Origin of the sequence: Quadrisphaera sp. RL12-1S, from assembly GCF_014270065.1 — a bacterium.
Classification (GTDB): domain Bacteria; phylum Actinomycetota; class Actinomycetes; order Actinomycetales; family Quadrisphaeraceae; genus Quadrisphaera.
In genome coordinates this window covers 56,926-113,756 of sequence record NZ_JACNME010000003.1, presented here as the reverse complement: position 1 = coordinate 113,756, position 56,831 = coordinate 56,926, and the positions used below count along the sequence as shown (strand labels likewise).

General features: G+C 75.8%; 56 protein-coding genes (2 of these 56 only partly in view). 48 read left to right on the top strand and 8 right to left on the bottom strand.

Annotated elements, in window-relative coordinates; translation table 11 throughout:
* From H7K62_RS06805 to H7K62_RS06765, 9 genes are all read left to right on the top strand, one after another.
* Positions 1–789, top strand: partial view of a GGDEF domain-containing protein gene (locus tag H7K62_RS06805; RefSeq protein WP_186717195.1) — the 3' portion only. Its footprint begins 867 nt before the window's first position; only the last 789 of its 1,656 coding nucleotides appear in the window; the start codon falls outside the window, past its left edge; the stop codon is at positions 787–789.
* A gap of 26 nt (positions 790–815) precedes the next feature.
* Positions 816–1,127, top strand: coding sequence for a VanZ family protein (locus tag H7K62_RS06800; protein ID WP_222437204.1), 312 nt, complete (start codon positions 816–818; stop codon positions 1,125–1,127).
* 50 nt (positions 1,128–1,177) lie between these two features.
* Complete coding sequence (locus H7K62_RS06795) at positions 1,178–1,726, top strand: YqgE/AlgH family protein (protein WP_186717509.1); 549 nt, start codon at positions 1,178–1,180, stop codon at positions 1,724–1,726.
* A 34-nt stretch (positions 1,727–1,760) separates the two neighbouring features.
* Positions 1,761–2,099 (top strand): DUF3039 domain-containing protein, encoded by a 339-nt coding sequence (locus H7K62_RS06790; RefSeq protein ID WP_186717194.1) that lies wholly within the window; start codon positions 1,761–1,763, stop codon positions 2,097–2,099.
* The gene (locus H7K62_RS06785) at positions 2,096–3,571 is read left to right on the top strand and encodes an MFS transporter (protein ID WP_186717193.1); all 1,476 of its coding nucleotides are present in this window, start codon (positions 2,096–2,098) and stop codon (positions 3,569–3,571) included. Before H7K62_RS06790 ends, H7K62_RS06785 begins: the two co-directional genes overlap by 4 nt.
* Complete coding sequence (locus tag H7K62_RS06780) at positions 3,568–5,499, top strand: DEAD/DEAH box helicase (protein WP_370591650.1); 1,932 nt, start codon at positions 3,568–3,570, stop codon at positions 5,497–5,499. Before H7K62_RS06785 ends, H7K62_RS06780 begins: the two co-directional genes overlap by 4 nt.
* Before the next feature lie 241 nt (positions 5,500–5,740).
* On the top strand, positions 5,741–6,175 hold the full coding sequence (locus H7K62_RS06775; RefSeq protein WP_186717192.1) for a hypothetical protein: 435 nt from the start codon (positions 5,741–5,743) through the stop codon (positions 6,173–6,175).
* Positions 6,172–6,483, top strand: a complete 312-nt coding sequence (locus H7K62_RS06770; protein WP_186717191.1) for a winged helix-turn-helix domain-containing protein — start codon at positions 6,172–6,174, stop codon at positions 6,481–6,483. The genes H7K62_RS06775 and H7K62_RS06770 overlap by 4 nt, the downstream gene beginning before the upstream one ends.
* A 32-nt stretch (positions 6,484–6,515) precedes the next feature.
* Entirely contained in the window at positions 6,516–7,013 is a 498-nt protein-coding gene (locus tag H7K62_RS06765; protein ID WP_186717190.1) for an SRPBCC family protein, read from the top strand.
* Positions 7,014–7,054: 41 nt separating this feature from the next.
* On the opposite strand, the gene H7K62_RS06760 is transcribed toward H7K62_RS06765, so the two are convergent.
* Complete coding sequence (locus tag H7K62_RS06760) at positions 7,055–7,435, bottom strand: SdpI family protein (protein ID WP_186717189.1); 381 nt, start codon at positions 7,433–7,435, stop codon at positions 7,055–7,057.
* Positions 7,436–7,534: 99 nt separating this feature from the next.
* On the opposite strand from H7K62_RS06760, the gene H7K62_RS06755 reads away from it, so the two are divergent.
* The 19 genes from H7K62_RS06755 (at position 7,535) to H7K62_RS06665 (ending at position 26,048) form a co-directional block, all read left to right on the top strand.
* On the top strand, positions 7,535–8,878 hold the full coding sequence (locus H7K62_RS06755; RefSeq protein ID WP_370591649.1) for a homoserine dehydrogenase: 1,344 nt from the start codon (positions 7,535–7,537) through the stop codon (positions 8,876–8,878).
* A complete protein-coding gene (gene thrC / locus H7K62_RS06750) occupies positions 8,878–9,948 on the top strand; it encodes a threonine synthase (RefSeq protein ID WP_186717187.1) in 1,071 nt (356 codons plus the stop codon). The genes H7K62_RS06755 and thrC overlap by 1 nt, the downstream gene beginning before the upstream one ends.
* Positions 9,945–10,895, top strand: a complete 951-nt coding sequence (gene thrB, locus H7K62_RS06745; RefSeq protein ID WP_186717186.1) for a homoserine kinase — start codon at positions 9,945–9,947, stop codon at positions 10,893–10,895. Before thrC ends, thrB begins: the two co-directional genes overlap by 4 nt.
* 407 nt (positions 10,896–11,302) lie before the next feature.
* Positions 11,303–13,513, top strand: a complete 2,211-nt coding sequence (gene rho / locus H7K62_RS06740; protein WP_186717185.1) for a transcription termination factor Rho — start codon at positions 11,303–11,305, stop codon at positions 13,511–13,513.
* 177 nt (positions 13,514–13,690) lie between these two features.
* A complete protein-coding gene (gene rpmE, locus H7K62_RS06735; protein ID WP_147927300.1) occupies positions 13,691–13,900 on the top strand; it encodes a 50S ribosomal protein L31 in 210 nt (69 codons plus the stop codon).
* Between the two features lie 86 nt (positions 13,901–13,986).
* The gene (gene prfA / locus H7K62_RS06730; protein WP_186717184.1) at positions 13,987–15,081 is read left to right on the top strand and encodes a peptide chain release factor 1; all 1,095 of its coding nucleotides are present in this window, start codon (positions 13,987–13,989) and stop codon (positions 15,079–15,081) included.
* Positions 15,082–15,085: 4 nt separating this feature from the next.
* The gene (locus H7K62_RS06725) at positions 15,086–16,057 is read left to right on the top strand and encodes a N5-glutamine methyltransferase family protein (RefSeq protein WP_186717183.1); all 972 of its coding nucleotides are present in this window, start codon (positions 15,086–15,088) and stop codon (positions 16,055–16,057) included.
* Complete coding sequence (locus H7K62_RS06720) at positions 16,054–16,716, top strand: L-threonylcarbamoyladenylate synthase (protein WP_186717182.1); 663 nt, start codon at positions 16,054–16,056, stop codon at positions 16,714–16,716. The genes H7K62_RS06725 and H7K62_RS06720 overlap by 4 nt, the downstream gene beginning before the upstream one ends.
* Positions 16,713–17,939 (top strand): MraY family glycosyltransferase, encoded by a 1,227-nt coding sequence (locus tag H7K62_RS06715; RefSeq protein ID WP_186717181.1) that lies wholly within the window; start codon positions 16,713–16,715, stop codon positions 17,937–17,939. Before H7K62_RS06720 ends, H7K62_RS06715 begins: the two co-directional genes overlap by 4 nt.
* A gap of 82 nt (positions 17,940–18,021) precedes the next feature.
* The gene (locus tag H7K62_RS06710; RefSeq protein ID WP_186717180.1) at positions 18,022–18,492 is read left to right on the top strand and encodes a hypothetical protein; all 471 of its coding nucleotides are present in this window, start codon (positions 18,022–18,024) and stop codon (positions 18,490–18,492) included.
* 142 nt (positions 18,493–18,634) lie between these two features.
* A complete protein-coding gene (gene atpB, locus H7K62_RS06705; protein ID WP_186717179.1) occupies positions 18,635–19,414 on the top strand; it encodes a F0F1 ATP synthase subunit A in 780 nt (259 codons plus the stop codon).
* 79 nt (positions 19,415–19,493) lie between these two features.
* Positions 19,494–19,706, top strand: coding sequence for an ATP synthase subunit c family protein (locus tag H7K62_RS06700; RefSeq protein ID WP_186717178.1), 213 nt, complete (start codon positions 19,494–19,496; stop codon positions 19,704–19,706).
* Positions 19,707–19,732: 26 nt separating this feature from the next.
* Entirely contained in the window at positions 19,733–20,371 is a 639-nt protein-coding gene (locus H7K62_RS06695) for a F0F1 ATP synthase subunit B (protein ID WP_186717177.1), read from the top strand.
* Entirely contained in the window at positions 20,371–21,180 is an 810-nt protein-coding gene (locus H7K62_RS06690; protein ID WP_186717176.1) for a F0F1 ATP synthase subunit delta, read from the top strand. Before H7K62_RS06695 ends, H7K62_RS06690 begins: the two co-directional genes overlap by 1 nt.
* A 66-nt stretch (positions 21,181–21,246) precedes the next feature.
* Positions 21,247–22,878 carry a F0F1 ATP synthase subunit alpha gene (gene atpA, locus H7K62_RS06685; protein ID WP_186717175.1) on the top strand — a complete coding sequence of 544 codons (1,632 nt, stop codon included), beginning with the start codon at positions 21,247–21,249 and terminating at the stop codon, positions 22,876–22,878.
* A 44-nt stretch (positions 22,879–22,922) separates the two neighbouring features.
* On the top strand, positions 22,923–23,822 hold the full coding sequence (locus H7K62_RS06680) for a F0F1 ATP synthase subunit gamma (RefSeq protein WP_186717174.1): 900 nt from the start codon (positions 22,923–22,925) through the stop codon (positions 23,820–23,822).
* A gap of 38 nt (positions 23,823–23,860) precedes the next feature.
* Positions 23,861–25,324 (top strand): F0F1 ATP synthase subunit beta, encoded by a 1,464-nt coding sequence (gene atpD / locus H7K62_RS06675; protein WP_186717173.1) that lies wholly within the window; start codon positions 23,861–23,863, stop codon positions 25,322–25,324.
* Positions 25,321–25,596 (top strand): F0F1 ATP synthase subunit epsilon, encoded by a 276-nt coding sequence (locus H7K62_RS06670; RefSeq protein ID WP_186717172.1) that lies wholly within the window; start codon positions 25,321–25,323, stop codon positions 25,594–25,596. Before atpD ends, H7K62_RS06670 begins: the two co-directional genes overlap by 4 nt.
* Positions 25,597–25,601: 5 nt before the next feature.
* Positions 25,602–26,048 (top strand): DUF2550 domain-containing protein, encoded by a 447-nt coding sequence (locus H7K62_RS06665; RefSeq protein ID WP_222437203.1) that lies wholly within the window; start codon positions 25,602–25,604, stop codon positions 26,046–26,048.
* A gap of 49 nt (positions 26,049–26,097) precedes the next feature.
* Here H7K62_RS06665 and H7K62_RS06660 read toward each other — a convergent pair whose 3' ends face one another.
* Positions 26,098–26,430, bottom strand: coding sequence for a hypothetical protein (locus H7K62_RS06660; protein ID WP_186717171.1), 333 nt, complete (start codon positions 26,428–26,430; stop codon positions 26,098–26,100).
* Between the two features lie 38 nt (positions 26,431–26,468).
* Entirely contained in the window at positions 26,469–27,164 is a 696-nt protein-coding gene (gene nucS, locus H7K62_RS06655; RefSeq protein ID WP_186717170.1) for an endonuclease NucS, read from the bottom strand.
* A gap of 47 nt (positions 27,165–27,211) precedes the next feature.
* Between nucS and H7K62_RS06650 the strand changes: the two genes are divergently transcribed.
* The 5 genes from H7K62_RS06650 (at position 27,212) to H7K62_RS06630 (ending at position 30,748) form a co-directional block, all read left to right on the top strand.
* A complete protein-coding gene (locus H7K62_RS06650) occupies positions 27,212–27,562 on the top strand; it encodes a hypothetical protein (RefSeq protein WP_222437202.1) in 351 nt (116 codons plus the stop codon).
* Between the two features lie 80 nt (positions 27,563–27,642).
* Positions 27,643–27,972, top strand: a complete 330-nt coding sequence (locus H7K62_RS06645; protein WP_186717169.1) for a thiamine-binding protein — start codon at positions 27,643–27,645, stop codon at positions 27,970–27,972.
* Positions 27,973–27,984: 12 nt separating this feature from the next.
* Positions 27,985–28,740: a hypothetical protein gene (locus H7K62_RS06640; RefSeq protein WP_186717168.1), complete on the top strand. Its 756-nt coding sequence runs from the start codon at positions 27,985–27,987 to the stop codon at positions 28,738–28,740.
* Entirely contained in the window at positions 28,737–29,717 is a 981-nt protein-coding gene (locus H7K62_RS06635; protein ID WP_186717167.1) for a hypothetical protein, read from the top strand. Before H7K62_RS06640 ends, H7K62_RS06635 begins: the two co-directional genes overlap by 4 nt.
* Before the next feature lie 23 nt (positions 29,718–29,740).
* Positions 29,741–30,748, top strand: a complete 1,008-nt coding sequence (locus H7K62_RS06630) for a tetratricopeptide repeat protein (RefSeq protein ID WP_186717166.1) — start codon at positions 29,741–29,743, stop codon at positions 30,746–30,748.
* A gap of 109 nt (positions 30,749–30,857) precedes the next feature.
* Here the strand turns inward: H7K62_RS06630 and glgB are convergent, their stop codons facing one another.
* The 4 genes from glgB to H7K62_RS06610 form a co-directional block, all read right to left on the bottom strand.
* Entirely contained in the window at positions 30,858–33,239 is a 2,382-nt protein-coding gene (gene glgB / locus H7K62_RS06625; RefSeq protein ID WP_186717165.1) for a 1,4-alpha-glucan branching protein GlgB, read from the bottom strand.
* Between the two features lie 136 nt (positions 33,240–33,375).
* A complete protein-coding gene (locus tag H7K62_RS06620) occupies positions 33,376–33,810 on the bottom strand; it encodes a DUF4383 domain-containing protein (RefSeq protein ID WP_222437201.1) in 435 nt (144 codons plus the stop codon).
* A 105-nt stretch (positions 33,811–33,915) separates the two neighbouring features.
* Positions 33,916–35,421: a maltokinase N-terminal cap-like domain-containing protein gene (locus tag H7K62_RS06615; RefSeq protein ID WP_186717164.1), complete on the bottom strand. Its 1,506-nt coding sequence runs from the start codon at positions 35,419–35,421 to the stop codon at positions 33,916–33,918.
* A complete protein-coding gene (locus H7K62_RS06610) occupies positions 35,418–37,550 on the bottom strand; it encodes an alpha-1,4-glucan--maltose-1-phosphate maltosyltransferase (protein WP_370591647.1) in 2,133 nt (710 codons plus the stop codon). Before H7K62_RS06610 ends, H7K62_RS06615 begins: the two co-directional genes overlap by 4 nt.
* A 162-nt stretch (positions 37,551–37,712) precedes the next feature.
* Between H7K62_RS06610 and glgP the strand changes: the two genes are divergently transcribed.
* The 6 genes from glgP (at position 37,713) to H7K62_RS06580 (ending at position 44,042) form a co-directional block, all read left to right on the top strand.
* A complete protein-coding gene (glgP, locus tag H7K62_RS06605) occupies positions 37,713–40,277 on the top strand; it encodes an alpha-glucan family phosphorylase (protein ID WP_186717163.1) in 2,565 nt (854 codons plus the stop codon).
* Positions 40,278–40,296: 19 nt separating this feature from the next.
* Complete coding sequence (locus H7K62_RS06600; RefSeq protein WP_186717162.1) at positions 40,297–41,112, top strand: ABC transporter ATP-binding protein; 816 nt, start codon at positions 40,297–40,299, stop codon at positions 41,110–41,112.
* Positions 41,109–41,888, top strand: coding sequence for an ABC transporter permease (locus H7K62_RS06595; protein ID WP_370591646.1), 780 nt, complete (start codon positions 41,109–41,111; stop codon positions 41,886–41,888). Before H7K62_RS06600 ends, H7K62_RS06595 begins: the two co-directional genes overlap by 4 nt.
* A gap of 40 nt (positions 41,889–41,928) precedes the next feature.
* Positions 41,929–42,594, top strand: a complete 666-nt coding sequence (locus tag H7K62_RS06590) for a hypothetical protein (RefSeq protein WP_186717161.1) — start codon at positions 41,929–41,931, stop codon at positions 42,592–42,594.
* Complete coding sequence (locus H7K62_RS06585; protein WP_186717160.1) at positions 42,591–42,821, top strand: hypothetical protein; 231 nt, start codon at positions 42,591–42,593, stop codon at positions 42,819–42,821. Before H7K62_RS06590 ends, H7K62_RS06585 begins: the two co-directional genes overlap by 4 nt.
* Positions 42,822–42,890: 69 nt before the next feature.
* Complete coding sequence (locus H7K62_RS06580; protein WP_370591645.1) at positions 42,891–44,042, top strand: ABC transporter substrate-binding protein; 1,152 nt, start codon at positions 42,891–42,893, stop codon at positions 44,040–44,042.
* Here the strand turns inward: H7K62_RS06580 and glgX are convergent.
* On the bottom strand, positions 43,943–46,297 hold the full coding sequence (glgX, locus tag H7K62_RS06575) for a glycogen debranching protein GlgX (protein WP_222437200.1): 2,355 nt from the start codon (positions 46,295–46,297) through the stop codon (positions 43,943–43,945). The genes H7K62_RS06580 and glgX overlap by 100 nt on opposite strands.
* A 127-nt stretch (positions 46,298–46,424) precedes the next feature.
* Here glgX and H7K62_RS06570 point away from each other — a divergent pair, with 127 nt between their 5' ends.
* The 9 genes from H7K62_RS06570 to gatA all read left to right on the top strand — a co-directional run.
* Positions 46,425–47,618, top strand: coding sequence for a cysteine desulfurase family protein (locus H7K62_RS06570; RefSeq protein WP_370591644.1), 1,194 nt, complete (start codon positions 46,425–46,427; stop codon positions 47,616–47,618).
* Between the two features lie 10 nt (positions 47,619–47,628).
* Entirely contained in the window at positions 47,629–48,756 is a 1,128-nt protein-coding gene (mnmA, locus tag H7K62_RS06565; RefSeq protein WP_186717158.1) for a tRNA 2-thiouridine(34) synthase MnmA, read from the top strand.
* A 164-nt stretch (positions 48,757–48,920) separates the two neighbouring features.
* Positions 48,921–49,982 (top strand): uroporphyrinogen decarboxylase/cobalamine-independent methonine synthase family protein, encoded by a 1,062-nt coding sequence (locus H7K62_RS06560; protein ID WP_186717157.1) that lies wholly within the window; start codon positions 48,921–48,923, stop codon positions 49,980–49,982.
* 21 nt (positions 49,983–50,003) lie between these two features.
* Positions 50,004–50,879: a CPBP family glutamic-type intramembrane protease gene (locus H7K62_RS06555; RefSeq protein WP_186717156.1), complete on the top strand. Its 876-nt coding sequence runs from the start codon at positions 50,004–50,006 to the stop codon at positions 50,877–50,879.
* A 31-nt stretch (positions 50,880–50,910) separates the two neighbouring features.
* On the top strand, positions 50,911–53,121 hold the full coding sequence (gene ligA / locus H7K62_RS06550; RefSeq protein WP_186717155.1) for an NAD-dependent DNA ligase LigA: 2,211 nt from the start codon (positions 50,911–50,913) through the stop codon (positions 53,119–53,121).
* Positions 53,114–53,977 (top strand): pentapeptide repeat-containing protein, encoded by an 864-nt coding sequence (locus H7K62_RS23610; RefSeq protein WP_186717154.1) that lies wholly within the window; start codon positions 53,114–53,116, stop codon positions 53,975–53,977. Before ligA ends, H7K62_RS23610 begins: the two co-directional genes overlap by 8 nt.
* Before the next feature lie 11 nt (positions 53,978–53,988).
* Entirely contained in the window at positions 53,989–54,909 is a 921-nt protein-coding gene (locus tag H7K62_RS06540) for a hypothetical protein (protein WP_186717153.1), read from the top strand.
* 136 nt (positions 54,910–55,045) lie between these two features.
* Positions 55,046–55,366, top strand: a complete 321-nt coding sequence (gene gatC, locus H7K62_RS06535; RefSeq protein WP_186717152.1) for an Asp-tRNA(Asn)/Glu-tRNA(Gln) amidotransferase subunit GatC — start codon at positions 55,046–55,048, stop codon at positions 55,364–55,366.
* A protein-coding gene (gatA, locus tag H7K62_RS06530; RefSeq protein ID WP_186717151.1) for an Asp-tRNA(Asn)/Glu-tRNA(Gln) amidotransferase subunit GatA crosses the window boundary here: on the top strand, positions 55,363–56,831 show its 5' portion. 151 nt of this gene lie beyond the right edge of the window; only the first 1,469 of its 1,620 coding nucleotides appear in the window; the start codon lies at positions 55,363–55,365; its stop codon lies beyond the right edge, outside the window. The genes gatC and gatA overlap by 4 nt, the downstream gene beginning before the upstream one ends.

The window sequence follows — 56,831 nt, the reverse complement described above, 5'->3', positions numbered from 1 at the left end:
CTGGCGGCGGCCCGGGCCGCCGTGGGCGGTGCCGCACCGTCACCCGGGAGCTCAGCGGGTGCTCCGCTGCGTCCCCAGGACGGCGCGGTGGCGGCGCTGGTGCTTCCGCTGGGCGGCGCTGACCACCCCGGCGGCCCGTCCGGTGGCGTCCTGGCCGTGCGCGCCGGCCCGGGGGCCCAGCCGTTCAGCCCGCTGCGCCGCCGCATCGCCACCCAGCTGGTGCACACCGCCGGCACCGTGATGGCGGTGGTGCTCGCGCGCCAGAAGGTGGAGCAGCAGCTGTCCGACACGCGGCTGCAGCTGGGCCGCGACGCCCTCACCGACGTCGGCAGCCGCCACCGGTGGGACTCCGAGCTCGCGGCCGCGCAGGGACTGGTGGACGCCGGCGTGCCGGTGGCGGTGGCGCTGCTCGACCTGGACGACCTCAAGCGCGTCAACGACGAGCACGGGCACGCCGCCGGTGACGAGCTGCTGCGCACCTGCGGTGCTGCGCTGCGGGCCTGCCTGCGCGACAGCTCCGACGTGGTGGCGCGCGTCGGCGGGGACGAGTTCGCGGTGCTGGTGCCGCGCGTCGGCGACGTCGACGCGCTGGTGGCGCGCCTGCGCGCGGGCGTGGAGGCGGCCCGCACCGCCGACGGCCTGCCGCTGCGGGTGTCGGTGGGTGCCGCCCGGGCGGAGGCGGGGCGGACGGTCGCCGAGGCGGTGGCCGCCGCCGACGCCGCCATGTACCAGGACAAGCGCCGCCGCCGCGCGCAGCGCGCTCGCTCCGGAGAGCGCTCCGGCCGGTGAGGGCGCGGCTGCTCTTGGCTGCGGCGGTGCTGGCGCAGCTGGTGGTGCTCTACGCGCCGCGCGCGCCGTCCACCGACCAGGTCCCGCTGGTGGGCCCGGTGCTTGACAAGGTGGTCCACCTGGCCGTCTTCGCGCTCGTGGCCTGGACCGGGCGGCGGGCGGGCGTCCGGGTGCGTCTGCTCGTCGTCGTCCTCCTGGCCCACGCGGTGGTCTCGGAGCTGCTGCAGCACTGGGTGCTGCCGCACCGCAGCGGCGACCCCCTGGACGCCCTCGCGGACGCCGCCGGCGTGCTCGTGGGGCTGCTGCTGCCGGCCCGGCGGGGCAGACTGGTCGCGTGACGCTCGGGAAGGGGGAGGAGCGGGCCGGGGCCGGGGTCGACGGGTGGTCGATGACCGGACGGCTCCTCGTGGCCACGCCCTCCCTGACCGGGGAGGAGTTCCGCCGCAGCGTGGTGCTCCTGCTCGACCACACCGCCGACGGCGGGGCCTTCGGGGTGGTGGTGAACCGCCCGACGACGACGGCGGTCGACGCGGTGCTGCCGGACTGGCAGCCGTACACCACCGCACCGGGCCAGCTGTTCCGCGGCGGCCCGGTGGGGCTCGACTCCGCGCTGGGGCTGGTCCGGGCGCCCGGGGACGACGCCGAGCCGCTGGGCGTGCGGCGCATCGTGGGCTCGGTGGGCGTGGTGGACCTCGACGCGCCGCCCGAGGTGGTGGCCCCGGGTGTCGCCGGCCTGCGGATCTTCGCGGGGTACGCCGGCTGGAGCGCCGGCCAGCTCGAGGACGAGGTGGCCGAGGGCTCCTGGTACGTGGTCGACGGCGAGGCCGGGGACGCGTTCACCGCCGCGCCGCAGGACCTGTGGGCCGCGGTGCTGCGCCGCCAGGGCGGCCGGCTGGCCTGGGTGGCGTCCTACCCGTCGGACCCCTCGCTGAACTGACGGCCCGTCGGTGCCACGACGTACGCTGTGGTCCATGAGCGAGCCGCTGTCCGACCCCAGCGCCAGCCCCGCGACGGCGGACCCGCGGACCTCCTCCTCGGGCACCGCTCTGCTCGACCGGGAGCTCGTCGAGCAGCCCGTCGAGCCGGGTGACCACGAGCGGTACGCGCACTACGTCCGCAAGGAGAAGGTGCTGGAGTCCGCGCTCACCGGTGAGCCCGTGATCGCCCTGTGCGGGAAGGTCTGGGTCCCCGGGCGGGACCCGAACAAGTTCCCCGTGTGCCCGATGTGCAAGGAGGTCATCGAGGGCATGCGCGCCCGCGAGGGCGGCTCCGGCGGGGGCTCCGGCAAGGGCTCCGGCGCGGGGGAGTGATCCGCGGCGAGCTGCGGGTCGCGCTCGCCGGCATCGTCGCGCTGGTCACGCTGGTCGCCTTCGAGGCGATGGCGGTCAGCACGGCCATGCCCGTCGTGGCCGACGAGCTGGGCGGCCTGAGGCGCTACGGCCTGGCCTTCTCCCTCTTCCTCACCGCCAGCCTGCTGGGCACGGTGCTGGCCGGCGGCTGGGCGGACGCCCGCGGTCCGCGCACGCCCGTGGTGGCGGGGCTGCTGGCCTTCGCCGGCGGTCTGGTGGTCTGCGGGACCGCCCCGACGTTCACCGTGCTGCTCGTCGGCCGCGCGGTCTCCGGGCTGGGCGGCGGCCTGCTCGTCGTCTCCCTGTACGCCGTGGTCGGGGCCGTCTTCGACGAGGCGGTGCGGCCCCGCGTCTTCGCGTGGATCAGCTCGGCGTGGGTGCTGCCCGCCGTCATCGGCCCGCTGGCTGCGGGCTGGCTGGCCACTGCGTGGAGCTGGCGGGCGGTGTTCCTGCTCGTGGCACCGCTGGCCGTGGTGGTCGGTGCCGTGCTGCTGCCCCGGTTGTGGCACCTGGGCGCCCCGGCGCCGGAGGCCGGCGCCCCGGAGCGCGAGGGTCTGCTCAGCCAGCGCTCGCGCGCGCTGCGGGGCCTGGGGGTGGCGGCCGGCGCGGGTCTGGCGCAGGCGGGTGCCGCCGAGCTGGTGCCGCTGCGCCTGCTCCCGGTGGTCACGGTGCTGGTGGGCCTGGCCGCTGTCCTGCTGGCCCTTCCGGCGCTGCTGCCGGAGGGCACACTGCGCGCCCGGCGCGGGTTGCCGAGCGTCATCGCCGTCCGCGGCCTCATGACCGCGGGGTTCTTCGGCGCCGAGTCGTACGTGCCGCTCATGCTGGTGCTCGAGCGCGGGCTGCCGGTCACCCTGGCGGGGCTGGCGCTCACGGGGGCGGCGATGGGCTGGACCCTCGGTTCGGCGCTGCAGGGGCGGCAGGGGCTGCGGATGGACAGGTCCCGCCTCATGGCGGTCGGCGGGCTGCTCGTGGCCTGCGCCGTGGGGCTGCTCGTGCTGCCGTCGCTGCACGTGCTGCCCGGCCTGGCGGTGCTCGGCGTCTGGGCCGTCGGCGGCCTCGGGATGGGCCTGACGCTGTCCAGCACCAGCGTGCTGACGCTGTCCATGAGCCCGCCGGACCTGCGAGGGCGCCACAGCGCCGCGCTCCAGCTGTCCGACGCCCTCGGCGCCGTGGTGGGCATCGGGGTGGCCGGGGCGGTCTTCGCCGCACGCCTGGGCGCCGCGCCCGACCTCCACGCCGACCTGTCCGGCGCCGCCGCGGGGGCCTCCGCGGCGCCCAGCGCCGACGGCGGGGTGACGTTCGCCCTGGTCTTCGGCGGGCTGTCGCTGGTCGGGCTGGTGGCCGCGGCGGTGGCGCTGCGCGTGAGGCCCGCCGGGGGCTGGCCGAACCAGCCCGGAGCGGGCGGGCGAGCGGCTAGCGTGGCCGGGCCGTGAGTTCCTCCCCGCTCCAGCGAGCCCGCAGAAGCGCCTCCGCACACCTGCCCGCGGAGGCCTCCGACGACCTCTTCGCGCAGGCCGCCGACGAGCAGCCCCGTGACGAGCAGCCCGGTGACCCCGGCGCCGTGGTCGGCCCGGTGGAGTCGCACGGCGGCCGCCCGCTGCGCGCCTGGCAGGCGCAGGCGCTGGGGCGCTACGAGGCCGAGAAGCCGACCGACTACCTCGTCACGGCGACCCCCGGGGCCGGCAAGACGACCTTCGCCCTGACGCTGGCCTCGCGGCTGCTCGCGCGCCGGGAGGTCGCCCGCGTCGTCGTCGTCGCCCCCACCGACCACCTGCGCACGCAGTGGGCGGAGGCCGCCGACGCCGCGGGCATCGTGCTCGACCCGACGCTCACCAACGCCGTGGGCCCGGTGCGCGCGGGGACGAAGGGCTACGTCACCACGTACGCGCAGGTGGCGGGCAAGCCGGCGCTGCACGCCGCCCGGTGCACGGCTGCCAAGACCCTGGTCATCCTCGACGAGGTCCACCACGCCGGGGACGGCCTCAGCTGGGGCGAGGCCGCCGAGGAGGCCTTCGACCGGGCCGCCCGCCGCCTGTGCCTCACGGGGACGCCGTTCCGCACCAAGCCCGGCGAGCGGATCCCCTTCGTGCGGTACTCGGAGGTGCCCGACGGGGAGCCCGGCGAGCTGCGGTCCGCAGCGGACTACACGTACGGCTACCGCGAGGCCCTGCGCGACGGCGTGGTGCGTCCCGTGGTGTTCGCGGCGTACACGGGCACCGCGCGCTGGCGCAACAGCGCGGGCGAGGTCATCGCCGCGTCGCTGAGCGAGCCGAGCACCAAGAGCGTCGAGGCGACCGCCTGGAAGACCGTGCTCGACCCCAAGGGCCAGTGGGTGCCGCACGTCATCGCCGCCGTCGACGAGCGCATCACGCACCTGCGCGCCCACGGGATGCCCGACGCGGCCGGGCTCGTGCTGGCCTCCGACCAGGACGACGCCCGCGCCTACGCCGCCATCGTCAAGAAGGTCACCGGCACCAAGCCCGAGCTGATCCTGTCCGACGACCCGACGGCGTCGAAGAAGATCGAGAAGTTCGGCACGGGCACCACGCGGATCGCGGTCTGCGTGCGCATGGTGTCCGAGGGCGTCGACGTGCCGCGCGCGGCCGTGCTGGCCTGGATGACGAGCTACCGCACCCCGCTCTTCTTCGCGCAGGCCGTGGGGCGCGTGGTCCGCAGCCGCGGACCCCACGAGGCGGCCACCGTGTTCCTGCCCGCCGTGCGCCCGCTGCTCACGCTGGCCGCCTCCATGGAGGAGGAGCGCAACCACGTCATCCCGCCGCCCGCGGAGGCCAGCGAGGACCTCGACCCGCTGCCGCCGCGCGAGCGCGCGGCGGGGGAGACCCGCGAGTGGCGCGCCCTCGACGCCGACGCCCAGTTCGCGCACGTCCTCCACGGGGGCCGTGCCGTGCTGGCGGGCTCGGCGCCGGCCGAGCTGTCGGAGGAGGACGGCGAGCACCTCGGCCTGCTCGCGGGGATGCTCACCCCCGAGCAGACCGCGCACCTGCTCTCCCAGCGCGACGAGGAGCACCGCCGCGCCGCGGCCGCTGCCGCCGTCCAGGACGACCTCTTCGGTGGTCTCGGCGGCGACGACGGCGGGGGCGGCCGGGGCGCGGGCGCCGCCGGCGGCCCCGACTCGACGGCGGGGCGCTTCGAGCCCGACGAGGGCCAGGCCGGCTGGCGCGCGGCCGCAGAGCTGCGCCGCGAGGTGAACCAGCTGGTGGCGCGGGTGGCGTCGCGCTCCGGTGAGCCCCACGCGCGGGTGCACGTGGCGCTGCGCAAGGCCGTGCCGGGGCCGGCCTCGGCCTCGGCGTCCGTGGAGGTGCTGGAGAAGCGCCGCGACTTCCTGCTCGCCCAGCTCTGACCCCCGCCCGCCCCCTCGCCTTCGCGTGCCCCCGATCCCGCACTCGCGCACCCGAGTGCGCCTTCGCGCACCCCGGATCCCGCACTCGCGCACCCGAGTGCGCCTTCGCGCACCCCGGATCCCGCACTCGCGCACCCGAGTGCGCCTTCGCGCACCCCGGATCCCGCACTCGCGCTTCCGAGTGCAGGTCTGCAATCGGAAAGTACTTGCCATGGTGGAAAGTAGTTGCCACACTCGTGGCATGAGCGAGCACGCCCACCTCACCGCCGACCAGGCCCGTGCCGCCCTCGCGGGCGCCGACACCGCCCGACGAGGCCTCGCCGCCCGCGGGCGGTGGCTGGCCACCTACTTCGCCACCTTCGCCGTCGGAAGCGTCGTCGTGGTGAGCGTCATCGGGCTCGTCCCCGGGCCCGTCGGGGTGTCCCTGGCGATGGCCGCGTGGGTGGTGCTGATCTCCGTCTGCGTCTCCTGGGCCGCGCGCCGTCCCGTGCGCCTGCGCTCCGAGGGGAGGCTGCACGCCCTGGCCTGGGGGTCCTGGGCCGTCGTCTACGGCGTGGTGCTGGTGACCGGCGAGTCGCTGGGCGCCGGCCCCTCGTACTGGCTGCCCGCCGCCGTGGTCACCGCCGTGCCGCTGGCCGCCTGCGCCGTCCTGGCCCTGCGGTGGTCGCGCCGGTGACCAGCACCTCCCACCCCCGCCACCAGCTCGACGACGTCATCCACTCCCCGGTGCGCCTGTCGGTGGTCTCGGCGCTCTCGGGCGTCGACCGCGCGGAGTTCGGCGAGGTCCGCGACACCGTGGAGGTCTCCGACTCGGTGCTGTCCAAGCAGGTCGCGGCCCTGGAGGCCGCCGGCTACGTGGAGGTGACCAAGGGGCGGGTCGGGCGCCGCCCCCGCACGTGGCTGGCGCTGACGGACGACGGTCGGGCGGCGCTGCGGTCCCACCTCGACGCCCTCCGGGCACTGCTCGGCCACGGGCTCGGCTAGCAGCCCGCGGGCCCAGCGCCCACAGTGGTCGGGTGCCGACGATCGAGGCCCGTACCGACCTCCCCGGGGACGTCGCCACCGTGCTGGCGGTCTCGCTCGACCTCGACGTCGAGCGCGCCGCCGGCCGCCGCCACCGGGTGCACCCGGTGCCCGCGGGCCCCGGCAGCCGCACCAGCGGCCGGATCGGCGCCGGGGAGCGGGTGCGCTGGTCGCTGCGGCTGTACGGCGTGGTGCCGCTGCGGCACACGACGCAGATCCTCGAGGTGCACGAGGCGCTGCCCGGCGGGGGAGCGCGCTTCGTGGACGCGATGGTCTCCGGCGCGTTCTCGGCCTTCCGGCACGAGCACCTCTTCGACCCGCTCCCGCCCGGTCCCGACGGGTCCGCCCGCACGCGGTCGACGGACCGCATGACGTGGACCAGCCCGCTGGGTCCGCTCGGCCGCCTCGCCGACGCGCTGCTCGTGCGCCGGACGCTCGTCGGGCTGCTGGCAGACCGCAACGCCGAGATCGGCCGCCGCCTGGGCCTCTGAGGACGGCGCCTGAGGACGGCGCCCGGGGACACTGCCCGGGGTCAGCGCTGGAGCGAGCTGCGGGCGGCCGCGTCCGCGCGCACCGCGCCGGCGACCAGCACGACCGCGCCGAGCACGGCGCCCCCCACCACCACGGCGGCGAAGACCCCGGGCGAGCCCGTCGTGGCGCCCACCAGCAGGGCCCCCAGGCCGGCGAGGGCCATCAGCGCCCCCGCGGCGGTGGCGAAGGGACGCGCCGCGGCGTGGCCGGTGCGCCACCCGGCGTCTCCGGCGAGGGTGCCCGGCGTGCGCACACCCACCCACCGGTTGCGGCGCAGGCGGCCGTCCGCGGCCCGTGCCACCACGTAGGGCACGAGGCCCCCGGCGGCCAGCAGGACGGCGCCCACCAGCACCGCCGTCCACACCGGCACCGAGTCGTCCACCCGCGGAAGGGTACGCGGGGCGCACGGCGGCTGCGCCGGTCTGGGAGACTGGCCCGCCGCGGGCACGACCCGTGACCGGTGCGTGGGCGAGGAGCGGGTGTGGAGCGGGTGCGGGTGGCGCTGCTGGGCTGCGGCTCGGTGGGCAGCCAGGTGGCGGCGGCGCTGGCGCCGGGCTCGGAGGGCGTTGCCGAGCTGTCGGCGCGCGCCGGGGTGGCCATCGAGCTGGTCGGGATCGCCGTGCGCGACGCGGACGCGCCGCGCGAGGGCCTCGACGGGGTGCTCGACAGGTCCCTGCTCACCACCGACGCCGAGGCGCTCGTGGCCCGGGCCGACGTCGTCGTCGAGCTGGTCGGCGGGATCGAGCCGGCGCGCAGCCTGCTGCTGCGGGCCTTCGAGCACGGCGCCAGCGCGGTGACCGGCAACAAGGCGCTGCTGGCGGCGCACGGGCGCGAGCTGCACGCCGCCGCCGACGCGGCTGGCGTGGACCTGTACTTCGAGGCGGCCGTGGCGGGCGCCATCCCGATCATCAGGCCGCTGCGGGAGTCCCTGGCCGGTGACCGCGTCGAGCGGGTGCTCGGCATCGTCAACGGCACCACCAACTACGTGCTGGACCAGATGGACACCCACGGCCAGTCGTTCGACGACGCCGTGGCGCGCGCCCAGGAGCTGGGCTTCGCCGAGGCCGACCCCACCGCCGACGTCGACGGGTGGGACGCCGCCGCGAAGGCCGCCATCCTGGCCACCCTCGCCTTCCACACCCCCGTGACCATCGACGACGTGCACCGCGAGGGCATCCGCTCGGTCTCCGCCGAGGACGTCGCGGCCGCCCGCGAGGCGGGAGCCGTGGTGAAGCTGCTCGCCGTGGCCGAGCGCACCACCGGCGTCGACGACGACGGCGCCGCGGTCGAGGGCGTGCAGGCCCGGGTGCACCCGGTCCTGCTGAGCCGGGAGCACCCCCTGGCCAGCGTCCGCGGCGCCTACAACGCCGTGTTCGTCGAGGCCGCCGGAGCCGGGGACCTCATGTTCTACGGCCAGGGCGCCGGCGGGCGGCCCACGGCGAGCGCCGTCCTGGGAGACCTCGTCACGCTGGCGCGCCACCGCCAGGACGGCAGCCAGGGACCGCGCGTGCTGGGCCACGCCGGCCTCCCGGTGCTCCCCACGGACGCCGTCCGGACCCGGTACCAGGTGCGCCTCGTGGTGGCGGACCGCCCCGGCGTGCTCGCCGCGGTGGCGCAGGTCTTCGCCGCGCACGGCGTCTCCATCGAGACCGTGCGCCAGCGCCCCGCCGCGGGGGCGGTGGCCGGTGAGGGCGGGGCCGCCTCGCTCGTGGTCGTGACGCACACCGCCGCCGACGCCGCCCTGGCCGGGTGCGTGGCGGACCTGTCGGAGCTCGACGCCGTGGCCTCGGTGGCCTCGGTGCTGCGTGTGGAAGGGGACAGCTGATGGCGCACCAGTGGCGCGGGGTGGTCGACGAGTACCGGGAGCGCCTGCCGGTGGTGGCGGGGGCGCCCGCGGTGACGCTGGGCGAGGGCGGCACGCCGCTCGTGCGGGCCCGCCACCTGTCCGAGCTGACCGGGTGCGACGTCCGCCTCAAGGTGGAGGGCTGCAACCCCACCGGCTCCTTCAAGGACCGGGGCATGACGGTGGCGATGACGCGCGCCGCCGCGGACGGCGCCCGCGCCGTCATCTGCGCCTCCACGGGCAACACCTCGGCGTCCGCGGCGGCCTACGCCACGGCTGCCGGCCTGTCCTGCGGCGTGCTCGTCCCCGACGGCCGGATCGCCATGGGCAAGCTCAGCCAGGCGGTGGCGCACGGCGCCACGCTGCTGCAGGTGGACGGCAACTTCGACGACTGCCTCCGGCTCGCCCGCGAGCTGGCCGAGTCCTACCCGGTCGAGCTGGTCAACTCCGTCAACCCCGCGCGCATCGAGGGCCAGAAGACGGGCGCCTTCGAGGTGGTGGACGCCCTGGGGGACGCCCCCGACGTGCACTGCCTCCCGGTGGGCAACGCCGGCAACATCACCGCCTACTGGCGCGGCTACAGCGAGTACGCCGCTGACGGGCCCGCCACGCGCCGCCCGCGCATGTGGGGCTTCCAGGCCGCCGGAGCCGCCCCGATCGTCCACGGGCACCCCGTCGACGCGCCGGACACCATCGCCACTGCCATCCGCATCGGCAACCCCGCGTCCTGGGAGCAGGCCGTGGCGGCTCGCGAGGAGTCCGGCGGCGTGGTCGAGGCCGTCACCGACGAGGAGATCCTCGCGGCGCACCGGCTGCTCTCCACCCGCGACGGCGTCTTCGTGGAGCCGGCCTCCGCCGCCGGGGTCGCGGGCCTGCTCAAGCGCCACGCCGCCGGCCTGGTGGACTCCGGCCTGCGCGTGGTGGTCACGGTGACCGGCCACGGCCTCAAGGACCCGCAGTGGGCCCTGCGCGAGCCCGACGGCAGCGAGGTCCGCCCGGTGCGCGTGGGGGTCGACGCGGCCTCCGCCGCCTCGGCCCTCGGCCTCGTGTGAGCGCCCGCACGGTCCCCGGACGGCGCGTGCGCGTCGTCGTCCCCGGGTCGAGCGCCAACCTGGGGCCCGGTTTCGACGCCCTCGGGCTCGCGCTGGGCCTGCGCGACGAGGTGGTCGTCGAGGTGCTCCCACCCGGCGGGGCGGGGGAGCCCACCGCCGAGGTGGCGGTCTCCGGTGAGGGCGCGGACTCCATCCGCGGCGGTGAGGGCAACCTCCTGGTGCGCTCGGTGAGGGCGGCGCTGCACGCCGCCGGAGTGCCGGCGTCGGAGCAGCCGCGCCTGGGCGTCACCAGCCGCAACGGCGTGCCGCACGGGCGCGGTGTCGGTTCGTCGGCCGCCGCGGTGGTGGCCGGGGCCGCGGCGGGCTCCGCCCTCCTGGAGGAGCCGCTCCCCGCCGACGCGCTGCTCGACCTGGTCTGCGGCCTCGAGGGCCATCCCGACAACGCGGCGGCCTCGCTGCTGGGCGGCTTCACGCTGGGCTGGCGCGAGGGCGCTCACGGGCCCTGGCGCGCCGTGCGCGTGGACCCCCGCGCGGACCTCGTCCCGGTGCTCTGCGTGCCCGGCGTCGAGCTGTCCACCGCCCGGGCGCGGGCGATGCTGCCGCTGCACGTGGCCCACGCGGACGCCGCCCACACGGCCGGGCGCGCGGCGCTGCTGGTCGAGGCGGTGACGCGGCGGCCGGAGCTGCTGCTCGCCGCCACCGAGGACCGCCTGCACCAGGAGCAGCGCGCCGCGGCCATGCCCGCCAGCGCCTCGCTCCTGGCGGACCTGCGCAGGGCCGGCCACGCCGCCGTCGTCTCCGGCGCCGGCCCCTCGGTGCTGGTCCTGTGCCCCGGTGCCGCCGCGGCGGCGGACGCCCGCGCCCTGGTGGAGCAGCGCGCCGGGTGGCTCGCGCTGGAGCCCGGCGTCGCCCGGGAGGGCGCCGTGGTCGACGTCCTCGCGGGCTGACGGACCCGACCTGCGGACAGCCCCCGCCGGGAAGTCCTCATCACCGCCGCCGGCGCGCCGATGGGAGGGCGGGACCACCGGAGGGCCGCGCGGCCGTCCGGGCGACATCTGCACGCCGTCGGTGCAGCCCTTCCGAGCGCGGGGGTGGCTGCTGCGACCGGGTGCTACTGTGGAGGCAGCCCTGCTGGTCTGCGCCGCGGCGCCGATGTCGCCGCCTTCTGCTGGCCCCACGGGTCGACACACCTGCCGTGGAGATCCACGGGCCCTCTCCGCTCTCCTGATCCGCGCGCTGCGCGAGGTCTGAGGGCGAGGTCCCGCACGGCGTCACTCAGCACCGGCCTCGCTCGAGACTCCCGGTGACCCGCCTCCGGTGTCCACCGAGGCGCTGACGAGGGGGAAGGACCTTCGTGACCGACACCACCGAGATCGCCGCACCGGCGCAGTCCGGCGCGGCGACCGACTCCGGCGCGCGCCGCGCCGGGCTCACCGGTCTCCGCCTGCCGGAGCTGCAGGCGCTGGCGGTGCAGCTGGGCGTCTCCGGAACGGCCCGGATGCGCAAGAGCGAGCTGCTCGACGTCATCAAGACCGCCCAGGCGAACGGCCAGGCGAACGGCCAGCCCACCAGCCAGGGCGAGTCCGGGACCGCTCCCGCGCGCTCCACCGGCGTCCGTCGCCAGCGCCGCTCCCCGGAGCAGGCGCCCGCCGAGGCCGCCGTCCCCACCGCCGAGGACGCTGCTCCCGCCGCGACCGCGGCGCAGGCCCCCGCGGCCGACGCCTCCGAGCCCGCCGCAGCGCCGGAGCGCCCCGCGCGCCGCACCCGCGCCCCGCGCGAGCGCTCCGAGCAGGTCACCCGCACCGAGCAGCCGGCGAAGGACGCCCAGGTGCTCCTGCCGGACCTGGCTGAGCTGGCCGAGGCCCGCGCCGAGCGGACCGACCGCGCCGAGCAGCCGGAGCGCACCTCCCGGGTCGAGCGGGCCGACCGCACTGACCGCGTCGAGCGGGCCGACCGCACTGACCGCGTCGAGCGGGCCGACCGCACCGACCGCACCGAGCGCGTCGAGCGGGCCGACCGCATCGAGCACACCGACCGCGCTGAGCGGCCGGAGCGCACCTCCCAGCGCGACGCCCGCGACCGCGCCGAGGAGGTGCGGCTCGACCTGGACCGCGCCCTCGCCGAGCGCAGCGAGCGCAACGACCGCGCCCGGCGCGAGCGGGGCGAGCAGGTCCGCACCGACGACCGCGCCGCGTCCGTGCAGCGCACGTCCGCGCCGGCGCAGCAGCGCACCGACCTGGGTGCGCCCGGCGAGGACGAGGACGACGACGACCTGCGCGGTCGCCGCGGCCGTCGCGGGCGCTACCGCGACCGCGACCGCAAGGGGCGCCGCGGGCGCACCGAGGCGGGTGCGGAGGTCGAGGCCCCCGTGGAGGTCTCCCCGGACGACGTCCTCGTGCCGGTCGCCGGCATCCTCGACGTCCTCGACAACTACGCGTTCATCCGCACGTCCGGCTACCTCGCCGGCCCGAACGACGTGTACGTGCCGCTCGGGCAGGTCAAGAAGTCCGGGCTGCGCCCGGGCGACGCCGTCACCGGCGTCGTCAAGGCCCCCCGTGACGGCGACCAGCAGCAGCAGGTCAGCGGGCGCGGAGCGCAGAAGTTCAACGCGCTCGTCCGCCTCGACACCGTCAACGGCATGGCTCCCGACGAGGCGCGCCGCCGCCCGGAGTTCAGCAAGCTCACCCCGCTGTACCCCAACGAGCGCCTGCGCCTGGAGACCGAGCCCGGCATCACGGCGACGCGCATCGTCGACCTGGTCGCGCCGATCGGCAAGGGGCAGCGCGGTCTCATCGTCTCGCCGCCCAAGGCCGGCAAGACGCTGATGATGCAGGCCATCGCCAACGCGATCAGCATCAACAACCCCGAGGTCCACCTCATGGTCGTGCTCGTCGACGAGCGCCCCGAGGAGGTCACGGACATGCAGCGGACGGTGAAGGGCGAGGTCATCGCCTCGACCTTCGACCGGCCCGCCTCCGACCACACCGCCGCCGCCGAGCTCGCGATCGAGCGCGCCAAGCGCCTGGTGGAGCTGGGGCACGACGTCGTCGTCCTGCTCGACTCGCTGACCCGCCTGGGCCGCGCCTACAACCTCGCCGCCCCGGCGAGCGGGCGCATCCTGTCCGGCGGTGTCGACGCGGCCGCGCTGTACCACCCGAAGAAGTTCTTCGGCGCGGCGCGCAACATCGAGAACGGCGGCTCGCTGACCATCATCGCCTCGGCGCTGGTGGAGACCGGCTCGAAGGCCGACGAGGTCATCTTCGAGGAGTTCAAGGGCACCGGGAACATGGAGCTGCGGCTCGACCGGCGCCTCGCCGACAAGCGGGTGTTCCCCGCCGTCGACGTGAACCCGTCCGGCACGCGCCGCGAGGAGATCCTCCTGGGGCGCGAGGAGCTGGCCGTCATGTGGAAGCTCCGCCGCGTGCTCACCGCGCTCGACAGCCAGCAGTCCCTGGAGCTGCTGCTGAGCAAGATGCGCGACACCAAGAGCAACACGGAGTTCCTCATGCAGGTGAAGGCCCAGACCCCGACGACCGGCGCCGCCCGGACGCCGGCCAAGGACTGACCGCCGCCTGACGACCTCCGCACCGGCGCAGCGGACCCCGCGGGAAGTCCCGGGGGGTCCGCTGCGTTAGGAGGAGAGCCAGTCCTGCTGGCAGACTGCTCGCCGGCTCCGGCTCACGTGCGCTCCGCTCCGAGGGAGCAGCACGACCCGGCGGCCACCGACACTCGAGGAGATGCTGTGAAGAGCGAGATCCACCCGGACTACCACGAGACCACCGTGACGTGCACCTGCGGGAACACGTTCACCACCCGCAGCTCCGCGCCCGGCACGGAGATCCGCGCCGACGTGTGCAGCGCCTGCCACCCGTTCTACACGGGCAAGCAGAAGATCCTCGACACCGGCGGCCGCATCGCGCGCTTCAACCAGCGCTACGCGAAGAAGAGCTGACACCGGCTCCCTCGGACGCCGGCCCACCCCGCGGGGTGGGCCGGCGTTCGTCGTCTGACCGCCGCCCGCACGCCCTGGAGACCTGAGTGAACACCCCCGTCGACCGCCTCTCCGCGCTGCTGGCCGAGCACGCCGACGTCGAGCGCCAGCTCGCCGACCCCGCGGTGCACGCCGACGCCTCCCGGGCCCGCGCCCTGGGGCGGCGGTACGCCGAGCTGGGCCGCGTGGCGGCAGCGGCGGCGGCCCGCGAGGCGGCGGTGGCCGACCTGGCCGCCGGGCGCCAGCTGGCCGCCGAGGACGCCGCCTTCGCCGTGGAGCTGCCGGCCCTGGAGGAGACCGAGCGCGCCACCGCCGAGCGCCTGCGCGAGGTGCTCGCCCCGCGCGACCCCGAGGACGGCTCCGACGTCATCCTCGAGGTCAAGGCGGGGGAGGGCGGCGAGGAGTCGGCCCTGTTCGCGGGGGACGTGCTGCGCATGTACCTGCGCTGGGCGGAGCGCACCGGCTGGCGCACCGAGGTGCTCTCCTCAACGGACTCCGACCTGGGCGGCTACAAGGACGTGTCCGTGGCCGTGAAGCGCCGCGGCGGCGACGACGGGCCGGACGGCCCCTGGGCCCGCCTGAAGTTCGAGGGCGGGGTGCACCGCGTGCAGCGGGTGCCCGTCACCGAGTCGCAGGGCCGCATCCACACCTCCGCCGTCGGCGTCCTGGTGGTCCCCGAGAACGACGACGCAGCGGATGAGGCCGCCCTGGTCATCTCCCCGAACGACCTGCGCATCGACGTCTTCAGGTCCTCCGGGCCGGGCGGCCAGAGCGTCAACACCACCGACTCCGCCGTGCGCATCACCCACCTGCCCACGGGCACGGTGGTGAGCTGCCAGAACGAGAAGAGCCAGCTGCAGAACCGCGAGCAGGCCTTGCGCATCCTGCGGGCGCGCCTGCGGGCCGCGCAGCTGGAGGCCGCGGAGGCGTCGGCGTCCGCGGCCCGGCGCTCGCAGGTGCGCACCGTGGACAGGTCCGAGCGGATCCGCACGTACAACTACCCCGAGAACCGCATCAGCGACCACCGCACCGGCTACAAGGCCTACAACCTCGACCAGGTGCTGGCCGGTGACCTCGACCCGGTGGTCCAGTCCTGCGTCGACGCCGACCTCGCCGCCCGCCTCGCCGACGCCGGTGCCTGACGCCGTGCCCCCCGCGGACACCCAGGACGACGACGACGCCCGCCGCGGCGGCGACCTCGGCGCGGTGCTGCGCGCCGCGAGGACCCGCCTGGGCGCCGCGGGCGTCCCCTCTCCCGCCGTCGACGCGGACCTGCTGGCCGCGGGCGTGCTGGGCCTGGGGCCGGGGGAGCTGCGCGCCGCTGCGCTGCGCGGCACCGCCCTCACCGCCGCCCAGGCGTCCGCGCTCGCCGCGCTGGTGGCCCGTCGCGAGGCCCGTGAGCCGCTGCAGCACCTCCTGGGCTCGGCGCCCTTCCGCGGGCTGGAGCTGCTCGTCGGGCCCGGCGTCTTCGTGCCGCGCCCGGAGACCGAGACCACCGCGGGCCTCGCCGTTGAGGCGGCCCGGCAGGTGGTGCGCAGCGGGCGGGCGCCGCTCGTGGTGGACCTGTGCACCGGCTCGGGGGCCGTGGCCCTCGCCGTGGCCTCGGAGGTGCCGTCCGCCGTCGTCGTCGCCGTGGAGCTGGACCCCGCGGCGCACGCGTGGGCGCAGCGCAACCTCGACGCCCACCGCTCCGGCGGCGGGCCGGGCGCCGGTGCGGGGGAGCGGGTGCGGCTGGTGCTGGGTGACGCGACGTCCGCGGAGGTCCTCGCCGAGCTGGACGGGCAGGTGGACGTGGTGGCGTCCAACCCGCCGTACGTGCCACCGGGTGCCGTGCCGCGCGAGCCCGAGGTTCGCGACCACGACCCGGCCCTCGCGCTGTGGGGCGGCGGCGACGACGGCCTGCTCGTGCCGCGCGGGGTGGTGGCGCGCGCCGCGGCGCTGCTGGGGCCGGGGGGCTTCGTCGTCGTCGAGCACGCGGAGGTGCAGGGCGGGGCGCTGCGCGCCCTGCTCGCGCCGCCGTCCTGGGAGGGCGCGACCACCCACGACGACGCCGGCGGCAGGCCCCGTGCCACGAGCGCCCGCCTCGTCCAGGCTCCGGTGACACACTGGCCCGCGTGAGCAGCCGCTACGACTGCACCGAGCCCTCCGCCCGCGAGGCGGGCCTGCGCCACGCACGCGACGCCCTCGCCCGCGGCGAGCTGGTGGTGCTGCCGACCGACACCGTGCACGGCATCGCCGCCGACGCCTTCGACGCCGAGGCCGTCTCGCGCCTGCTGGCGGCCAAGGGGCGCGGCCGGTCGATGCCGCCGCCCGTGCTCGTCTCCGACGTCGCCGTCCTGGACGGCCTGGCCACCGGCGTCCCGCCGGAGGCGCGGGCGCTGGCCGAGGCCTTCTGGCCCGGGGGCCTGACGCTCGTGTGCCGCGCCCAGCCGTCGCTGCGCTGGGACCTCGGGGACACCGGCGGCACGGTGGCCGTCCGGGTGCCCGACCACGACCTCGCCCGGGAGCTGCTGCGCTCCACCGGGCCGCTGGCCGTGAGCAGCGCCAACCGGACCGGGCAGCCCGCCGCGACCACGGCCGCCGAGGCCGAGGCGCAGCTGGGGGACGCGGTGGCCGCCTACCTCGACGACGGCCAGCCCGCGCGCACCGACGCTCCGCCGTCCACCATCGTCGACGCGACCGGGGGGCGCCTGCGGGTGCTGCGCCGCGGGGCCGTCCCCACCGCGGCGCTGCGCATGGTGGTCCCGGTGGACGACGAGGACGAGCCTCCAGGGTGAGGGCCTACGTCCTCCTGCTGCTGCTCGCGGCGGGCACCACCTACCTGGCCACCCCGCTCGCCCGGCGCATCGCCGAGAAGGCCGGGGCCATGACGGCGGTGCGCGACCGGGACGTCCACTCCGTGCCGACCCCGCGCCTGGGGGGTCTGGCGATGCTCGCGGGGGTGCTGGTCGCCTTCGTGGCGGCCAGCCAGATGCCCTTCCTGGGGGACCTGTTCTCCGACAACCGGGCGCCGTGGGCGGTGCTCGCCGGGGCAGCGATCGTCAGCCTCTTGGGCGTGGCCGACGACGTCTGGGGCCTGGACCCGCTCACCAAGCTGGCCGGGCAGGTGCTGGCCGCGGGCCTCATGGCGTGGCAGGGCGTGCAGCTGTACAGCCTCCCCTGGGGCGGCGGTCTGCTCGTGGGGTCGGCGGGGCTCTTCCTCGTGGTCACGGTGCTGGCCGTGGTGGTGGGCATCAACGCCGTCAACTTCGTGGACGGCCTGGACGGCCTGGCGGCCGGCGTGGTGGGCATCGGCGGGGCCGCCTTCTTCGTCTACTCCTACCTGTTCACCCGCACGGTGACCAGCGACAACTACGCCAACCTCGGCTCGCTGACGGTGGCGGTGCTCGTGGGCGTCTGCCTGGGCTTCCTGCCGCACAACGCCCACCCCGCCCGGATCTTCATGGGCGACTCCGGCTCGATGCTCATCGGCCTGCTGCTCGCCGCCTCCGCGGTGTCGGTGACCGGCCAGGTGGACCCGGCCAACCTCAACCAGATCAGCGGGGCCCAGGTGGCCCCGGTGTTCCTGCCGGTGCTGCTGCCCGTCGCCGTGCTGCTGCTGCCGCTGACCGACCTCGTGTGGGCCGTGGTGCGCCGCGTGCTGGCGGGCCAGTCGCCCTTCGCCGCGGACAAGCTCCACCTGCACCACCGCCTCCTGTCCCTCGGGCACACCCACGGGCGCGCGGTGCTGGTGCTGTGGCTGTGGACGGCGGTGGTGTCGTTCGGGGCCATCTCGTTGGCCTTCGTCCCGCTCAAGGTGGCCTTGCTGGGGTGGGGAGCAGCCCTGCTCCTCGCCGTGCTGGTGACCCTCGGCCCGGCGCGGCGCCGCGCTCGCACGCACGGTCCGGTGCTGCTCCGGCAGCGGAGCGGGCCGGGCGGTGCGGAGCGGGGCGGTGCCGCCGAACGGGTGAGGCGTGCGTCACGTCCGCAGCCCCCGGCCGACCAGCAGCGCAGCGCCTGAGGGCCCTGCGCGGACGGCAGGGGTGCTCTCCCGCGCGTCTAGGATCGGGTGCGCCCCGCCCCCTTGACGTCTGGAGACGACCGTGCAGGCCTCGCGCCCGCAGGACCCCTACCGCGCCATGCTCCTGGGCGGCTCGCTGCCCGCCGCCGTCGTCGCCGTGGTCGCGGTGGTGGTGTTCGCGGTGGTCGACGGCGGCCTCGGCGCCGCCGGCGCCGTCACCGCCGCCCTGCTGGTGGGGGTGACGTTCGCGTCCAGCACGCTCGTGCTGCAGAAGGTGCGCCACCTCGAGCCGGTCATCGTGCTGGGCATCGCCATGGTCGGCTACATGACGGTGGTGCTCCTGCTGGGGCTCTTCCTCATCCTCTTCCGCGATGCGACCTGGCTGTCGCCGATCGCCTTCGCCGTGTCGGCGTGCGCGGTCTCGCTCGCCTGGACGGTGGGTCAGATCTGGGCCTTCACGCGCGTGCGCACCCTCCTGTTCGACCAGCAGGAGGGGCAGGCGGACGGCGCCGCTGCCGACGGCGGTGCCGCGGACCGCCCGTCCCCCCGGTGACGGGCACCCGCGCGGTCAGGAGCACCTCCGCGGTCCGATACGGTGGTCCCGCTCACGCAGGTGGTGCTCAGGGATGCGGACGACGTAGCCCGCTCGAGATCGCACCCACCCGGCCGCACTTCGACCGAGAGGATGCCCACGGATGATCGGTGTGCCGACTTCAGCGGGCTTCGTGCCCCCGAGTCCCGCCGACTTCTGGCAGCCGCTCGTCGGTGACGGCGCGTTCGCGCTGACCCGGCCGATGGTCGTCATGATCCTGACGACCGTGGTGATCTGCCTGGTGCTCGTCGCCGCCACACGTCGCCTCGCGCTCGTCCCGAGCCGTGGCCAGTGGGCCCTCGAGGGCGTCTACGGCCTCGTGCGCAACTCCGTCGGTCGAGACGTCATCGGTGCGGCCCACGTGCGCCCGTACCTCGGTCTGCTGATGTCGATCTTCACCCTGGTGCTGGTGAACAACCTGATGGGCATCACGCCCGTCGTGCAGTACCCGACCTTCGCCCGCATCGGCTTCCCGATCGTGCTGGCCGTCGCCGTGTGGGCGGTCTACATCGGTGCCCAGCTGAAGCGCAACGGCGTCGGTGGCACGCTGCGCCACCTCGTCCCCGCGGGCCTCCCGGTCGCGGCGGTCCCCGTGGTCTTCGTGCTGGAGCTGCTCACCTTCCTGCTGATCCGTCCGCTGACGCTGGCGCTGCGACTGTTCGGCAACATGTTCGCGGGCCACATGCTGCTGCTGCTCTTCGCCCTCGGCGGGGAGTACATGCTGATCCACGGCGGCGCGTTCTTGAAGGTCGTCTCCATCCCGACCTTCGCCATCTACTTCTTCCTGACGGCCTTCGAGATCCTCATCTCGTTCCTGCAGGCCTACGTCTTCGTCCTGCTGACCTCGCTGTACATCGCCGAGGCCTACGCAGACGACCACTGAGAGACACCACAGGACTCCCCACCACCCACCACGACCGCTCGGTCGCACGATCGCGGCGGGAATCGAGAGGAACGGATCTATGACTGGCAGCCTCGGGATCGTCGGCTACGGCCTGTCCGCCATCGGGCCGGGCGTCGGCGTCGGCCTGATCTTCGCCGCCTACGTCAGCGGCGTCGCACGCCAGCCGGAGGCGCGCGGCATGCTCCAGACGATCGCCATCCTCGGCTTCGTGCTCTGTGAGCAGTTCGCCATCTTCGGCATCGCGCTCGCGTTCGTCTTCGGCGGACTCTGACCCACCACGACTGAGGGGAACAGGAGATGACACCGGTCCTCGCGGCTGAAGAGGGCTTCTGGGCCACTGCCTACCCCGTGCTCCCGCACCCGGGTGAGCTGCTGGTCGGCACGATCTGCTTCGTCATCCTCCTGGTCGTCGCCTACAAGCTGGTCGTTCCTCGCCTGGAGACCATGCTGGCCCAGCGCCAGGCGGCCATCCAGGGCGGCATGGAGAAGGCTGAGAAGGCCCAGGCCGAGGCGGCTGCGGCGCTGGAGGAGTACCGCGCCCAGCTCGCCGACGCCCGTGCCGAGGCGGCGCGCATCCGCGAGGAGGCGCGCGCCGAGGGCGCCAAGATCATCGTCGAGATGCGTGAGCGCGCCGCCGCCGAGGCGGAGCGCATCACGGAGTCGGCGAGCCGCCAGGTCGAGGCCGAGCGCCAGGCGGCGGTCACGTCGCTGCGCACCGAGCTGGGTGGCCTGGCCACCGAGCTCGCCGGTCGCATCGTGGGCGAGTCCCTCACCGACTCCGCGCGCCAGTCGCGCATCGTGGAGCGCTTCCTCACCGAGCTCGAGCAGTCCTCGCCCGAGGAGGTGCGCGCCAGCGCCACCTCCGCGGAGCCGGCTGCCCCGAGCGCCGGGGGGGCCACGGGCTCCCACGCCGCGCCGCGGGGCACGGCCCGCTGATGCGCGGAGCCTCGCGAGACTCCCTCGCCGCCGCCCAGGAGCGGCTCGAGCCGCTCCTGGCGCGGGGCGGGGCCTCCGCCCTCGGCCAGGAGCTGTACGCGGTGGCCGGTCTGCTCGACTCCTCGGTCGGGCTGCGCCGGGCGCTGACCGACAGCAGCCGCGCCGAGGCAGACCGCGCCGCCCTGGCCCAGCGCCTGCTCGCCACCCAGGTGTCCGGCCCCACGCTCGACGTGGTGTCCGGCGTGGTGCGGGCCCGCTGGTCCGAGCAGCGCGACCTGGGCGACGCCCTGGAGGCGCTCGGCACGCAGGCCATGCTGGCCGGCGCCGAGTCCGACGGCGTGCTCGACACGGTCGAGGACGAGCTGTTCCGCTTCTCGCGGCTGGTGGACGGCGACCGCGCCCTCACCTCCGCCCTCGACGACGGCCGCGCCACCCCGGCGCAGCGAGGGGCGCTGGTCGACGACCTGCTGGCCCGTCGCGCCGACCCCACCACGGTCGCGCTCGTGCGCCAGGTGGTCACCGCACCGCGCGGGCGCCGGGTCTCCGGCGCCCTGGACGACCTCCTCGAGGCCGCCGCCGCCCGGCGCGCGCGCCTGCTCGCGGTCGTCACCGCCGCGGTGCCCCTCACCGCCGTGCAGACCGACCGCCTGGCGGCCGGCCTCGCGCGCGTCTACGGCAAGCGGGTCCAGGTCCAGGTGGACGTCGACCCCGAGGTGCTCGGTGGCCTGCGCGTGCAGGTCGGCGGCGAGGTCCTCGACGCCAGCACCGCCAGCCGCCTGGCCGCAGCCCGCCGCCGCGTGGTCGGCTGACCCCGCCGCGGCGGGGACACTAGACACACTGACGAACCACCCACGAACAGGGAGCAGGGACAGACGATGGCGGAGCTCACCATCCGGCCTGAGGAGATCCGCGGTGCGCTGGAGGACTTCGTCTCCTCCTTCTCGCCCAGCGGCAGTTCCCGCGAGGAGATCGGCACGGTCAGCGAGGCCGGCGACGGCATCGCCCGCATCGAGGGCCTCCCGGGCGCCATGGCCAACGAGCTGCTCCGCTTCGAGGACGGCACCCTCGGCCTCGCGCTGAACCTCGAGGAGCGTGAGATCGGCGCCATCGTGCTCGGCGAGTTCGCCGGCATCGAGGCCGGCCAGCCCGTGCACCGCACCGGCGAGGTGCTGTCCGCCCCCGTGGGCGACGCCTTCCTCGGCCGCGTCGTCGACCCGCTCGGCAACCCGATCGACGGCCTCGGCGAGATCAAGGCCGAGACCACCCGCGCCCTGGAGCTCCAGGCCCCGTCGGTGGTGCAGCGCAAGTCGGTGCACGAGCCGCTGCAGACCGGCATCAAGGCCATCGACGCGATGATCCCGATCGGCCGCGGCCAGCGCGAGCTCATCATCGGTGACCGCCAGACCGGCAAGACGGCGATCGCGCTCGACACGATCATCAACCAGAAGGCCAACTGGGAGTCCGGCGACCCCAAGAAGCAGGTCCGCTGCATCTACGTGGGCATCGGGCAGAAGGGCTCCACGATCGCCTCCGTGCGCGGCGCCCTCGAGGACGCCGGCGCGATGGAGTACACGACCATCGTGGCGTCCCCGGCCTCCGACCCGGCCGGCTTCAAGTACCTGGCCCCCTACACCGGCTCGGCCATCGGCCAGCACTGGATGTACGGCGGCAAGCACGTCCTGATCATCTTCGACGACCTGTCCAAGCAGGCCGAGGCCTACCGCGCCGTGTCGCTGCTGCTGCGCCGCCCGCCGGGCCGCGAGGCGTACCCCGGTGACGTGTTCTACCTGCACTCCCGGCTGCTCGAGCGCTGCGCGAAGCTCTCCGACGAGCTGGGCGCTGGCTCGATGACCGGCCTGCCGCTCATCGAGACCAAGGCCAACGACGTCTCGGCGTACATCCCGACCAACGTCATCTCCATCACGGACGGGCAGATCTTCCTGCAGTCCGACCTCTTCAACGCCAACCAGCGCCCCGCGGTGGACGTCGGCATCTCGGTGTCCCGCGTGGGCGGCGACGCCCAGATCAAGGCCATGAAGAAGGTCTCGGGCACCCTGAAGCTGGAGCTGGCGCAGTACCGGTCGCTGCAGGCGTTCGCGCTGTTCGCCTCCGACCTCGACGCCGCCAGCCGCAACCAGCTGGCCCGCGGCGAGCGCCTCACGGAGCTGCTCAAGCAGCCCCAGTACTCCCCGTTCCCGGTGGAGGAGCAGGTCGTCTCCGTCTGGGCCGGCACCAACGGCAAGATGGACAAGATCCCGGTCGAGGACGTCCGCCGCTGGGAGACCGAGCTGCTCGAGCACCTGCGCCGCAACGACATCGCGCTGTCGACCATCCGCGAGACCGGGCAGCTGGGCGACGACACCGTGGCGGCCCTCACCAAGGCCGTCGACGACTTCAACGCCGGCTTCCGCACCTCCGAGCAGGGCGGTGGAGCCGACTCCAGTGCCGCTGGCGAGGACGCGCTGGACGACGTCCAGAACGAGCAGATCGTCCGGCAGAAGTCCTGACGTGACCGCACCGACGATGACGACGACGACGAGAGGAGGCTCCGGTGGCCGGGCAGCTGCGTGAGTACCGGGGTCGCATCAAGTCGACCCAGTCGATCCAGAAGATCTTCCGCGCGATGGAGCTCATCGCGACGTCGCGCATCGCCAAGGCGCGCCAGGCGGTGGCGGCCTCCAGCCCCTACGCCCGGGCGCTGACGCGGGCCGTCTCGGCGGTGGCCACCTACACCGACGCCGAGCACCCCCTGCTCACCGAGCGGGAGGACCCGAAGCGGGCCGCGGTCCTCGTCGTGACGAGTGACCGCGGCATGGCGGGCGCCTACTCCTCGAACACGCTGCGCGAGGCGGAGCGCCTCGTCGCGACGCTGCGCGAGCGGGGCGTCGAGCCGGTCCTGTACGTCCTCGGCCGCAAGGGCGTGACGTACTACCGCTTCCGCCGGCGCGCCATCGAGGCGGAGTGGACCGGCTCCTCGGAGTCGCCCACGTACGAGCTGGCCGACGAGGTGGGCGAGGCCCTGGTGGCCGCGTTCCAGCGCGGAGGTGCCGACGGCGGCGTGGACGAGATCCACGTCGTCTCGACGCGCTTCCTGTCGATGGTCACCCAGGAGCCGCAGGCGCTGCGGCTCCTGCCGCTCGAGGTGGTCGAGGGCGTCGAGGCGCCCCCGTCCAACGAGGTGCTGCCGCTCTACTCCTTCGAGCCGGACCCCGAGACCGTGCTCGACGCGCTCCTGCCGCGCTACATCAGCGCCCGCATCTACAACCTGCTCCTGCAGGCGTCCGCCAGCGAGCACGCCGCTCGCCAGCGCGCGATGAAGGCCGCCGGCGACAACGCCGACGACATCATCAAGGACTTCACCCGGCTGGCGAACCAGGCCCGCCAGGCGGAGATCACGCAGGAGATCTCCGAGATCGTCAGCGGCGCTGACGCCATGACCTCGGCCCGCTGACCACCGCCTAGATCGTCCGCTGAGAGGACCGCACCGAGATGACCGCGATCGCCACCGAGCGCCCCCACTCCGCCGCAGCCCCGGCGACCGGCCGCATCATCCGGGTGACCGGACCGGTCGTCGACGTCGAGTTCCCGGCGGACGGGATGCCCGACATCTACAACGCCCTCACCATCGACTACACGCTGCTGGGCGAGGCGACCTCGCTGACCCTCGAGGTGGCCCAGCACATCGGTGACAACCAGGCGCGCGCCATCGCGCTGAAGCCAACCGACGGCCTCGTGCGCGGCATGGAGGTCAAGGACACCGGCAGCCCGATCTCGGTGCCCGTCGGTGACGTCACCCTGGGTCACGTCTTCAACGTCAACGGCGTGCCGCTGAACCTCGCCGAGGGCGAGAAGCTGGAGATCACCGACCGCTGGCCGATCCACCGCAAGGCGCCGGCGTTCGACCAGCTCGAGTCGAAGACCACGATGTTCGAGACCGGCATCAAGGTCATCGACCTGCTGACCCCGTACGTGCAGGGCGGCAAGATCGGCCTGTTCGGCGGCGCCGGCGTGGGCAAGACGGTGCTGATCCAGGAGATGATCCAGCGCGTCGCCCAGAACCACGGCGGTGTGTCGGTCTTCGCCGGCGTGGGGGAGCGCACCCGCGAGGGCAACGACCTCATCGCGGAGATGGAAGAGGCCGGTGTCTTCGACAAGACCGCGCTGGTCTTCGGCCAGATGGACGAGCCGCCGGGCACCCGCCTGCGCGTGGCGCTGAGCGCCCTGACGATGGCGGAGTACTTCCGCGACGTCCAGAACCAGGACGTGCTGCTCTTCATCGACAACATCTTCCGCTTCACGCAGGCCGGTTCGGAGGTGTCGACCCTGCTGGGCCGCATGCCCTCCGCGGTGGGCTACCAGCCGAACCTCGCCGACGAGATGGGCGTGCTGCAGGAGCGCATCACCTCCACCCGCGGCCACTCGATCACCTCGCTGCAGGCGATCTACGTGCCGGCTGACGACTACACCGACCCGGCCCCGGCCACGACGTTCGCCCACCTCGACGCGACGACCGAGCTCTCGCGCGAGATCGCGAGCCGCGGCCTGTACCCGGCCGTGGACCCGCTGAGCTCCACCAGCCGCATCCTCGACCCGCGCTTCCTGGGTCAGGACCACTACCAGACCGCGACGCGCGTCAAGCAGATCCTCCAGCGCAACAAGGAGCTGCAGGACATCATCGCGATCCTCGGCGTCGACGAGCTGTCCGAGGAGGACAAGGTCGTCGTCAACCGCGCCCGCCGCATCCAGCAGTTCCTCAGCCAGAACACCTACATGGCGGAGAAGTTCACCGGCGTCGAGGGTTCGACCGTCCCGCTCAAGGACACCGTCGAGTCCTTCCGGATGATCGCTGACGGCGAGTACGACCACGTCGCCGAGCAGGCCTTCTTCAACGTCGGCGGCATCGAGGACGTCGAGAAGAAGTGGGCGCAGATCAAGAAGGAGACCGGCGAGTGAGCCTGCAGGTGCAGGTGGTCTCGGCCGAGCGCGAGGTGTGGACGGGCGAGGCCACCATGGTCCTGGCCCGCACCCTCGAGGGCGAGGTCGGCATCCTCACCGGTCACGAGCCGATGCTCGCGGTCCTCGCCGAGGGCGAGGTCCGCGTGGACGGCGTCGGCGGCAGTGGCGGCGTGACCGCCCACGTGGACGGTGGCTTCCTGTCCGTCGAGCACGACACCGTGCTCGTCGTCGCTGAGCGCGCCCGCGTGGGCGAGCGAGCCTCCAGCTGACGGGGTTGCCGCTCGAGGCCCTGCTCCTCGACGTCGCGATCGCCGCGGCGTCAGCCCTGGTGCTGCTCGCCCTCCTCCTCGTGGCGGTCGCGCTGCGCCGGCGGGCGCTGGTGAAGGTGCCCGGCAGCTTCGAGTGCGCCGTGCGCCGCCGCGGGCGGGCGTGGACCGTGGGCATCGGCAGGTTCGGCAGCCACCACGTGCAGTGGTGGAGCGTGCTGTCCCTGCGCCCCGGTCCGCGCTCGACGTGGGCGCGCACCGACCTGGAGGTGGTCGGGCGCCGCTCACCGGGCGCCGAGGAGGGGCTGGCCCTGCAGCCGGGGGACGTCGTGGTGCGGTGCACCCACCGCGGCGCCTGCCTGGAGCTGGGCATGAGCCCCGACGCGGCGACCGGTTTCACCTCCTGGCTGGAAGCGGCCCCGCCGGGGTCACCCGGCGGCCACCCGGCGCTGTAGGGCCGCGCTGCAGGGCCGCGCGGCTCGAACTGCTCGAGCGGGCTGGCCGCTACGCGGCCTCGAGCAGGGCGCGCGCGATGCTCGCGTCCTCGGGGAAGACCAGGACCCGCGGGCCGTCGGTGGTGGGTGCGAGCGTGGCGCGCAGCCCCGCGGCCACGAGGCGCTGCCGGTCCACCTCAGCCTCGACGAACGTGCCCGGCTCGCTCACCACCACGAGCAGCCCGTACTCGCTGGCCCGGCCGGTGCGCGGCTTGCGGGCCACCACCGAGTGACCCCGGGAGAACGTCCAGCGGAGCGCGAGGACGAGCACGCCCAGCATGAGCAGGGACAGCCCGAACGTCGTCCACACCCCGAACGCCGTGCCGCTCGCGCTCACTCCCATCCGCCCATGGTGCGGCAGGGCAGCAGGCGGCACCAGCCTCAGAAGAGCCGGGACTCCACGTCGTCGACGCCGCGCAGCGCGTCGTAGTCGAGCACCACGCAGCGGATGCCGCGGTCGGTGGCGAGCACGCGCGCCTGGGGCCGGATCTCCTGCGCCGCCAGGACGCCCTCCACCGGGGCCAGCAGCGGGTCCCGGTTGAGCAGCTGCAGGTAGCGGGTCAGCTGCTCCACGCCGTCGATCTCCGCCCGGCGCTTGACCTCCACCGCCACCGTGCCGCCGTGGGGCGAGCGCACGAGCAGGTCCACGGGGCCGATGGCCGTCGGGTACTCGCGGCGCACCAGCTGGTGGCCCTCGCCCAGCAGCTCGACCTGCTCCGCCAGCAGCTTCTGCAGCTGCGCCTCCACGCCGTCCTTGACCAGACCGGGGTCGGTGCCGAGCTCGTGGGTGGAGTCGTGGAGCACCTCGTGCACCGCCACGACCAGGCGGTCCTCGGTCTTGGCCGAGCGCACCGTCCACACCTCCTGCGCCCCGGCCGCGGCGTGCGGGCCGTCAGCGGGGGCCACCGCCAGCGAGCACGGCGGGCTCATCCAGTTGAGCGGCTTGTAGGAGCCGCCGTCGGCGTGCACGAGCACGCTGCCGTCGGCCTTGACGAGCAGCAGTCGGGTGGCGAGGGGCAGGTGGGCGTTGAGCCGCCCCTCGTAGTCGACCGAGCAGCGGGCGATGACGAGGCGCACGAGCGCGCACGTTACCGAGCCTCGTGGATGGCCGGTGATGGCTGGTGATGCCGGATGATGGTGAGGTGCCGCGCCGTCGTCCCCAGCCCGTCCCGCGCTCCGCCGGCCGGCGCGGTGCGCGGTCGCAGGCCCGGCAGGCGACGGCGCCCGAGCCCACCCGCCCGGTCGGCTGGGCCACCGGGGAGAGCGGTCCCGACGGCGACTGGCTCGTGCGCGCCGTGCCGGGCGCGGCGGCCCTCAAGCCCTACCGGTGCCCGGGCTGCGACCAGGTCATCCAGCCCGGCACCGCGCACGTGGTGGCCTGGCCCGCGGACGCCCCGCCCGGGGTCGGTCCGTCGGAGCGCCGCCACTGGCACCGCTCCTGCTGGCGCGCCCGCGCCCACCGCCGTCCCCGCTGAGGGCGCTCCGGGCGCAGAGCACGTCGCCGCGGGCCCGCTGAACCGCCGCGGGGCGCCCCGCCCGTGGCTACCGTGGGCGCATGCTCGTCGCGTTCTCCGTGTCCCCCGGCAACGCCAGCGACGCGGACGGCTCGGTGACCGACGCGGTCGCCGCGGCCGTGCGCGTGGTGCGCTCCAGCGGGCTCCCGCACCGCACGGACGCCATGTTCACCACGCTCGAGGGGGAGTGGGACGAGTGCATGGACGTGGTGCGCCGCGCCTGCGAGGCGGTGGCCAGCGCCAGTCCGCGCGTGTCCCTCGTGCTCAAGGCCGACATCCGGCCCGGCCGCACGGGTGAGCTGCAGGGCAAGCTGGACCGGCTCGAGGCCGCCGTCGAGCGCGCCGAGGGCGAGCCCGGCCGCGGCCAGTGAGCCGGTGAGCCGGTGACCGAGGTCAGCCCCCGCCGGGCGGCCCGGCGCGCCGACTCCCGCGCGGCCCGTCGCGGGCTTCCCGCCCTGCTCGTCCGCCGGCTCGGCGCCCGGTCCCGGGACGGCAGCCGCCCCACCCGGCGCTGGGTGGGCGCGCTGGGACTGCTCGCTGTGCTCCTGCTCGCGGGGGGCGCCCTGCTGGCCACCGTGGCGCGCCCGGCGCAGCGCACCACCGCCGTCCTCCCGGTGGGCGCGTCCGCGCCGCTGGTGGTCCTGTCCGCGGAGCTGCTGAGCGCCCGGGAGGGGCGCGTGGTGGTCAGCGCCCGCGGCGACGGCCCGGTCCTCGTGGCCCGCGGCAGCGCCGAGGACGTCCGTGCCTGGACCCGGGGCACCGCCGCCGCAGCGGCCACCGGGCTCGACGACGACGGCGGCGTGCGCGTCGAGCGGACCGACGGCGCCGCCACGGCCCCGGACCCCTCCGGCAGCGACCTGTGGACGGCGCAGCAGCGCGGCCAGGGCAGTGCCGAGCTGGACCTCGCAGGCGGTTCCGGGGCGGGCGGGCTCGCCCCGGAGGCGGTGCTGGTGGCCTCCGACGGCACGGCACCGGCCCCCGCGCAGGTGGATCTCACGTGGAGCAGCCGCCCGGTGCCGCTGGTCGCGGTCGTCCTGCTCGTCGTCGGTGCCGCCTGCGCCGCCGCCGCGGGGACCGCGGTGGTGCGTGCTGTGCTCGTGGTGCTGCGATCGCGGGCGTCAGCGGAGGCCGTCCCGTGAGGCGCCTGCGCATCCGCGTCGTCGTCGTGGTGGCCACTGCCGGCGCCCTGGCCGCGGTGCTGCTCGGGGGGCTGAGCGCGTGCGGGGGCCCCGCGGCCACAGAGCGCGCGGCGGCCGCCGGCACGGCACCGGTCGCCTCCGTCGCAGCGCCGCAGGTGGCGCGCATCCTCAGCGCGGTGGCGCAGGCGTCCGGTGACGGGCTGGAGGCCCGGTACGCCGGGGCCGAGCTGGAGGTGCGCCGCGCGGCCCTCACCGTGCGCGCCGCCGTCCCCACGAGCCCCGAGCCCGCACCGCTGGCCGGGCAGCAGCTCCTCACGGCCGTGCCCCCCGCCGGGACCTGGCCGCGCTGGTTCCTCACCGCCCTCCAGCCGGGTGGGGGCGCGGTCCCGCAGGTGGTGGTCCTCGTGCAGGAAGGACCGCGCAACCCCTACCGGGTGGTGGCCTCGGCGGCCGTGCTGCCGGGGGCCGCCCTGCCGCAGCCCGCGTCCAGCGGCGGTGCCGCCGAGGCACTGCCCGCTGACGCCCCGGGCCTGGTGGTGACCCCGGCTCAGGCCGTGGCCGGCTACGCCGACGTCCTGACCCGCGGGGACGGCTCCCCGGCCGCCGCCGGGCTGGCCGAGGACCCGCTGCGCACCCAGGTCCTCGCCGAGCAGCGGGCCGAACGGGACGGCGTCTCCGGCTACGTCGACTACGCGGCCGCCCACGCACCGCGGGAGGGCGCCCTGTGGTCGCTGCGCACCACCGACGGGGGAGCGCTCGTCGTGGGCGTCCTCGCCGGGAAGCGCACGTTCACCCCCCGCGGCGCCGGGGTGGTGCAGTCGCTGCCCCCCGACCTCGCCGCGCTCGCCGGGCGCTCCTCCGCCCCGAAGGGCCTGGACGTGTCCACCGCAGAGGTGGTGGTGCTGCGGGTGCCGACGTCGGGGCAGGTGGCCCTGGTGGCGGGGCAGCGGGGCACCACCGGGGTGGCCGTCCGCTGACCGGGCTGGGGGAGGATGGGGGCATGAGCACTCCGGCGAGCCGCCCCGGCCCGCGCCTGAACCTGCGCGGCGCCGTCGACCTCTCTGGCCTGGCCAACCGGCCCCAGCGCCCCGCGGCGCCGCCCAGCGCCCCCGCGGCGCCCGTCGGCGACGGCGCGGCACCTCCCGCCGAGCAGGCTCCTGCCGGCGGCGCCAGCGTGGTGCTCGACGTCACCGACGCCGAGTTCTCCTCCCTGGTGCAGCTGTCCGCCCAGGTGCCCGTGGTGGTGGACCTGTGGGCCACGTGGTGCGGGCCGTGCAAGCAGCTCTCCCCGGTGCTGGAGCGCCTGGCGGAGGAGTACGCGGGCGCCTTCCTGCTGGCCAAGGTGGACGTGGACGCCAACCCGCAGATCGCCGCGGCCTTCCAGGTGCAGTCGATCCCCACCGTCGTCGCCGTGCTGGCCGGCCAGCCCGTGCCCCTGTTCCAGGGCGCCTACCCCGAGCCCCAGGTCCGGCAGGTCCTCGACGAGCTGCTCAAGGTCGCCGCGGCCAACGGCGTCACCGGCCGGGTGCCGGGCGCCGCCGGGGGGATCGGCGAGGGCGAGGCCGGCGCCGACGGCGGCCCCGCCGAGCCGCCCGTGCCCCCGCTGCACGCCGAGGCGCGCGAGGCCATCACCCGCGGCGACCTCGACGCCGCGGCCGACGCCTACCGCCGGGCGCTCGCGGAGGCGCCGGCGGACGCGGAGGCGGCGGTCGGGCTGGCCAGCATCGAGCTGCGCCGCCGCACCCGGGGCACGCAGGCACCGCAGGCCGTGCGCGCCGCCGACGACGCCCCGGCCGACGTCCAGGCCGGGCTGCTCGCCGCCGACCACCAGGTGCTCGCCGGAGACGCCGAGGGCGCCTTCGCCCGGCTCGTCGCGCTCGTGCGCACCACCCACGGCGACGAGCGCGACGCGCTGCGCGCCCGTCTGGTGGAGCTGTTCGAGGTGGTCGGCGCGGACGACCCGCGCGTCGCCACCGCCCGCCGCACCCTCGCGGCCGCCCTCTACTGAGGCCCCCGGCTGAACGGCCGGCCGCCCGCCCGGCCGGCTACCGACGACGACGGCGCCCCGCCGCTGACCTGGTCAGCGGCGGGGCGCCGTCGTCGTCCTCGAGAGGCTGTCAGGCCTGCTCGTCCTCGTTCTTGAGGTACTCGGGCGGGTCGGCGGCGACGACCAGCTCGTCGAGCGCCGCGCCGTCGGTCTCACGGGCCTCGGCCTCGGAGACGTCGGTGGCCTCCGCGGCCTCCGAGGAGGTCGCGGTCCCCGCGGCGGCCACCGCTGCGGTGGCCGGTGCGGCACCCTCGGCCGGCGGCCACTCCTGCGGGGTGAACCAGACCGCGCCCAGCGGCGGGATGCGCACCAGCGCCGAGGCCGGCTGGCCCCAGTGCGGCTCCGCGGCCACCTCGACCGACCCGCCGTTGGTGACGCCCGACCCGCCGTAGCGGGTGTCGTCGGTGTTGATGACCTCGGTCCAGGTGCCCGCGCCGGGGAAGCCGAGGCGGTAGTCCTCGTGGGGCACGCCCGCGAAGTTCACGATGAACACCAGCGGGCGCCGCTCGGAGTCCCAGCGGATGAACGAGAACGTGTTGTGCGAGGAGTCGTCAGCGCTGATCCACGAGAAGCCCGCGGGGTCGGTGTCGAGCTCGTACAGGGCCGGGGTCCCCTTGTAGACCCGGTTGAGGTCGGTGAGGGCCGCCAGGACGCCGGCGTGCAGCGGCTGGTCGAGCAGCCACCAGTCCAGCCCGCGGCCCTCGGACCACTCCGCCTCCTGGCCGAACTCCTGGCCCATGAAGAGCAGCTGCTTGCCCGGGTGGGCCCACATGAACGCGAGGAAGGCGCGCAGCGTGGCCACCTGCTGCCACCGGTCCCCGGGGGCCTTGCGCAGGAGCGAGCCCTTGCCGTGCACGACCTCGTCGTGGCTGATGGGCAGCACGTAGTTCTCGGAGTAGGCGTAGACCATCGCGAAGGTCATCTCGCCGTGGTGCCAGCTGCGGTTGACGGGGTCCTCGCCGAGGTAGCGCAGCGAGTCGTGCATCCACCCCATGTTCCACTTCAAGCCGAAGCCGAGGCCGCCGGCGTCGGTGGGGCGCGTGACGCCCGGCCACGCCGTCGACTCCTCGGCGATCATGACGATGCCGGGGACCCGCTTGTACGCCGTGGCGTTGACCTCCTGGAGGAACTCGATGGCCTCCAGGTGCTCCCGCCCGCCGAAGCGGTTGGGCACCCACTGCCCGCTCTGGCGGGAGTAGTCCAGGTAGAGCATCGAGGCGACGGCGTCCACGCGCAGGCCGTCGATGTGGAACTCCTGCAGCCAGTACACAGCGTTCGCCACGAGGAAGTTGCGGACCTCGGGGCGGCCGTAGTCGGGCACGAGGGTGCCCCAGTCGGGGTGCTCGCCCTTGCGGGGGTCGGGGTACTCGTACAGCGGCTCGCCGTCGAACCGGGCCAGCGCCCACTCGTCCTTCGGGAAGTGCGCGGGCACCCAGTCGAGGATGACGCCGAGGCCCGCCCGGTGGAGGCGGTCGACGAGGTACTTCGCGTCGTCGGGGGTGCCCAGGCGCGAGGTGGGGGCGTAGTAGCCGGTGACCTGGTAGCCCCAGGACCCGCCGAAGGGGTGCTCGGCGATCGGCAGCAGCTCCACGTGCGTGAAGCCGGCGGCCGAGGCGTACTCGGCCAGCTGGTCGGCGGCCTCGCGGTAGTCCAGGCCGGGACGCCAGGAGGCCAGGTGCACCTCGTAGACGCTCATCGGCGAGGTGGTCGCGTCCGTGCGCGCCCGCTGCGCGATCCACTCCTCGTCGTTCCAGCTGTACGTCGACTCGGTGACCACCGACGCCGTCAGCGGGGGCACCTCGGTGGCCCGCGCCATCGGGTCGGCCTTCTCGACCCACCCGCCCGACTGCGTCTGGATGCGGAACTTGTAGCGCGTGCCCACGCCGACCCCGGGCAGGAAGACCTCCCAGACCCCGGAGCTGCCCATGTTGCGCATGGAGCTCTGGCGCCCGTCCCAGCCGTTGAAGTCGCCCACCACCTGCACGGCGCGCGCCCGGGGCGCCCAGACCGCGAAGGACGTGCCGCGCACCTCGCCCATGGCTCCCGGCCAGCGCTGCACGTGGGCGCCCAGGACGGTCCACAGCTCCTCGTGGCGGCCCTCGGAGATGAGGTGCAGGTCGAAGGGCGTCAGGGTGGGCAGGAACCGGTACGGGTCGTCCAGGAGCTGGGCGCTCTCGCCCGGCATCGTCACCTCGACCCGGTAGTCGGTGACGGCGTCCCCGGGCATGACGGCCGCCCACACGCCCTCGGCCTGGTGGGTGAAGGGCGTGCGCACGCCGTCCGGCGTCAGCAGCACCACCTGCTCGGCCAGCGGCCGCAGGGTGCGCACGGTGATGGTGCCGTCCGGGGCCTGGTGGGCGCCCAGGACGTCGTGGGGGAAGGGGCTCTCACCCCGCGCCACCTGGCGCAGGAGCTCGACGTCGAGGCTGGCGGGAGCCTGGCTGGTGTCCATGACCCTCACCCTGGCACGAGGTCACCATCGCTGCTACGGGGCCGCCGCCGAGCACGCGCAGCGGCCGCGGCGGCCGCCGGGGGGCGGCCGGCCGCGGCCGAGCGGGCGGGGCCCGGGCGTGTGCCCGGGCGCTGCCTCACGCCGCGCTGACCACCCGCGCGCGGCGGTCGGCGCCGAGCGCGACGCCCAGCAGCAGCAGAGCGCTGGCCAGGTGGAGGACGTTGTCGGCGTCGTTGAGGGCCAGCAGGTTCAGGTGGCTGGTCGGCGAGGCGATGAACAGCCCCAGCACGCCCACCAGCAGGTAGACGGCGCCGATCGTCCCGTTGGTGGCGCGGGCGGCCGCCAGCCGGCGCGACGCCAGCAGCAGGGCGACGCCGATCGCGACGTGGACGACGTTGTGCAGCGGGTTGACCTCGAACACGACCAGCGTGCGGCCGCCCATCGGGTCGGCGAAGCCGCTGAAGCCCGTCAGCGCGAAGCCGACGACGCCGACCAGCAGGTAGACCGCTCCGAAGACGAGGGCGACCAGGCGGTTCAGGCCTCGGCCGCTCGTGCTGGTGATCTGCGACACGGGTGACTCCCTCCACGGGTCCGGCGAGCGGCGTGCGCCGCTCCCGGTGGTGGTTCGGAGGGACCCCCGCAGGAGACTGGCTGGCGGCCCGGGGGACCGCCGGGGTCACCCGTCTGCGGGAACCGGACCGGCGAGCAGCCTGTCGACGGCGGCCAGCGGCACGGCCACCCACGAGGGGCGGTTGCGCACCTCGTAGACCACCTCGTAGAGGGCCTTGTCCAGCTCGAGGGCGTCCAGCAGCGCGGCCGCGCCGCGCGGGTCGGCGCCGGTCACCGAGGCGTAGCCCTCGCAGAACGCCGCCCGTGCGGCATCGGCCCACCGCCCGGCCGCTGCGCGCGCGGTGTCCGCCTCGGGGCCCTCGGCCAGTCCCACGGTGGTCTGGCGCGCGGCGTAGTCGAAGGACCGCAGCATGCCCGCGACGTCGCGCAGGGCGAGGTCGGGCAGGGTGCGCTCGGCCAGGGGCCGCAGCGGCTCGCCCTCGAAGTCGAGCAGCACCCACCCGCGCCCGGGCACGTCCAGCACCTGGCCCAGGTGGTAGTCGCCGTGGACGCGCTGCAGCACGCCGAGCGCCGCGGCGTCCAGCGAGCCCGCCGCGCCCACCCGCTCGCGCAGCGCGGGCGCCCGCTCGGCCAGCACGTCCGCCTCCGCGAGCGCCCACTCCAGGCGCTGGCGCCAGCCCTCGGCCAGGCGGTGGGCGTCGTCGTCGGCGGCGGGCCGGCTGGGAAGCTGCTCGGCCAGGGCGGCGTGCACCTGCGCGGTGGCGGCGCCCAGGGCGCGGGCGCGCCCGGAGAAGTCGGTGCCGCCCACGACGGCGGCGGTGGCCTCGCGCCAGGCGTCCTGCGCGCCCACGAGGAACTCCGAGGCCACGGCGAGGTCGCCGGAGACCAGCGGGGCGGAGGCGTCGGGGGAGACCGGCCAGGTGCCCTCCACCCAGCCGGCCAGCGCCGGGACCGCGGAGACGCCGGCCGGAGCCAGCGAGGCCTGCACCTCCACGTCGGGGTTGCGGCCGGGGTGCAGGGTGCGGAAGACCTTGACGATGACGGGGGCGGAGCCGTCCTCGGGCTCGACGATGATCGAGGTGTTGGACTGCTCCCCGCGCAGCACGCGGGCAGGGCTGCCCGGCTCCGGGGGGACCGCACCGGCGGGGTGGTGGCCCACCGCGGTGCCGGCGTGGGCTGCCTGCTCCCCGGAGGCGTCCAGCGCCACCCCGCGGATCTGGCCGGACAGCAGCGCCAGGAGCGCCTCGACGTAGGCCGGGTCGTGCGGGCCGTCGTAGACGTACCAGCCGATGCCCTCGGGGTCGGTGAGCACGCCGAGCAGGGCGGCGGCGGCGTCGGCCCCCGGGCGGGGGGCGCGCCGGTGGACCAGCGGCACCTGCACCAGGTCGACGTGCCCGGAGCTGCCGGGCGGGCCGCCCGCGGCGGTCGTGACGCGGACCACGTGCACGAGCACGCGCACGTCCTCGGGGTCGGCCCAGGGCAGGAGGATGCGGCCCACCACCTCGGCGCGCGCCTCCCGCCCCTTGGCGGGGTACCACCGCTGGTGGGGCACCCACGGACCGAGCAGGTCGTGCAGGTGCGTCCCCGTGGTCGGTGCGGCGGGGGTGCTCACGCAGCGCCGCCCTCGGCGACGCGGGTCACCGACACGACGTGGAACGGCGAGGTGTCGGGGCCCAGCTTGACGTAGGTGTTCTCCCACCACGTCCACGAGTCGCCGCTGACCAGGTCGCGGGCGGTGAACGGGTCCCAGGACGCCAGCCCGAGGGCGGCCATGTCGAGGTGGACGGTCGTCTCGCGGGTGGAGTGCGGGTCGAGGTTGACGACGACGAGGACCACGTCCTCCGCGCCGGTGGGCGACTGCTCCGCCGGCACGCGGCGCGAGTAGACGAGCACGTCGTCGTCGTCGGCGGTGTGGAAGGACAGGCCGCGCAGCCGCTGCAGGGCGGGGTGGTGGTGCCGGGCGTAGTTCAGCTTGGCCAGCAGGGGCGCCAGCGAGCGGCCGGACGCCGCGGCGCCGTCCCAGTCGCGCTGCTTGTACTCGTACTTCTCGTTGTCGTTGTGCTCCTCGGCGCCGGGGCGCGCCACGTTCTCCACCAGCTCGTAGCCGGAGTAGATGCCGTACGTGGGCACGGCGGTGGCGGCGATGACGGCGCGCAGCGCGTGGGCGGCCGGGCCGCCGTACTGCATGTACGGCGTGAGGATGTCGTGCGTGGTGGGCCAGAAGCTGGGCCGCAGGTAGTCGGCGGTGCCGCCGTGGGCGGCGTCGCCGTCACCGGGCTCGTCGCCGCCGGTGGTGAGCTCGAGCAGGTAGTCGGTGAGCTGGGCGCGGGTGTTGCGCCACGCGTAGTAGGTGTAGCTCTGGGCGAAGCCCACCTTGGCCAGAGCGCGCATCATGGCCGGCTTGGTGAAGGCCTCGGACAGGAACAGCACGTCAGGGTCCACCTCGCGGACCTTCGCGATGAGCCACTCCCAGAACACCACGGACTTGGTGTGGGGGTTGTCGACCCGGAAGAGCTTCACGCCGTGCTCGACCCACAGCAGCACGACCCGCAGGACCTCGGCGTAGATGCCCTCGGGGTCGTCGTCGAAGTTGACCGGGTAGATGTCCTGGTACTTCTTGGGCGGGTTCTCGGCGTAGGCGATGGAGCCGTCGGAGCGGCGCGTGAACCACTCCGGGTGCTCGCGCACCCACGGGTGGTCGGGGGAGGCCTGCAGCGCGATGTCGAGCGCCACCTCCAGGCCGCGGTCGTTCGCGTACCGCACGAAGTGGTCGAAGTCGTCGAAGGTGCCCAGGTCGGGGTGGATCGCGTCGTGACCGCCGGCCTCGGAGCCGATGCCGTACGGCGAGCCCGGGTCTCCCGGCTCGGCGACCAGGGTGTTGTTGCGGCCCTTGCGGTTGGTGGTGCCGATCGGGTGGATCGGCGTGAGGTAGATGACGTCGAAGCCCATCGACTTGGCCCTGTCGACGGCGGTGGTCGCGGTGCGCAGCGTGCCGCTGCGCCATGCGCCGTCCTCGTCGCGCCAGGCGCCCTCGGAGCGGGGGAAGACCTCGTACCAGGCACCCACCAGGGCGCGCTCGCGCTCCACGCGCAGCTGCATCACGGGGCCGGGGGAGACCATGTCGCGCAGGGGGTGCTCGGCGAGCACCGCCTTGACCTCCTCGGCGGTGCCGGCGGCCAGGCGGACCTCCGCCGGGCGGCCGGTGTCGCGCAGCGCCCAGGCCGCGCCGTGCAGCGTGTGCACCACGTGCTCGGGCAGCCCGTCGCGGGCGGCGGCCCGCTCCAGGAGGATCGCGCCCTCGACGAGCATGAGCTCGACGTCCACCCCGGCGCGCACCTTGATGGTGGCGTCGTGGTCCCAGGTGCCGTACGGGTCGCTCCAGCCCTCCACCCAGAACGTCCAGTCGCCGGGGGCGTCGGGGACCACCCACGCCTCCCAGCGGTCCGTGCCCGGGGCGAGCGGGGTCATGGTGGCCCGGGTGCGGACCGAGCCGTCGGGCCGGGCGAGCACCGCGGAGGCGCTCACGGCGTCGTGGCCCTCGCGGAAGACCGTGGCGCGCACCGGCACCGCCTCGCCCGCCACCGCCTTGGCGGCCCACCGGCCGCCGTCGACCGACGGGCTGGTGTCGATGACGGGGATGCGCCCGAGCCCGCTGGGGGAGGGGCCGATGAGCGGCTCCCGGGGCGGCTGCGGGCGCGCCGCGGTGTCGGCCGGGGCGTCGACGGAGGACTCAGCGGTCACGACGGCGAACCTATCGAGGCGCCCAGCCCACCGACACCCGAGATCCCGGGCGCCCGCGGGTCCGCCCGGGCCGATGCGCTCCCCCCCTCGGGGGGCACCGACCGGGACCCCGCCTGATCACCCCTCGCAGACCCCGCCCGCGCTGGCATAGGTTCGGCGGCTGTGAGAGCGATCCGACGGTTCACCGTCCGCACCGCCCTGCCGGAGGCGCTGGCGCCCCTGGGGGAGCTGGCCACCAACCTGCGCTGGTCCTGGCACCCCCCGACGCAGGACCTCTTCGCGAGCCTGGACCCGCAGACGTGGGAGTCCCTGCGCCACGACCCCGTCGCGCTGCTCGGAGCGCTGTCGCCCGAGCGCCTGGCCGAGCTCGCCGCCGACCGCTCCGTGGTGGCTGCCGTGGAGGCCGCCGCGCAGGACCTGCGGGCCTACCTCACGGGCGAGCGCTGGTACCAGCAGGAGGTCGCCCCCCAGGGCGGACCTGCCGCCATCGCCTACTTCTCCCCGGAGTTCGGCATCACCTCGGTGCTGCCCCAGTACTCCGGCGGGCTCGGCATCCTCGCCGGTGACCACCTCAAGGCCGCCTCCGACCTCGGCGTCCCGATCGTCGGCGTGGGGCTGCTCTACAAGGCCGGCTACTTCAAGCAGGCCTTCACGCGGGACGGCTGGCAGACCGAGACCTACCCCGTCTCCGACCCCGACGGGCTGCCCCTGACGCAGCTGCGCGAGGAGGACGGCACGCCCGCCGTCATCTCCCTGCCCCTCCCGCACGGCCGCACCCTGCTGGCGCACGTGTGGAAGGCCGACGTCGGCCGCGTCCCGCTGCTCCTGCTCGACTCGGACGTCACCGGCAACGACGAGGCCGCCGCGAACGTCACCGACCGCCTCTACGGCGGCGGCGGCGACCACCGCCTGCAGCAGGAGCTGCTGCTCGGTGCCGGGGGCGTGCGCGCCCTGCGCCTCTGGTCGAGGCTGTCCGGCGCCCCGGAGCCGGCGATCTACCACACCAACGAGGGGCACGCCGGGTTCCTCGGCGTGGAGCGCATCCGCGAGCTCACGGCCCAGGGCCTCACCTTCGACGAGGCGGTCGAGGCCGTCCGCGCCGCCACCGTGTTCACCACCCACACCCCCGTGCCCGCGGGCATCGACAGGTTCGGGCGCGACGCGGTGTCCGAGCACCTGGGGGGCTCCGGCTTCCTCGGCGACGTCCCGCTCGACCGCGTGCTCGCCCTCGGCGCCGAGGACTACGCCGGCGGGGACCCATCGGTGTTCAACATGGCCGTCATGGGCTTCCGCCTGGCCCAGCGGGCCAACGGCGTGTCCGCCCTGCACGGCGAGGTCTCCCGCGGCATGTTCTCCGGCCTCTGGCCGGGCTTCGACGCCGACGAGACCCCGATCACGTCCATCACCAACGGCGTGCACGCGCCGACCTGGGTGGACCGCAAGGTCGTGGAGCTGCTGGCCGCCTCCGGCGGCGGGGAGGACGCCTCGAACCAGTCCGGCGGCGCCGCCTCCCTGGACGGCGCGGCCCTGTGGTCGCTGCGCGGCGAGCTGCGCGCGCAGCTCGTGGCCGACGCCCGCCGCCGCGTGCGCTCCTCCTGGCTGCGCCGCGGTGCGTCCCCGGCCGAGCTCAGCTGGGTCGGCGACGTGCTCGACCCCGAGGTGCTGACCATCGGCTTCGCGCGGCGCGTGCCCACGTACAAGCGCCTCACGCTCATGCTGCGCGACCCGGAGCGCCTCACGGCGCTGCTCACGCACCCGACCCGCCCGGTCCAGCTGGTCATCGCCGGCAAGAGCCACCCCGCCGACGACTCCGGCAAGCGGCTCCTGCAGCGCATGGTCCAGTTCGCCGACGACGCCGGCGTGCGGCACCGCATCGTCGTCCTGCCCAACTACGACATCCGCATGGCGCAGACCATGTACCCGGGCGTGGACGTCTGGCTCAACAACCCGCTGCGCCCCCTCGAGGCCTGCGGGACCTCCGGCATGAAGGCCGCCCTCAACGGCGGTCTCAACCTGTCGATCCTCGACGGCTGGTGGGACGAGTGGTTCGACGGCGAGAACGGCTGGGCGATCCCCACCGCCGACGGCGTCGAGGACCCCGACCGCCGCGACGACCTGGAGGCCGCGGCGCTCTACGACCTCATCGAGAACCAGGTGGCGCCGCGCTTCTACGACCGCGACGCCGACGGCCTGCCCGGCCGCTGGCTGGAGATGGTCCGCCACACCCTCGGCACCCTGGCGCCGAAGGTGCAGGCCACCCGGATGGTGCAGGACTACGTGAACACCCTCTACGTGCCCGCGGCCACCTCCGGCGCAGCGCTCGCCGCCGGTGACTTCGCCGGGGCGCGCGACCTCGCGGCCTGGAAGGGCCGCGTCCGCGCGACCTGGGGCGGCGTGCGCGTCGACCACGTCGAGTCCGGGGGCGTCAGCGACTCCCCGGAGGTCGGTGACGAGGTGCGGGTGGCCGCGTACGTCTCGCTCGGCCAGCTCTCGCCGTCCGACGTCGAGGTCCAGGTGGTGCACGGGCGCGTCGACGTCGACGACGAGCTGGTGGAGACCTCCACCGCGGCGCTGGCGCTCGAGGAGAGCTACGAGGAGGGCCGGCACCTGTTCTCCGGCACCGTGGTGCTGCGGCGCTCGGGTGCCTTCGGCTACACCGTGCGCGTGCTCCCGCGCCACGGCGCGCAGGCGAGCCCGGCCGAGACCGCGCTCGTCACCAGCGCCTGACCCGGCGCTCGCACCACCCGTGATCGACGTCCGCGGCCTGCGGCGCTCCTACCCGGGCGCCGCGGGCCGCGGTGTGGTCCAGGCGGTGGCCGGCCTCGACCTGCACGTGCCCGAGGGCAGCTTCACCAGCGTCATCGGCCCCAGCGGCTGCGGGAAGTCGACGCTGCTGCGCGCCGTCGCCGGCCTGGAGGACCCCGACGACGGCGAGGTGCTGGTCTGCGGACGCCCACCCGGTGTCGCCGCGGCGGACAAGGAGATCGGGCTGGTGCCGCAGACCCCCGCGCTGCTGCCGTGGCTGACCGTGCGCGGCAACGTCGAGCTGCCACGGCGCGTCAACCGCGCCGCGGACCGGCGCCGGCGCCGCGACGGGGAGACCGCCGAGCGCGGCGACGCCGTGGAGGTGCTGCGCGAGGTGGGCCTCGGCGCGGTCCTGGAGGCGTACCCGCACGAGCTGTCCGGCGGCATGCAGCAGCGCGTGGCCCTGGCCCGCGCGGTGGCGATGCGGCCGCGGGTGCTGCTGCTGGACGAGCCCTTCAGCGCCGTCGACGAGATCACCCGCGAGGCGCTGCGGCGCCAGCTGCTCGCGCTGTGGGAGCACGTGCGCACCACCGTGCTCTTCGTGACGCACTCCGTGCGCGAGGCCGTGGTCCTGTCGGACACGGTGGTGGTCATGGCGGGCCCGCCCGGCCGCGTGGTGGACGTGGTGGACGTGGGTCTGCCGCGCCCGCGGGCCGGGGCCGACCTCGGCGGTCCCGCGATGCACGCGGTGGAGGACCGGCTGCGCCGCGAGCTCGCCGCGGCCTGGTCGGCCGGTCGCTCGCCGGAGGCGTCGTGAGCCGCTGGTGGCGGCCCGCCACCTGGGCACCCGCGGTGGTGGCGCTGGTGCTGCTCGCGCTGGTGTGGCAGCTCGTGGCCGCCCACCTCGTGGCGCAGGGGCAGACCTACCTGCTGCCGCTGCCCGGCGACGTGGTGGCCGAGCTGGTGGGCTCCGGCGGCACCTACCTGGCGGACGCCTGGACCACGCTGTCGACGGCGCTGCTGGGGGTGCTGCTCGGCGGGGTGCTGGCGGCTGTGCTGGCGGTGGTGCTCAGCGAGGTGCCGCTGCTCGCGCGCGCCGTGCTGCCGCTGGCCGTGGTGCTCAACACCACCCCGGTCGTGGCGTTCGCCCCCGCGCTGGTGGTGGCCTTCGGCTTCGGGCGGACCCCCAAGGTGCTGGTCACCGCCGTCGTCGTCTTCTTCCCGGTGCTGGTCACGCTGCTGCAGGGGCTGCGGGCCGCGCCGCCGGACGCGCTCATGGTGCTGCGCTCGCTGCGCGCCTCCCGCACCGAGGTGCTGCTGAGGCTGCGGCTGCCCTCGGCGCTGCCGGCCTTGTTCACGGCGCTGCGCGTGGTGCTGCCGCTGTCCGTGGTCGGGGCGGTGGTCGCGGAGTTCGTCGCGGCCGGCTCGTCCGCCGGGCTCGGGACGCTCATCACCACCTCCGCGGCCAGCTACCGGCTGGCTCCGGTCTACGCCGCGATCATCGTGCTGGCGGTCATGGGCGTGGCGCTGCTCGGCGCCGTCGTGGTGGTGGAGCGGCGCGTGCTGGCGCGCTACGCCCCGGGCCGCCGCTGACCCGCCGGCGGCTCGGCGCCGGACGGACCGGGAGCCGTTGATGGACGCGGACGCACGGGAACTCGGGCACGTCCGCTGGCTGGGCGGGGGCAGCGGCGCCGGCAAGAGCAGCGTGGCCAGGGCGCTGGCGGTCGAGCGCCCCGAGCTCGTCGTCGTCGACACCGACGAGCTCATGGCGGACCACGCCCGCCGCGCCGATCCCGCCGCCGCACCCGAGCTCGCGCGCTTCGCCGCGGCGACGACGGACGTGCGGTGGCTCGGCAGCACGCCGCAGCAGATGCTCGAGACCTTCCACTGGTACCGCGGGGAGGCCTTCGACCTGCTCCTCGACGACGTCGCGGCGCTGCCGCCGGAGCGCCCGGTGCTGGTAGAGGGCTTCCGGCTGCTGCCGCACCTCGTGGCGCCGCTCCTGGCGGACCCGTCCCACGCGCTGTGGCTGCTGCCGACCCCCGCGTTCCGCCGCCGCGCCTTCGCGGCGAGGGGGTCGCTGGGCGACGTCGCGGGGCGCACCAGCGACCCGCCGCGAGCGCTCGCGAACCTGCTGGAGCGCGACGCGCTCTTCACCGACCGGCTGCGCGCGCAGTGCGCCGACCTGGGGCTGGTGGCGTGGGAGGTGGACGGGTCGGCGCCGCTGGGGGCGCTGGTCGACCGCGTGGGCGCGGCGCTCTGGACCGGTGGTGCGCCGAGGTCTACCGTCCGATCATGAAGCTCGCGTCGGCACTGGTCAGGGCCCTCGCCGCGCTGCCCCGGCGGGCTGGCGCCTACGCGTCCGGCATCGTCGTCGGGTTCTCCGACGAGCGCCTCCGCGGCAACTTCCCGAACTACGCCGGCGGCCCGGGGAACCGCACCGCTGAGCGCGCGGACCTGCAGTCCGGTGACGCGGAGCGGCGCGCTCTCGCGACGCAGTGGATGACCGGCGGCCCCACGAGCTGATCGCCCGCGGAGACCCCGCTGCGACCGGTCGGAAGCCGCGCAGCGGTGCGAGGCCCGACAATCAGGCGCGTGACCACGCTCCGACGCCGCTCCGCCCTCGGCGCCCTGGCGGCCGCCTGCACCGCCGTGCTCCTGCTGTCCGCCTGCTCGGGCTCCTCACCAGCCCCGGGCCAGGGGGCGACGGCGAGCGGCAGCGGCGTCATCGACGCCGACCGCTGCGCGAAGAACCGCGACGCCGGCACGGTCACCTACCTCACGGGGTACCAGTACCAGGCGTCCACGACCATCCTCGAGGCCGTCGCGGCGGAGTCGATGGGGTTCTTCAAGGACGTCTGCCTCGACGTGCAGCTGCAGCCCGGCTCCGGCGACACCGCGCAGGGCGCGCAGCTCACCGCCGCGGGCCGGGCCCAGCTGTCCGGTGTCGGCAGCGCGGCCGAGGCGATGCTCGCGGTGGCCGGGGGAGCCGACGTCGTCGGGGTCGCGACGTTCGGCCACGTGCCGATCGCCACGCTCATGACCGAGCCGAGCGTGACCGACCTCAAGCAGCTCGACGGCACCACGCTGGGCCACAAGGGGAGCCTCCCGGCGCCGCTGAGGGCCATGCTCGTCACGGCCGGGGTGGACCTGGGGTCGATCACCCAGGTCAAGGTCGGCTACGACCCGACCGTGCTCGTGCGCGGCCAGGTGCAGTCCCTCACCGGCTACAAGTCCAACGAGCCGCTCACGCTGGCGGCGATGGGTGACCAGGTCACGCAGTGGAACCCCGAGGACTACGGGGTGACCGGCTCCTTCGGGCAGCTCATCGCCAACCCCGCCTTCGCGAAGGCCCACCCCACCGCCGTGCAGGACTTCGTCCGGGCGCTGCTGCACGCCCACGAGGTCTGCCAGACCCAGCTGCAGCAGTGCGTGCAGGCGGCGGCGGAGAAGTCCGGCAGCGGGTTCGACGTGACCCACAACGAGCAGGTCTTCACCACCGAGTCGAAGCTCGTGGCCAGCTCCACCCCGGCCGGCCAGCCGATCGGCTTCGTCGACCCGGCCGCGCTGACCGCGGAGGGCCAGGTGCTGGTCGGGTCCGGGGAGCTGAAGAGCGTCCCGGACCCGACCAGCGTCTTCGACGACTCCTACCTGCGGGCCGTGGTCGGCTCCGACGGCGCGGTCGTCTGGCCCTCGGCCGGCTCGACGACGACGGCGGCAGCGTCGGCGTCCGCGTCGTCGTCCTGAGGTGAGGTGACCGGCCGGTACAACCGGGTCGAGAGCGCGCTGACGGGCACCGTCGTGCCCACCGCGTCCAGCGCTCCCAGGGCGCCCGCGGGGTAGCGCTCCACGGCGCTGTCCCACAGCAGCCGGTAGCCCGCCACGCCCGGCTGCGGCGGCAGCACGAGGTCGCCGTCGTCGAGGTCCCCGGCGAGGACGAGCAGCAGGTCCTCCCCGCTGGTCTGCGCGGCGCCCAGGTGCACCTGCACGGTGCGGTTCTGGGGGTCCTGCCAGTCCTCGGGGTCCATCGGGCCGCCCTCGGCGTCCCACCAGGTCAGCTGCGGAGCGCCGGGCACCGCGGCCGCGCGGGCCGGGCGGGGCGGCTGCTCGGCGTGCAGCACGGGGTGCTGCGCGCGCAGCGCCAGCAGCTGCCGGGTGGTCTCCAGCAGGTGCTGCTGCCAGGGCGCCAGGTGCCAGTCGACCCACGAGGTCTCGTCGTCGAGGCAGTACGGGTTGTTGTTGCCGCCCTGGGACCTGCCCAGCTCGTCACCGGCGGTGAGCATCGGCACGCCGGCGGACAGCACCAGCGTGGCCAGCAGGTTGCGCATGGAGCGGCGCCGCAGGGCGGTCACCATGAGCTCGTCGGGGTCGACGGCGAACCCCGCCTGCTCGTCGGCCGGGTCGGCGAGCGGACCGGCGGCGGTGCCGCCCTCCCCGGGCCAGCCCTCCATGCCGTGGTTCCAGGACCGGTTGGAGTCCGTGCCGTCCCGGTTGTCCTCGCCGTTGGCGAGGTTGTGCTTGTGGTCGAACGCGCACGCGTCGGCCAGCGTGAAGCCGTCGTGCGCGGTCACGAAGCTCACCGACGCCATCGGCCCGCGGTCGCCCGGGCCGCCGCCGAACAGGTCCGCGGAGCCGGTCAGGCGCAGGGCCAGCTCGCCCAGGCCCGAGCCGGTGGGCTCCCCGCGCGAGGCGCGCCCCGGCACGGCCAGCCAGAACTCCCGGGCGCCGTCGCGGAACCTGTCGTTCCACTCCGCGAACGGCTGTGGGAAGTCACCCGTGCGCCACCCGTCCGGCCCGAGGTCCCACGGCTCGGAGACCAGCTTGACGTCGGACAGCACGGGGTCGGCGCCCATCGCGAGCAGCAGCGGCGCGTCGGGCCGGTAGGCGCCGTCCAGGCCGCGGCCGAGCGTGGGCGCCAGGTCGAACCGGAAGCCGTCCACGCCGAACGCCGTCACCCAGTGCCGCAGCGAGTCCATCGCCAGGCGCACGCACTGCGGCCGCCCGAAGTCGAGGCTGTTGCCGCAGCCGGTGGAGTCGACGTCGCGGCCGGAACCGTCCAGGCGGTAGTAGCCGGCGGAGTCGATGCCGCGCAGCGAGAGGCTCGGCCCGTCGTGGGCGTGGCCCTCGCAGGAGTGGTTGTAGACGACGTCGAGGAGCACCTCCAGGCCCGCCGCGTGCAACGCGGCGACGGCGTCGCGCACCTCGGCGAGCACCGCCGCCGGCCCCGCGGCGCGCGCGGCCGCGGTGGCGTAGCGAGGCTCGGGCGCGAACCAGCTCAGCGTGGAGTATCCCCAGTAGTTGGCCTGGCCGCGCCGGGCCAGCGAGATCTCCGTGCCGATCGCCTGCACCGGCAGCAGCTCGACCGCCGTGACGCCCAGCCGGGTCAGGTGCTCGACGACGGCGGGGTGCGCCAGGCCCGCCCAGGTGCCGCGCAGCTCCGGCGGGACGTCGGGGTGCAGCATCGTGAGGCCGCGCAGGTGCGCCTCGTAGACCACCGTGCGCGACCACGGGGTGCGCGGGCGTGCGGCCTGGTCGGCCACGGGTGCTTCGAGGACGACGCCGACGGGCGCGCTGCCGGCGCTGTCCAGGCCGCTGCGCCGCTGCGCGGCCGGCGAGGCGTCCAGCGGCAGCCACTGCGGCCCGCTGACCTCGTGCGCGAACAGCTCCGGGCCCCACCGCAGCTCGCCGTCGACGGCGAGGGCGTGCGGGTCCAGCAGCAGCTTCGCCGGGTCGTGCCGCAGCCCCGCGGCGGGGTCCCACGGGCCGTCGACGCGCAGCCCGTAGCGCTGGCCGGCGCGCACGCCCGGGAGGTCACCGGTCCACAGGCCGCCGGGACGGCGGGTCAGCGGCACGCGCCGCTCGCTCCAGCCGCCGGCGCCGTCGTCGTCGAGGAGGCAGACCGCCACCGCGTCGGCGCGGGACGCGACGACGGCGGCGCTGGCGCCTCCCGGGTGCAGGCGCACGCCCAGGGGCGGTGCGCTGCTCGACACCGGGCTCGACACCGGGCTCGACGCTGGGCTCGACACCGGGCTCGACACCGGGCCAGAGGGGGTGCTCGCCGCTGCTCTCGACGTGGCGCTCGCGCTGGTCATGGGGGATGACTCTGCCGCATGGACGTACCCTCGGTGCGTGACGGCGTACCTGGACCACGCTGCCGACACGCCCGTGCTGCCCGCCGCGGCCGAGGCCATGCTCACCGAGCTCACCCGCTCGGGGAACGCCTCCGCCCTGCACAGCTCGGGGCGCGCCGCGCGGCGGGTGGTGGAGGAGTCCCGCGAGGAGCTCGCGGCCGCGCTGGGAGCACGTCCCGGCGAGGTCGTGCTCACCGGCGGCGGCACCGAGTCCGACAACCTCGCCGTGAAGGGCCTCTTCTGGGCCCGCCACGGGGAGGACCCGCGCCGCACGCGCGTGCTGGTCTCGGCCGTGGAGCACCACGGCGTCCTCGACCCGGCGCACTGGCTGGGGGAGCACCCCGCGGGCCTGGGCGCCCGGGTGGAGGAGCTGCCCGTGGACGGCGAGGGCCGGCTGCGCCTGGACGCGCTGCGCGAGTCCCTCGAGCGCGACCCGGCGTCGGTGGCCCTGGTCAGCGTCATGTGGGCCAACAACGAGGTCGGCACCCTGCAGCCGCTCGCCGAGGTGGTCGAGCTGGCGGCCCGCCACGGGGTCCCCGTGCACTCCGACGCGGTGCAGGCCGTCGGCCAGGTCCCCGTCGACTTCGCCGCCTCGGGCCTGGCGGCGCTGTCCTTCACCGGGCACAAGCTGGGCGGCACCACCGGCGTGGGCGGCCTCGTGCTGCGCCGCGGCACCCCCCTCGTGCCGGTGCTGCACGGCGGCGGCCAGGAGGGCGGGGTCCGCTCCGGCAGCGTCGACGCCGCCGCCGCACGCGGGCTGGCCGTGGCCACCACCGCCGCCGTCGACACCCTCGCCGAGCGCACTCCGGCGCTGCGCGGGCTGCGGGACCAGCTGGAGGCGGCGGTGCTGGCCGCCGTCCCCGACGCCGTGGTCCGCGGCGCCTCCCGCCCGGAGGACCGCCTGCCCGGGATCCTGCACGTCACCGTGCCGGGGGCCGAGGGCGACGCCCTGCTCTACCTGCTCGACGCCCGCGGCGTGGAGTGCTCCACCGGGTCGGCGTGCACGGCCGGCGTGCCCCAGCCCAGCCACGTGCTGCGGGCCATGGGCCTGTCCGACGCCGACGCCGCCGGGGCCCTGCGCTTCAGCCTGGGCCGCACCTCCACCGCCGCCGACGTGGCGCTGGTCGGTGAGGTGCTCGGCCCCGTCGTCGAGCGTGCCCGCACCGCGGGCCTCGCGCTCGCGGGCTCCTGAGGGCGCCGCGATGAGGGTGCTCGCCGCGCTGTCCGGCGGCGTCGACTCCGCCGTGGCCGCCGCCCGCGCGGTGGACGCGGGGCACGACGTCGTCGCGGTCCACCTGGCGCTGGCCAGCGCCAGCCCGAGCGCGACCCCGGGACGGGCCCGGGGCTGCTGCACCGTCGAGGACTCCCGCGACGCGCGGCGCGCCGCGGACGTCATCGGCGTCCCGTTCTACGTGTGGGACCTGTCCGAGCGCTTCGGCCGGGACGTCGTCGACGACTTCGTGGCCGAGTACGCCGCCGGGCGCACCCCCAACCCGTGCGTGCGCTGCAACCAGAAGGTGAAGTTCGCGGCCCTCGCCGACCGCGCGCTGGCGCTGGGCTTCGACGCCGTGGCCACCGGCCACTACGCGCGCCTGGAGGACGGACCGGGGACGGCCACCGGCGGCCGGGAGCTGCACCGCAGCCACGACCTCGCCAAGGACCAGTCCTACGTGCTGGCGGTGCTGCCGCCGCAGCGCCTGGCCACGGCCCTGTTCCCGCTGGGCACCGCGACGGGCAAGGACGAGGTGCGCGCCGAGGCCGCCGCGCGCGGCCTGGCGCTGGCCGACAAGCCCGACAGCACCGACATCTGCTTCGTGCCCGACGGCGACACCCGCGCCTGGCTCGGCGCCCGCCTGCCGGAGAGCGCCCGGCAGCCCGGCGACGTCGTCGACACCGCCGGCCGCCCCGTCGGCACCCATGACGGGGCCGCCGGCTACACGGTCGGCCAGCGCCGCGGCCTGCGCCTGGGTGTGCCCGCTGCGGACGGCAGGCCGCGGTACGTGCTCTCGGTGTCCGTGGCCGAGCGCCGCGTGGTGGTCGGCTCCGCCGAGGACCTCGACGTGGAGCTCCTGTCCGGTGACGGCGCCGTGTGGTGCGGCCCGCCGCCGGAGCCGGGCCAGCGGCTGGGGGCGCAGGTGCGCGCCCACGGCGCGGAGCTGGCCTGCACCGTGGAGCAGGTCGACGACGACGGCACCGTGCGCGTGCGGCTGGACCAGCCCGCGCGCGGTGTCGCCCCCGGGCAGCTGCTGGCCCTCTACGACGGCACCCGCGTGGTGGGCTCGGCCACCCTCGCCGCCGCCGTGCGCGACGGGGTTCCGGCTCGCGCCTGACGCCCCTGCCGCGCGAGGTCCGCCGAGCGGGTGTCCCGGTGCTCGCTGGGTGGCCTGGTGCCCGGGTGGAGGCCCTGCCCCCGGGCACCGGCGCACCCACCGGGCAGCGCACCACCCAGCCCCCCACTGGCGGGCGGTCGGACGCCGCCCGCCACGCTGGGGGCATGAGCGAGCGCCCCAGAGCCACCGCCACCGGGGCCTGGCCCGGGGAGCACCCGCTGGAGGCCGCCCGCGCCGTCCTCGGAGAGCTGGGCGGGGACCACCTGCCCTTCGCCCCCGAGCTGCCCGCCCGCGGCCCCGGGGCCGACCCGACCGGGCGCACGGCGGCGCTGCTGGTGGACATGCCGGTGGACCTGCAGCCCGTCGGCTGGCGCCTGGTGGACCACCCCGGCCGTGACGCCCAGCGCGCCGCGTCGCTGCGCACGGCCGACCTCGACGCCCTCGCCGAGGCCGCCGACGGCTACGCCGGCCCGTTGAAGCTGCAGGTGGTGGGCCCGTGGAGCCTGGCGGCCTCGGTGTGGCTCCCGCGCGGCGAGCGCGCCGTGGTGGACGACGGTGCCGCCCGCTACCTGCTCGGCTCGCTCGTGGAGGGCGTGCTCCAGCACGCGGCCGACGTGCAGCGGCTCGTCCCCGGCGCGCAGCTGGTGGTCCAGGTGGACGAGCCGTCGCTGCCCGCCGTCCTGGAGGGGCGCGTCCCCACGGCCAGCGGCTGGGGCAGGCTGCGCGCCGTCGACGCCCAGCGGGCCCGTGACGGCCTGCGCGACCTCACCGGTGCGCTGCGCGCCGCGGGCGTGCGGACCGCGCTGCGCTGCACGGCCCCCTCGTCGTCGTCCTCCGCGGGGCCCTCGGGAGCCGCCGGGGTGTGGCCGCTGCTGCGCACCGCCGGGGCGGACGCCCTCGTCCTGGCCGCCCCGGCCTCGCGGCCGCTGGGCACCGCCGTGTGGGAGCAGCTGGCGGAGGCGCTCGAGGCGGGCCACGAGCTGCACCTCGGCGTGCTCGACGTGCCGGCGCTCGCGGGCGGTGCCGCCCTGCCGGAGGTGTCCGCGCTGATCAGCGCGGTGCGCACGCCCTGGGACCACCTCGGCCTGCCCGCGGCCCAGCTGGGCCAGGTGGTGGTGACGACGTCGACGGGGCTCGCGGCCCTGTCGCCCGCGGCCGCCGCCGCGGCGCTGGGACGGCTGCGGGCCACCGCCGACGCGCTGGGCGAGGTGCTCGCCGAGGCCTGACCCACCCGGCAGGGTGGAGGCGTGCCGCCGTCCCGCTCCACCTCCGGCGACCGGCTGACGGGCGACCTCGCCCGCGCCGCCGCCTCCTGGCTGTCCTTCGTGCTCGCCCTCGGCCTGTCCGGCGTCGCCCTCGCCGCGGCGCGCAGCGCCGGGGCCTCCGGGGACGCGCTGCGCGCCGTGCCAGCCGCTGTCGTCCTCGCGGTGACCGTGCCGCTGGTGCTCGCGGCCCACGGCCGCTCGCGCTGGCAGTCCGTGCTCGGGATGCGCCGGCCCGTGCTGGTGCTGGCGGGAGCGGCGCTCGGGCTGGGCGCGGCGGGCCTGGTGCTGCTCGCCGACCACCTCGCCGGCGGAGCCCGCGGGTTCGCGGTCACGGGCGTGGACGTCCCGGTGCTGCTGCTGTGGCTGGTGGTGACCCTGGCGCTGGCCGCGGCGCTGGAGGCGGTGCCGGAGGAGCTGGCACTGCGCGGCGGCGTCTTCGGCGGGATGCGCGGCCACCTGCCCGGGTGGCTCGCGGGCCTGGTCACCACGGCGGCGTTCGTGCTGGCCCCGGCGGCGGCGATCTGGGCGACCGCGCAGCTGGGGGAGTGGCTGGGGGTGGCCGTGCCGGCGGCGACCTTCGCGCCCGGCGGCCAGGACCCGGTCTCGTACGCGGTGCTGCTGGCGGCGTTCGGCGTCGTCCTGCTGCTCGTGCGGGCCGTGGTGGGGTCGGTGTGGGCGTGCGTCGGCTACCACCTGGCCTTCCTCGTGGTGAACCGGCTCCTGCTGGGCGACCCGGCCACCACGGGGCTGTCGCTGCGCACCGGCGAGGGCGCCGAGCTGCTCGTCATGGCCTACCTGGTGCTCACGGCGGCGGTGCTGGGCGTGGTGCTGCTGCGCCGCCGGGGTGGTCGTCGGTAGCGCTGTCGGAGGGGCTCGGCAGACTGGCGGCGTGACAGAGCAGGAGACGGCGCAGGACCTCCCGAGCGCGCCGCCGGACGCGCGCCGCGCGTGGGACGAGCTGGCCGAGCAGGTGCGCGCCGCCCGCTTCGCCTACTACGTGCGCGACGCCCCGACCCTGGCCGACGGCGAGTTCGACGCGCTGCTGCGCGAGCTGGAGGCGCTCGAGGAGCGCCACCCCGACCTGCGCGTGCCGGACTCGCCCACGCAGGTGGTCGGCGGGACGTTCAGCACCGAGTTCACCGCGGTCGACCACCTCGAGCGCATGCTCAGCCTCGACAACGTCTTCACCGGCGAGGAGCTCGCCACCTGGGCCGGGCGCGTGCAGCGGGACCTGTCCGACGGACGCGAGGACGCTCCCGCCGTGCGCTGGCTGTGCGAGCTGAAGATCGACGGGCTGGCCGTCAACCTGCGCTACGAGCGCGGACGCCTGGTGCTGGCGGCCACCCGCGGTGACGGGCGCACCGGCGAGGACGTCACGAACAACGTCCGCACCATCGACGCCGTGCCGCAGCAGCTCGCGGGCGACCCCTCGAGCTTCCCCGAGCAGTTCGAGGTGCGCGGGGAGGTGTTCTTCCCCGTGGCCGACTTCGAGGCCCTCAACGCCTCCCTCGTCGACGCCGGCAAGGCGCCGTTCGCCAACCCGCGCAACGCCGCGGCCGGCTCGCTGCGGCAGAAGGACCCGCGCGTCACCGCGTCCCGGCCGCTGTCGATGATCGTCCACGGTCTCGGCGTGCGCGGCGGCCTGGAGCCGGCCAGCCAGTCGCAGACCTACGAGCTGCTGCGCTCGTGGGGCCTGCCCACCTCGCCCGCCTTCCGGGTGGTGGAGTCGCTGGAGGAGGTCCAGGCCTACATCGACCACTACGGCGAGCACCGCCACGACGCCGCGGCGATCGCGCACGAGATCGACGGCGTGGTGGTCAAGGTCGACGAGGTCTCCCAGCAGCGCCGCCTGGGCGCGACGTCGCGCGCACCGCGGTGGGCGATCGCGTGGAAGTACCCGCCGGAGGAGGTCACCACCCGGCTCCTCGACATCCGCGTCAACGTGGGCCGCACCGGGCGGGTGACCCCGTTCGCCCACATGGAGCCCGTCAAGGTCTCCGGCTCCACGGTGCAGCTGGCCACGCTGCACAACGCCTCCGAGGTGGCGCGCAAGGGCGTGCTCATCGGCGACACCGTGGTGGTGCGCAAGGCCGGCGACGTCATCCCCGAGGTGGTCGGCCCCGTCGTCGACCTGCGCGACGGCTCCGAGCGCGCCTTCGAGATGCCCACCCACTGCCCCGAGTGCGGCACCGAGCTGCGCTTCGAGAAGGAGGGCGACGCCGACCTGCGCTGCCCCAACGCCCGCACCTGCCCCGCGCAGCTGCGCGAGCGCGTCTTCCACGTGGCGGGGCGCGGCGCCTTCGACGTGGAGGCCCTGGGGTACGAGGCGGCCACGGCGTTGACCGAGAAGGACGACGACGGCCGCCAGGTGCTCCCCGACGAGTCGGGCCTGTTCGCGCTGACCGCCGAGGACCTGCTGGCCCTGCCGCTGTTCACCCGCGCCCCGAAGAAGGGCGAGGGGGACGTGCGCGTCCTCAACGCCAACGGGACCCGCCTCCTCGCCAACCTCGAGGCGGCCAAGGACCGGCCGCTGTGGCGCGTGCTCGTGGGCCTGTCCATCCGCCACGTCGGTCCCACGGCGGCCCGGGCGCTGGCCCAGCGGTTCGGCTCGATGGACGCCCTCCGCGCCGCCTCCCAGGAGGAGCTGGCCGCTGCCGACGGCGTCGGGCCGACCATCGCCGAGGCGGTCGTGGAGTGGTTCTCCGTGGACTGGCACGCCGCCGTGGTCGACGCGTGGGCCGCAGCCGGGGTGTCGATGGCCGACGAGGCCGTGGCCGGCGTGGAGCGGACGCTCGAGGGCCTGACGGTCGTGGTGACGGGCTCCCTGGAGCGCTTCAGCCGCGACGAGGCCAAGGAGGCGATCCTGTCCCGCGGGGGCAAGGCGTCGTCGTCGGTGTCGAAGAAGACCTCGTTCGTGGTGGTCGGGGACAGCCCCGGCAGCAAGGCGGCCAAGGCCGAGGAGCTGGGCGTCACGGTGCTCGACGAGGCGGGCTTCGAGCGGCTGCTCGCCGACGGTCCGCCGACGCAGCCTGCCGAGGAGCCCGCCGAGGAGCCTGCCGAGGAGCCTGCCGAGGAGCCTGCCGAGGGGACCGGTGGCTGACAGGTCCGCCCTCCGGGCGGACTGCGGACGGTGCGTGGCGCTGTGCTGCGTGCTGCCGGCCTTCAGCAGGTCCGCGGACTTCGCCGTCGACAAGCCCGCGGGGACGCCGTGCCAGAACCTGCGCGACGACGCCCGCTGCGGCATCCACACCCGGCTGGTCGCCAGCGGGTTCCCCGGGTGCGTGGCCTTCGACTGCTTCGGGGCCGGCCAGCGCGCCGTGCAGGTGGTCTTCGGGCAGCGCCCGGGCGGGCCGCCGCCGCCCTCCGCGCTGCTGGCGCAGGCCCCCGACCTGCCCGAGGTGCTCAACGCCCTGCGGGGCCTCCACGAGGTGCTGTGGCACCTCACCGAGGCCGCCGGGCTGCTGCGTCCGGGGCCGCTCCGGGACGAGGTGGAGGCGCTGCGCGGGAGCGTCGCAGCACTGGCGGGTTCGGGCAGGGAGGAGCTGGCGCACGTCGACGTCGGGCAGCAGCGGCGCGCCGCCGGGCCGCTGCTGGAGCACGCGAGCCGTGCGCTGCGCGCCGACGTGCCCGGCAGGACCGCGCGGCACCGGGGAGCGGACCTGTCCGGCCGTCGCTGGCGCGGCGCCCGGCTGCGCGGCGCGGACCTGCGCGGGGCGCTGCTGCTGGGCGCCGACCTGCGCGAGGCGGACCTGCGGCGGGCTGACCTGCTCGGGGCCGACCTGCGCGGCGCCGACCTGCGGGGCGCGGACCTCACCGGGGCCCTCTTCGTCACCACCGCTCAGCTCGACGCGGCCCGGGGCGACGCGTCCACGCGCCTGCCCGACGGGCCGCTGCCCGTGTGGCGCGGCCTCCCCGGCGGCGGCCCCCACCGCGACACCGCAGGTCAGAGGGTGTAGGACGTACGTCCATGGCCAAGAAGAAGAGCAAGGGCAAGAGCCCGTCGGTGAGCCTGGCGGACCGGCTGCGCGCAGCGCAGGCGTCCCTGGACAGCGCCACCGCCGCCAAGGACGAGTCCGCCACCCGGCGCGAGGAGACCGCGCGCCGCCGCGACGAGGCCGCTGCGGCCGTCGCCGCGGCGAAGACCGCACGCAAGGAGGCCCGTGCGTCCCTCGCCGCCGCCGAGAAGGCGCTGGTGAAGGCCAAGGCGTCCCTGGAGGACCTGCGGGGCAAGGCGAAGAAGGCCGACAAGGCCGCGCACTCCGCCGACGTGGCGGCGGACGAGGCGCGCCGCGAGCACGAGCAGCTGGCCCGCAAGGCCGCCCGGCGCCAGGGCGCCGCCGACGCCGCGACCGCCGCGGACGCGGGTACCCCGGCCGAGGCCGCCGCCGAGACCGCCACCGCCGAGCCGACCCCGGAGCCGACCCCGGAGCCGACGGCCGAGCCGGCCGCTGCGAGCGAGGCGCCCGCCCCGGCGCGGCGAACCCGCACCACGACGCCCCGCGCCCCGCGCGCCACCGGCACCCGGACCCGGCGCACCACCGCGTCGGCGAGCGGCTCCACCGGGGCGGCCGAGCCCGGCGTCGTCGTCGACACCCCTGAGGGGGAGGCCGCGGACACCCCGCCGCGGACCACCAGGACCCGCCGGGCCGCCGGCACCGGAACGCCGCGCGCCACCACCCCTCGCACGCGCCGTCCCCGCGCCACCTCCGTCACCGCCACCGACGTGACCGCCGCCCCCGAGGCCCCCGAGGGCATCGCCACCGCGGGCGTCCCCGACGCCGACCAGCCCGAGCAGGTCACGACCCCTCCCGCTGAGCAGCCCGCCGAGCAGCCCGCTGAGCAGCCCGCTGAGCAGCCCGCTGAGCAGGCGAGCGACCAGCAGTCCTGACCGCTGCTCCGCGGCGGTCGAGGACGCTGCGCGCGGCCACGCGTGCGCGGCTCCCTCGACCGTCGCGGCAGGGGGGCGGTACCTGGCGACCGGGGCCGACGACCAGCCGCGGCCGACCCTCCTAGACTCGGCTCCCATGCCCGCCCTGCCCCGCGAGGAGGTCGCGCACCTCGCGCGGCTGGCCCGCATCGACATGCCCGATGCCGAGCTCGACCACCTCAGCGACCAGCTGACCGCCATCGTCGACGCGGTCGCCTCGGTCACCGGTGCTGTCGCCGCCGCCGAGCGCGCCACGGGCGAGCCGGTGCCGGCCACGAGCCACCCGGTGCCGCTGACCAACGTGACCCGGCCCGACGTGGTCGCGGGCGTGCTGACCGCCGCCGACGCCCTCGCCGCGGCGCCGGAGGCCGAGGACGACAAGTTCCGCGTGCCGCGCATCCTCGGGGAGGACGCATGACCACCGGCAGCACCACCGGCAGCACGAGCGGCAGCGCGTCCGAGCTGACCCGCCTGGACGCCTCGGCCATGGCGGCCGCCCTCGCAGCACGCGAGGTGTCCGCCGTCGAGCTCACCCGGGCCCACCTGGACCGGATCGCGGAGGTCGACGGGCCCGCCGAGTCCGGCGTCCACGCCTTCCTGCACGTGGACCGCGAGGGTGCGCTGGCCCGCGCCGCGGAGCTGGACTCCGCCCGCGCCCGCGGCGACGAGCTGCACCCGCTGGCCGGTGTCCCCGTGGCCGTCAAGGACGTCATGGTCACCCGGGGCATGCCGAGCACCGCGGGCTCCCGCATGCTCGAGGGCTGGGTGCCCCCGTACGACGCGACCGTGGTCGAGAAGATGCGAGCCGCCGGCTTGGTCACGCTCGGCAAGACCAACATGGACGAGTTCGCCATGGGGTCCAGCACCGAGCACTCCGCCTTCGGGCCCACCCGCAACCCGTGGGCCGCTGACCGGATCCCCGGTGGCTCCGGCGGCGGCTCCGCCGCCGCGCTGGCGGCCTTCGAGGCGCCGCTGGCCACCGGCACGGACACCGGCGGCTCCATCCGCCAGCCGGCCTCCGTGACCGGGACGGTCGGGGTGAAGCCGACCTACGGCGGCGTCTCCCGCTACGGCCTCATCGCCCTGGCCAGCAGCCTCGACCAGGGCGGCCCGTGCGCCCGCACCGTGCTCGACACGGCGCTGCTGCACGAGGTGATGGGCGGACACGACCCGCGCGACTCCACCTCCCTGACCGACCCCGTCCCCGCCGTCGTCGCGGCGGCCCAGGAGGGCGCCCGGGGCGACCTGCGCGGCGTGCGGGTGGGCGTGGTGTCCGAGCTGGGCGGCACGGGACACGCGGAGGGCTTCCAGCCCGGGGTGCTCCAGCGCTTCTCCGAGGCGCTCGACCAGCTGCGCGCCGCGGGCGCCGACGTGGTCGAGGTGAGCTGCCCCAACCTCGAGCACGCGCTGGGCGCCTACTACCTCATCCTCCCGAGCGAGGCGAGCAGCAACCTGGCCCGCTACGACGGGATGCGCTTCGGGCTGCGGGTGCTGCCGGAGGGCGTGGACCCCTCCGAGGTCACCGCGGAGCAGGTCATGGCCGCCACCCGCGCCAAGGGCTTCGGCGCCGAGGCCAAGCGCCGCATCATCCTGGGCACCTACGCCCTCTCCAGCGGCTACTACGACGCCTACTACGGCAGCGCGCAGAAGGTCCGCACGCTCGTCCAGCGGGACTTCGCCGCCGCGTTCTCCCAGGTGGACGTCCTGGTCAGCCCGACGGCACCCACCACGGCGTTCCGGCTGGGGGAGAAGCTCGACGACCCGCTGGCGATGTACCGCGGAGACGTCGCGACGATCCCCGCCAACCTCGCCGGCATCCCCGGCATGAGCCTGCCCGTGGGGCTGGCCCCCGAGGACGGCCTGCCGGTCGGCCTGCAGCTGCT

Excerpts from the sequence above, each read along its gene's own strand:
- H7K62_RS06790 (WP_186717194.1), top strand. The coding sequence starts at position 1,761 with ATGAGCGAGCCGCTGTCCGACCCCAGCGCCAGCCCCGCGACGGCGGAC.
- H7K62_RS06690 (WP_186717176.1), top strand. The coding sequence starts at position 20,371 with ATGCGCGGAGCCTCGCGAGACTCCCTCGCCGCCGCCCAGGAGCGGCTC.
- atpD (WP_186717173.1), top strand. The coding sequence starts at position 23,861 with ATGACCGCGATCGCCACCGAGCGCCCCCACTCCGCCGCAGCCCCGGCG.
- H7K62_RS06795 (WP_186717509.1), top strand. The coding sequence starts at position 1,178 with ATGACCGGACGGCTCCTCGTGGCCACGCCCTCCCTGACCGGGGAGGAG.
- glgB (WP_186717165.1), bottom strand. The coding sequence starts at position 33,239 with ATGGACACCAGCCAGGCTCCCGCCAGCCTCGACGTCGAGCTCCTGCGC.
- thrC (WP_186717187.1), top strand. The coding sequence starts at position 8,878 with ATGGCGCACCAGTGGCGCGGGGTGGTCGACGAGTACCGGGAGCGCCTG.
- H7K62_RS06660 (WP_186717171.1), bottom strand. The coding sequence starts at position 26,430 with ATGGGAGTGAGCGCGAGCGGCACGGCGTTCGGGGTGTGGACGACGTTC.
- H7K62_RS06585 (WP_186717160.1), top strand. The coding sequence starts at position 42,591 with ATGAAGCTCGCGTCGGCACTGGTCAGGGCCCTCGCCGCGCTGCCCCGG.
- mnmA (WP_186717158.1), top strand. The coding sequence starts at position 47,629 with ATGAGGGTGCTCGCCGCGCTGTCCGGCGGCGTCGACTCCGCCGTGGCC.
- H7K62_RS06695 (WP_186717177.1), top strand. The coding sequence starts at position 19,733 with ATGACACCGGTCCTCGCGGCTGAAGAGGGCTTCTGGGCCACTGCCTAC.
- H7K62_RS06700 (WP_186717178.1), top strand. The coding sequence starts at position 19,494 with ATGACTGGCAGCCTCGGGATCGTCGGCTACGGCCTGTCCGCCATCGGG.
- H7K62_RS06560 (WP_186717157.1), top strand. The coding sequence starts at position 48,921 with ATGAGCGAGCGCCCCAGAGCCACCGCCACCGGGGCCTGGCCCGGGGAG.
- H7K62_RS06590 (WP_186717161.1), top strand. The coding sequence starts at position 41,929 with ATGGACGCGGACGCACGGGAACTCGGGCACGTCCGCTGGCTGGGCGGG.
- H7K62_RS06645 (WP_186717169.1), top strand. The coding sequence starts at position 27,643 with ATGCTCGTCGCGTTCTCCGTGTCCCCCGGCAACGCCAGCGACGCGGAC.
- H7K62_RS06775 (WP_186717192.1), top strand. The coding sequence starts at position 5,741 with ATGAGCGAGCACGCCCACCTCACCGCCGACCAGGCCCGTGCCGCCCTC.
- atpB (WP_186717179.1), top strand. The coding sequence starts at position 18,635 with ATGATCGGTGTGCCGACTTCAGCGGGCTTCGTGCCCCCGAGTCCCGCC.
- gatC (WP_186717152.1), top strand. The coding sequence starts at position 55,046 with ATGCCCGCCCTGCCCCGCGAGGAGGTCGCGCACCTCGCGCGGCTGGCC.
- H7K62_RS06630 (WP_186717166.1), top strand. The coding sequence starts at position 29,741 with ATGAGCACTCCGGCGAGCCGCCCCGGCCCGCGCCTGAACCTGCGCGGC.
- H7K62_RS06540 (WP_186717153.1), top strand. The coding sequence starts at position 53,989 with ATGGCCAAGAAGAAGAGCAAGGGCAAGAGCCCGTCGGTGAGCCTGGCG.
- atpA (WP_186717175.1), top strand. The coding sequence starts at position 21,247 with ATGGCGGAGCTCACCATCCGGCCTGAGGAGATCCGCGGTGCGCTGGAG.
- H7K62_RS06650 (WP_222437202.1), top strand. The coding sequence starts at position 27,212 with ATGCCGGATGATGGTGAGGTGCCGCGCCGTCGTCCCCAGCCCGTCCCG.